Origin of the sequence: uncultured Roseovarius sp. (genome assembly GCF_913054395.1) — a bacterium.
Lineage (GTDB): Bacteria > Pseudomonadota > Alphaproteobacteria > Rhodobacterales > Rhodobacteraceae > Roseovarius.
This window is the reverse complement of the sequence record NZ_CAJXIP010000001.1, coordinates 1-55,833: the sequence shown is the minus strand read 5'-3', so window position 1 is coordinate 55,833 and position 55,833 is coordinate 1. Positions and strand designations below refer to the sequence as shown.

Here is a 55,833-nt window from a genome sequence, read left to right as displayed (position 1 = left end):
AGATTTTTCGCAAAACCCCCCGATTTTCCTTGGCCCGCCTCTCGCCGGACGTGGTAGAGAATGGCTATTGAGATTTTCAGGAGGGCGCATGCGCTTTCATTTCCACGCCAGGCCTTTGATTTTATTGCCCGTTTTGATGGCCCTTGCGGCCTGCGAGCCGGGCACGATCAGTGAGGGCAACACGTTTCAGCGCAAATACAGCACGGCGCGCAAAGCACTTGAGGCGGGCAATTATGACACTGCGATCAACGGTTATGCCCTGCTGATCCCGCAATCGGGCCCGCTTGAGCCGCGGATGCGGCTGGAATATTCCCACGCCCTGTTGCGCGCGGGCCGCTATGATCAGGCCGCCCAGGTGGCCGATGCCCTCGCCAATACCCGCAAAGGCAGCGACCGCGCCGCCGCTCTGGCCGTCAGCGGGGCGGCGAAACATGAAAGCGCACTGTCCGATATAAGCGCAGGCACCACCGGGCCGCAGACCGTGGCCAAGCTGCGCGCTGCGGATGCCGCTATGGCAGAAGTAATGGCACTTGACCCCGATCTTGATCCGCTCGGGGCCATGGCGTCGCGGCGCGACGACATCAGGCAGGAACTCAAAAACCTCGGCGCGCACGGCTAAGACCTGCGCCACCCTTTCACAAAAGCGGCCAGTCCAGCGACAGATCAAGATCGCGACGCACCACCCAGGCATTGCCCTCTCTCTGGGCCACCCGGTCAAGCGCGCCCTGCCAGTCCGCCGGCATCGCGCCCGCATCCTCGATGCGCATGTCCAACACCGCGACCGGGCTTCCAAAGCGACCCTCAAGCCTGCCGGAAACGGCGATCACATCCCCCGTCAGGCTAAAGGGCGCGCGCCATCCACCGCCCTGATCCGACAAAACGGTCATCTCTCCGGTACCAACCTCTTGCCCGTCGATCCGCGCCCTGCTCCAGCGCAGACCGGCGCCAAGTGCGCGCAGGCTTTGGTCCGGCAGGGCCAGATCGGCACGCAGGCCGGTCATCTCGACAAGACCGTCCAGCGTCAGCCCCCTGATCGGGCCCGGCCATTCCCCAGGCAAAATCTCGATCCGCCCGGCGCGGATCTCGGCCCGGTCCCGCGCCATCGAAAGGCCGATCTCGCCCCGCCCCGTAAGCCCCGGTGCCGTCACGGTCATATCCCAGATCGCACCGGATGCCGCGAGCCGTGCAAACCGCCAGCCAAGATCGGCCTCGACCGGAAGCCCCGTCACGCGCAAACCGCGTGCCGCACCGCGCCAGAGCGTCGCGTCATTTTCAACCGGACTGGCCCAGCCCGGCACCATGCCCGGCGCAAGCCCGCGCAAATGCCCTATGCGCCCCTCGATCAGCCCGACAAGAAAAAGGCCGGACATCACGCCGGCAAGGATCAGAAGAAACCGCTTCATGGCAGCGCCACCAGGCGCAACTCGGCGGCCACCACATCTTCGCGCTCACCCCTCTCAAAGGTGAAACCGGCAAGCGTATAGCCCCAGCTTTTCTCCTGCGTGCCAAGCCATTCGGCCAGTTTGGTGAACCGCACCGCGTCAAACCGCATGGTAATGCCCCCATCGGCGGCATTGGCAAGTTCGCTTGCCTGCAGGCGCAATCCGGCCTCGACAAGACTGGCCTCGATGCCGCTGATGCCGATCGGCGGCCCGGCTTTTGCCCCCTCCCCCGCATTGCGCATCGCCGCGGTTTCCGAGGCAAAGATCAGGGCCTGATCCGCCACCCAAAGCTCGGTCGCGCGGGCCTCGGCCACGTCGCGCCGGGCCGCCGCGCGCGCATCCCCGAGCGGCAGGGCCACGCCATAAATCATGCCCAGCGGCAGCACCACGAGCGCCAACATCGCCAAAAGCAGCCGCTCGCGCCCGCTTAGCCCGAGCAAACCGCCGATCATTCGCTCTGTCAGCCCCATTATTGCCGCCTCCTGTTCTGTGTAACCGCCATGGCCAGAACGGCCTCGATGCCTGCCCCCTCGCGGGTGACCGATTGCGCGACGCGCGGCTCGACCCCTGCGGTGCGCAGCGCGGCGACCAGCGCATCGAGCGCCGCGAAATCCTCAAGTTGCAGATCAATCACAAGACCCGCCCCCGGTTGATAGCTGACCCGCGTGATGGTGCCATCGTGATCGGCAAGAACCGCCCCCGCGCGCCGCAGCATATCCAGCGGGCGCGCCTCGGCATCGCCTTCGCTTCGCGCGGTGCGGGCGCGATCAATCCGCTGACTGACCTGGGCGCGGATATCAAGGATCGGCCCGGTCGGGATCATCACGTCGCGCAGGATGCGTTCGGCATTCTTGCGATAGGCCAGTGACTGATCGCGCAGATCGCGGGTTTCGATCACCGTCGCGACACTCCATGCCAACAGCCCCAGAACCGCAAGCCCGACGGGCAGGCGCAGCCGGTTGAGCGTGCGGCGCATCTCGGCGCGCTCGGCGCCCGGATCGCGCGCCAGATCAAGGCCTGGCTCGCCCTGCCCAAAGGTCTGCGGCGGTGCGATGTCGTGATCGGCAAGCTCTTGCACATTGTGGCAGAGCGCCCAATCCTTCGTCGCAAGGAAGGCGTCAATCGCAGGCGCGCCATCGCCAAGACGCAGCACCGCCCGCGGCGGCTCTGTCAGTGCCGCCTCTTTCAGAAGGGCAAGCGCCAGATCGGCCTCGCCGGAAAAGCCATCCTCCGGCCCAAGGCGCGCGCGGACTTGCGCGCCTCGTGCCTCGATCACCCAAAGGTTTGGCGCCGCGGGCAAGGCCAGGTAGTCGGGCAGAACCGCCTGGCACAGCGCCCCCGCCGGGGCCACCGCGCGGGCCCAGCCCCGGCGTTCGTCGGCATCGGTAACAAGCACTTGCTGCCATCCATCGCCCGCGCGTCCAAGGCGCGCCGGACGCAGGTCAAGCCCGTCATCCGAACCGCCATAAGCATCGCGCAATTGCCGCATCGCGACCCGTTCCCGCGCCTGCCCCTTCAATGCCTGCGGCAGGGCAAGACGCACAAGCGGCGCCGCCGTTCCCGGCACCAGCGCCACGAATGGTTCGCCCGGAAAGTCCCCGTTTGAAGTGAGATCATGGATCTTGAACGGCGTCGCGCCTGCAGATTTTTTGCGATTTAAAACAAGGGTCATAGCGGATCCGCCCGACGATTTTTGATTTCAACGGCACCTGTCAACGCAGAGCGCTCTACAGTCACGACACGGCTAAGGATACGCCCATCGAGAGCAAGGTCAAACCGGGCCTCGAACCAGCGGCTCGTCACCCCCAACCCGCCCTTGGGCGCCTGCGACTGTTCGATCACACGCGGATGCAACAAGCCTTCGGCGCGTTCGCTGAAATCACCCCGGCTGCTGAACGGCAGGCGGTCACGATCGGCAATCAGCCGGGCAACCCCCGCCGGATTGGCCGTCGGCAAAACCGCACCCAGAACCTCGGCAGAGGCGGTGTTCACATTAAGCGGCGTGCCCTTCGGAAGAGCCGCAACATATGGCAAAAGCCGCGCGTAATCTGCGACCGTCATGCCCCGCACAAGCCGCAGTTCCTCAATCGCGGCAATCGGGGCGCCGGGCGGGCGCACCGGCAGATCGCGCGCGCCATATTCTTCGGCTAGAACCGGCCCGCGCTGCTGAACGAAACCGGCCACCTCGCGCGCGAGCGCCAGCGGAAGGCCAAGTGTGCGCAGCAACCGCTCGAATGCCTGAACCGCCGCAAGATCGCCCGGATCATTCAGGGCATTGACGTTGAAATGCCCCTGAAGATCGGTGATTTTTCCAGCCAGCTTTGCCCGGTCGATATCGGCCTCGAACCTCTCCAGCGCCCAGCCTTCACGCAGGTGGTCAAGATTCTGGTCACGTTCCCAATCGGCGCGCAACACCGGATCAATCAACCATTCCGCAGCGTCGAGATGCAGCATAGCCTGTTCGCTCAGTTGCAGATGCCCGACACGGCTCTGGCTTGTTTCGGCCCGCAGCATAAGGCCAGTCGCCACGGCCGAAATCGCCGCCACCATGATCAGCGCATTCAACAGGGCTATGCCGCGATCACGTTTCATCAATAGCTCACCACCACCCGCAGGGGGCCGTAGATATCCGAGTCAAACTGAATCTCGACCGCCTCGGGCAAAGCGAGGCGCGGCAACGGCCCCGGCAATCCCCACCCCGCGACCCAGCCCTCTTCGGGACCGGCATAGGCACTCACGCGAAAGCCCGCGATCCTGTCGAAAATCTCTGTCTCGGGGGCCAGCGCATCCTCGGATGCAGGGCGCAATACCGGCCAGACCTGCCGCATCAGCCGTTCACTCTTGCGATCATGGCGCCAGATCACCCGCGACAGGCCCGCCGCCTGAACACCAGGCAGAACCGGTTGACCGGAGGTGGAAAAGACAAGAACACCCTCATCGGCGCTTTGATCCAGAAAGGCGGGTTCCGGCTCGGTGCCCTCGGGCGGCCAGAAGGCACGCGGCGCGGCGGATTTCAGATCATTGCGCAACAAGGCAAGGCCCCGCGACAGCGCTGCTGCCTTGTGATCGGCATCGGCGATCCGGTCGCGGGCGCGCATCATCCCGCCAAGCGCCTGAAGCCCCATAACCGCAACCATGGCAAAAATCGACAGGACCGCGACCAGCTCCAAAAGAGTCAGCCCACGATCATCGGCCGGGATGTTTTGGGGCGCCACGGTCATTGCAACACCTCTGTGCGCGCGATCACCACGACCCGCCCGCCCGGCAGATCCGGGGCACGTGTGGTAATCGTCGCCTCGGTAAACCCGGCGCGGGTGATCTTTTCGCTCACCGCGATCTTCCAGTCATAGGGGCCGTAGGTCACGCGATTGGCAAGCACGCGCGCCCCGCTCGCGCCCAAAAGCCGAAGCTCTTCGGCACGGTTGAGGGCCACTTGCATCGCCATGACGCGGGCCGCCTCGCCACCAAGGACACGCCCGGCCTGATCGGCACTGCGCAGGGCGGCCATGGTGCCGATGGAAAGCACAAAAACCGCGATCACCAACTCCAGCAGGGTCACGCCGCGCGTGCCACCCGCTTCGCGGATATCCGGGCCGGGCCGGGTCATATCCCCTCGCAGGCGAGACCGTTCAGCCCTGCCGAGTAACAGCGCATGACGGTGCCATTGGTGATGAAACTTATGTCAAAACGGGTTACCTGACCGTCGGGCAAAAACACCAGATCGGGTCCTGCCACGCGAGCCAGTTCCGTGGGTATGATCTGGCCACTGGCACTTTGAAACCGCATTTCACCGCGAAATTTCTGCGCGCGGCCAATGGGTTGCCATCCCTCGTCCGGCGCCCCCGGCCTGGGGGGTAAAAGCACCTGCCAGCCTTCGGGCACAAGCGCGACACCGCGTGGCTCATGGCCAAGAATGGCCGCATCGCGCAACCGATCATAAGCCGCGCCAAAGCGCAGAACATCGCTTTCGCCGCCTTTGCGCTGTGTCACCGAGAAGGTTGCGGTAATCGACAAAACCGCGATCACAGCGACCACGATCACCATCTCAAGAAGGGTAAATCCGTATTCGGACGCTGGTCCTATTCGCTCCATGAGCCGATATCCGCATCAACACCATCCCCGCCCGAGACACCATCCGCGCCCAGGGTGAAAATATCGAACTCGCCGTGAATTCCGGGCTGAAGATATTGATAGGAATTGCCCCAGGGATCCTGCGGCAGGCGATCAATATACCCGTTTGATGCATAATTTTGCGGTACGGGTGCGATTGTCGGGGCTTCGGTCAGGGCAAGCAGGCCCTGTTCGGTGCTGGGATAGCGAAAATTGTCGAGCTTGTAGAGCTTGACCGCGCCACTCAGCACCGCCAGATCCGATTGCACGCGCGCCACGCGCGCCTGATCGGGGCGGTCAATGATCCGCGGCATCACCACGAGCGCAAGGATCGACATGATGACCACGACGACCATCAGTTCCAGCAAGGAAAAGCCGTCCTCGCCGGTCAATCTGGCAGGGGTGGCATGCGGGTGTGACGTATTGATTTTCATGGTAAAATCGGTCCGTAAAAAATATAGATTAGCAAGTGAATCATAGACCAAGGGGGCGGCTTGTACAATCAAAGCCTTGCTCGCCCGGCCCCTTTTCAAGCATCGGATCACCCATGCCCGCCACCGTCCCGCTCGCCTTTTTCCTGATCCTCTCCGGCGCGGCGGTGGGATCATTCATGGCCGCCTGGGCGGATCGCCTGCCGCGTGGCGAAAGCGTGATCTCGCCCGCCTCGCGCTGTCGGGATTGCGGATCACCGGTTTCATGGCGTGACAAGGTGCCGGTGGTGTCATGGCTGATCCTTGGCGGCCAGTGCCGGGCCTGCGGGAAGGCGATCCCGCAGCGATTGTTTTATGCCGAAATCGCGGGCGCGGTGTTGGCGATTATGGCGATCTGGGGGGCGCAATCACCAATTCAGATGATCCTTGGGGCGCTTTACCTCTGGATACTGCTTGGCCTCATGATGTGCGACCTTTCGGCCTTTCGCCTGCCCAATGCGCTGACCGGGCTTTTGTGTGTGACCGGCGTCGGGCTTGCCTGGGAAGATCCGTTTCGCACACCGGTGGACGCGGCGTTTGGGGCGGCGGTCGGCGGCGGCGTATTCTTTCTTATTCGCATTGTCTATCAATGGCTTCGTGGGCGTGAAGGGCTCGGCCTGGGTGATGTCAAACTGATGGCCGGGATTGGCGCAGGCCTTGGTGCGATGGCCCTGCCGATGGTGGCGCTTATTGCGGCCTCGGCGGCACTGGTTCTGGCGGCACTCACGGCATGGCGCACAGGTCAGCATCCGGGATCGGGCCAGGAAATTCCCTTTGGCGCCTATCTTTGCGGGGCCTCGGCCCTGTGGTGGCTTATCGGTTAACCATATAAAACCGCTAAAAAGCATGGGCGGCGGGTTTCCCCACCGCCCACTACGTACCGTAAGGGCCCATTACTCAAAACCCTAGGGTACGATCCAATCACTCACAACGCGGTAGCCAACCCTCTCGTCCGGTGCCAGTTCCGCGATGAATGCGCCTTTCGAGGCGAAGCGTTGCCCAGGCCCAAGGCCCAGTTCCGGATGGGTGCCCGGATTTAGCTCATTTTCTGCCTCATGTTCAATGATTTCAAGTACATAATCACGGTAAAAGTCATTGATTGCATGCATGAGGCCAAATTCGATCATCGTCAGTGCATAGTAGGTCTGCAATTGGATGCGCGGGTGCGTGACATCCAACCTACGCGTGTGCATCCAGCCGCGGATGCGGTACTTTCGCGGGTGATAAGACCCCGGCTTGTCATAGGGCCAGATCAATTTCGTCCGCGCGATCATATCCGGCGAAAAGGCGGCGACGGCACTATCCTTGCTTGACGATGGCAACGTGATCATCGCTGCCTTCGGCCCGATCTCGGCGAGAACCTTGACCGCCTCGTCCACATCCTGCGGCCAGATCACAAGTGCCTCTGCATCCGCATGACGTGCCAGAGCGGCACGAAGCCCTTTTGCGCCAAGATACTCGACACTCTCGACCTCGGTTTTTTCAAGCACCATCTCCATGGTCTCGGCAAAGGCGGCGGCGGGGCGCTTACCTTGCGGACCGGCGCCATGAAGCTGCACCACGCGGGCGGGCGGGTTTTCCTGATCGCCCAGGTGGATCGCCAGGGCTTCGGCCTCAAGCGGGATGCCCCGGTTGAAGAAAACCGAATAGCCATAACGCCCCTCGCCCGGTGTGGGCAACTCGGTGTTGGGGAAAATGCAGGGCATACGCTTGTCATCGCAGAACTTGCCAATCTCGTCCCACGGGCCTTTGACCAGACCGCTGACCGAGGCAAAGACCGGCTGTTCGGCATATTTGGCCTCAAGCTGGGCGCGCCATGTTTCCGGCGCGCCTTCAAGCCGCCATACATGCAGGTTCCAATAGCGATAGGCACTCACGAAATTCGAGCGGTAATTCGGCGAGAAGGTCGGGTTTTTGGTGTCCCCCTCGGTGTCCCGGTTCATCCACTCAAAGTAAAGGTTGAGCGTGCGCAACATCGCCTCGGCCTCGGCCGGATCGGCATCGGGACCGATAACCGTGGCAAAGTGAATATCGCGCCCGTCCACACCGGGGTCGATATCCGCCGACAGCGTCTCAAGGAAGGCGGCCAGATTTGCGACATCCGCCGAGGACAGCTTGTAACGCGGCATGATCGGATCAAAGTCGTGACCGGCGGCATCTACACCCTCGCGCAGCGCCCGCGCCAGAAGCACCTCGTCATGCGCGGTTGACGCACGCGGGCCCAAAAGTTGGGCGGTTGCACCTCTTGATAGAGGTCCTTGAAAATCCGGTTCCGGTCCAGGCGCTTCTTGTCGAACAACACCTGGCCCATGATCGGCGGCACATAGTTGCCCCCTTCAGAGGTGCCAAAGCCGCTTGGGCGATGACAGTTCACGCAGGAAAACTGAGCGCCGGAAATCTCGACATCGCCCTGGGTGACGCCGGTGACCGGCTTGCCATCGGCGCCGATCCCATCCCAATACAGACGGCGCCCAAGCTCGGCATCCCCCGCCTGACCAGCCCCGGCCAGAACCGGCGTGACCGCGAGCACAAGTGCCAGGCCAACGCCGCGTAATGCCTTGTGCAGGGATCCGACCAGCATCAGTTCACCTCGGGGCGAAGCAGGCTGGCATATTCATTCGCCAGTTCCTCGGACGACAAAAGCCCCTCAAGCCGAAGCCAGGGCGCGCCCTTCGCCTTGCGCAGGAAGGTCAGCGGCCGATGATACATCTTGTTCTCACCCTTATAGACGGCATCAAAATCGCGCACGACGGTAAAAATATCGTCAAACTGCCCCGTCAAAAGCACCCAGTTTTCACGGGCATCATGCAATTTGGCATAGTCGCGCAACCGACGGGGCGTGTCATATTCCGGGTCAATCGAGATCGACACCATCAGGTAACCCGGATCAATCGCCACCAGATCATCCTGGGTCTGGCCAAAAGTCGCGCTCATCACCGGGCAGATCGTGGCACAGCTGGTAAAGATGAAATTCAACAGCACAGGCCCGTCATATTGCATCAGCTCGGCAAAGTTCACCTTGCGCGCATGTGAATCGCGCAGGATCACATCGGACATTGGATAATCGTTCAGGGTGCGCTTGTATTGAAAGCCGTCGCGCATGGCGTTCTGGCTGTCGTTGGCGGCGCGGCTGTCATTGGCGGCATCCATACCAAGATGGATCGGCATCCGGTGGTCTGTCGTTATGTCATGGGTCTGGCCATGATCATGTCCGTGACCGGAATGCCCGCTTCCGGCCATGGCGGCAGGCGCGGAAAATCCGACAAGTGCAACGGCAACGGCAAGGGCACATGCCGAAACAGAACTCAGAGCAGCTCTGATATGTTTCATTTCAAGTCTCCGTCGGGAAAGTAATATCTTAAAATGACGGACACCGGCGGCCAGAACCGCCGATGCCCTTATCTTATGCTCTTTTAGTGAACCGACCAGACCGCCGTGTCATGGTGCAGAGCATCGAACTGATACATCCGCAGACGACGGGAAGGCTCATAGGTGAACTGCACCGTAAGGCTGTGCTCACCGACGCCATCGGTATTGACGTAATCGGACATCGCATCAGGCGTGCTGCCCATCGCGGAATAGAGCGAATCTGTCCAGTGATGGTTGCCCTGGTCGGAGCCGATAACCTCCGCCAACGGGCTTGTCAGCGGCGTCGGTGAAAGCTGTTGCGGACGCACCGCAGGCGGGACCGGAATTGCACCCTGACCGGCCACATGGATCCAGAAGGCGTTCCGACCGAAGGTAAAGAGCGGTCCGGCCCCCCCAACAGGCAGGGTATTGTGGAAGGTATTTTCCCAGCCACGCAGACCGCCGAAGTCGACCAGAACATAGGCATGACGATAATAGTCGCCGTTCAAAAGCTGAATTTTGACTTCGTCACCACGCTTGTCCCAGACGCCATCGGTCATACGGACTTCTGCCTCGCCATCATGGCCTTTGAGCTGTCCATACATGGTGTTGTTCAGGAACAGAACGGTCACGTCGTAACCTTCCCCCATCTCATAGCCGGTGGGCAGTTTGTTACGATTGCTCCAGTCGTAGAAGGCTTCGCGAATCTGCGCCATCTGTGCCTGAATGGCAGAGCCGTTCTGACCCGCGAACGAAGGGCTGTCGGGACGGTTGGTGTCCATATCCGCAAGTTCGCGGAACATCCGCCACATACGCTTGGCCGGAGCCGTGTCGCCGATCATTTCGATCGCCGCCAGTTTGGCCGCTTCGCTCTCACGCGGGTTTTGACCAAAGACGCCGATCTCGGCAAAGTTACGGCGGTTCCCGGCAATCGGCACAAGAACGTTTTCCGTCACCTGAACCCGCGGCGGGTGGTTCCGCCAGCCCCAGTGATAGCTGAGGTTCCAGAAGCGTGCCGGGGGCATCTTCATGTTGAGGGTATACATCAGGCCTTCTTCCATCGGGAAGAATGTCTGATCGAAACCGACGTTCGGGATACGCGGCGTCGCGTTTCCGCCTTGCGTCAGGTCAGGCCCGCCAACATCCGACAGGTCAAGTTCTTTCGGATCGTCAAAAATCATCGTGTACGGCGCGAAATCCTCGTGCCCACGGTTCAGGATTTTGACGTTGTACTTGATCGTCCACTCTTCGTCGTTCACCACTTCCGGGTCGATATAGGCGGTGTCGGATTCGATGTGAGTGTCGTACCAGATCTGGTTGACCGTGACCGATTTGGTCACCGGATCGACCGCCTTTTCCTTCAAGCCACCAAGATAGTGCAGCAGCGGAAAACCTTCGTATTCCCGACCCGCCAGCGGACCACTAAGGTCGTTTCCCTCGATGATGTCCACAGCATGGCGCGCAAGTTCACGCATGTCACCCAGGGACCCGTCCTGCGGGTACTCAGAACAGTACTGTTCACCGCGTTTACTGCGACACTCGCCATAGGACTCCGACATCGCCTCGATCTGATCCATGATCCAGTCGAGATCATCGGTCGGTGAGGTTTTGTCGATCGGCGTGACGATCGGATCGTCATGCAGATTGTAGGGATTGTCCGGTGTGGACGGCAACGTGTTGGGAATCTCGTTGCCACGGCACGATTTGACGTTTTCATACACCGTCGGGATCATGTTGGGCGGATTGGGCCCAAAGCTGTCACCTTCCGGATGCACCGCCTCGCCGCCTGCTGTTGTCAGGTGGGTTTCGGTGGCCGCCGTAGTGACCTCGCCGGTAATCGGGTCGATCACCGCGTTGGTGACGCGGGTCTCGAACGGGACGCGCGGTTGCTGACCAGAACCGAACTGATCGATACAGAACTGGTTTATGCCTTTGAGGCCCTGCGCCGAAGCGGAAGTCCCCCCGAGGGACGCAGCAACTGGCAAAGCCACCACCGCCGCCCATCTAATAGATTTGAGAAACATTTTCGTAGTCTCCGTTTTAATGCTGTGCTGGGATCCCGGTTGCCCGGGCCCAGTAACTCAGACTTCGCGGTTATGGTTGCGCGGATCCTTGAGATCGAACACACGCGGACCGGCCCGTCGCGTCTTGCCATCCGCCGGGATGGTATGCGGCATGACCCACGAAACCCGGTTGGCGGCATCATCGGCTTGAATATCAACCGGGAATGCGCCCCAAAGACCTGCGCTGCCGTTGCCATAGAAGATGACATCGACCTTGCGGCTCTGGCTGGGTTTCGCGCTGTGGCCCATCCGGTACATCCGGAAGGCCAGATCCGAGCTGTTCTCACGCGAGCCCGTCAGGAACGTCCAGGCAGCGGGTGCATTGAACTCGGCCGCGAAAGCCTTGAGACGGTCGGGTGTGTCGAATTCCGGGTCACGCGTGATGGAAACGACCTGGATTTCGCTCCCCACTTTGTCACCCAGCTCGGCCACAACCTTGCTCAGCTTTTCGGTAATCGGAAATGACGCTTCTTCGCGGATGCTGAAAAAGTTCATAACCACGATGCGGTTCTCGATATAATTTTCGTAGAACGCTTTTGTTTCCCCGTGCTGGTTGGTCAGTACCAGATGCGGGAACGAGTCCCGTTTCGTGGAATCGATCACGTTGCCGGTCTGCGTAACGCGGCCGTGATGCATGCGCTCCATGGCCGCTTTGGCCTCGTGCGCCGCCCGTTCCGAGGACGAACCCGCCGTGGTCGTAAAGCCCACCGCCGCGGCGACCGGAAGCCCGGTCAGAAATTGACGTCTATTCGTCATGATAGTCTCCTCTCTTTCTCAGAGATTTCCATGGTCGGTGGAAGCTTAGTCGCCCTGACCCGGCTCAACGATGTCCCAACGGATCATCATGGCATGGTCTTCGTGAACAACGTTGTGACAGTGCATCACGTGCTTGCCGAAGAAGTCGCGCCAACGGCTGAAGAACGTAACCTCGTCTCCGGGCCCAAGCGAAACCACGTCCTTGCGGGACCGCTCAACCGCACTTGGCGGACGACCGTTGACCTCAAGAATCTGGAACTCTTCGAAGTGGGTATGTACCGGATGTGCCCAGGCATTGCCTTCGTTGCGGAAGGTCCAGATCTCGGCAGAGCCCTGCTCGATCTTGGCATCCACGCGGTTGGGATCCATCAGGCGACCGTTCACCGTCCACAACCCGTTGTCATAATCGAAGACAAACAGGCGCTTGCGGCGCACTTCCGACATGCGGATCTTGGGAAGCTTGCGCATCTTGGCCGGAATTTTCGACGGATCGGCGACCTCGCCCGCTTTGCAGCGGAACTGCATCACCGGCATCATGTCGTCGCCTTCAAGCGTATAGCCGGTCGGGCCAGCGCCATCAGTCCGAATTTCCTTGGTATTCCAAACTTCGACAAGATCGCCATCGCCGTACTTCGAGAAGTCGACAATCACGTCAAAGCGGTTTGCAACCCAAAGTTCGAACGACGGTTCGATCAGAGGCGCCTCAAGCAGGTTACCGTCGTTCGACAGGATGGTCCAATCGTCGAAGTAGGGCTCACCGCCACCGGCAGGTGTAACCTTGAGAACCAGCGTGTAAAGACGCGAGGGACCGCCGTTCAAGAAACGGAAGCGGTACTTGCGGCGATCCACATCCAGATAGGGCTGGATGATGCGGTTCACGGTGATCTTGTCGCCGACCATACCCTGAGTGGTGTATTGCAGGCGGTTGGGACCGAAGTCATCCAGAGCGCCCTGAGAGTTGCCCACATCTTCGGGTTCGGCCTTGGGGTCCGGCGAAATCGGATCATCGGGCATGAAGAAGTCCCAGATCACCTGACCGTTCGGCTGGAACTGCACGTCATGCAGGATCAGCGGAATGTCATAATCGCCCGACGGCAGGTTGAACGCATTCGGGTTCGGATCGTTTTCGTTGTTTGAATCACGCTCATCAAACAGCAGGTAGAAGCCCGAGAAGCCCGCGTAAACGTTGGTCGCGGTGAAATCCAGACGGTGGTCGTGATACCACAGCGTGTTCATGATCTCGGTGTTGTCATAGTCCCACCCATCAGGCGAGCCTGCGGGGAAGTTGCCGTAATGGTAATCCCAGAATTCGCCGGGATTGAAGAAATCCTGAGGAATACCGTCCGATTCAGACGCGGTATGCGCGTTGTGAAGGTGGATCGTCGGCGAAGGAAGCGCGAAGGTCACATTGCCAGAGCCCACAGGGGGCAGAAGGTTGTTGCGACGCAGGAAGACCGGCTCGCCATAGTTGGACTTATAGGTTTCACCCGGCGTGATGCCATTGAAACCCCAGTGCCAGGACCCGACATCCGGATCACCGTCACGGCCAACAACATCGGGTGTGCCGTCACCATACGGGGGCTGCCAATGATACTTCCAGCGGAATTCGGTCATCACCTCTTCGTAGTGGTTGGCCGGCGGGAAATCGTCGAACCGCTGATGGCGCTCGGGCTCGATCGGCGGATCATATGTCGCCGGGTCGATCGGCTGCGCCGTCGGCATAATGTTGAGCGGCGCAGTAAATGGTTCAACGGCAGGGCTCGGCGAGGTGACGATGCTCGGTTGGAAATTGTCGGGGAATACCAGACCGTCCTGCGTCAGACCTTCCGCAGCGCTGTCCGGCCATTGCTTGATCTCGGCCCCGGCCTGCGATGCTACCGCAGTAGCGCCCGCAACACCCAAGCCAAGCTTCAATGCTTCTCTTCGTTTCATGCTTAGTCCTCCAGCAGAAAAAGCTCGCGAATATTACTTTTGTCACGCGCCAGAAATAACGCGATCGCCCTCGCGCCAAATGTGCCGCGAGTGAGAAGGGCCAATAGACCCCGTTTTCAGAACGGCCATCACGCCGCCTTATTTAAGGTTCGAGCCAGGGCTCGAGAGTTGGGATTACAGGCCGGTAGGGGTGAGTAATGTGTGGCCCGCGCAGGTCAGTAACCTGCGAATTTTGGTTTAATATTTTAAGAGCAATTGCTCCCTGTTCCGCGCACGAAGGCAGCACGGCATTGCCATTGGTTAATATGACAGGAGCGGCATAAAGTCGCCCTCGTCATGCAAGATGACAGCACAAAAAAAAGCACCCGACAACGGTAACATTTCCGTGATAGGTGCATGATTTTACTTGTGAACGCCGATTGGAGGATCGTCGAAAATACAAGCTGTTGTTTAAAAATGTTTTCTAGCGACTATATCCAGATCGTAAACAATCCGAAAAAACTTTCACCTATGGTAAAATAGGGACTCTGAAAGCATTTTCCAGAGGGGACAGCCCAAAAATTTGGGCTTACCTTGCGTAACTCCCTCTTAAATTGCACAGCAAGTCTTGCAAAGACCATTGGCGCGAGTGCGATTCCCGTAAAACGTGAATCCAGGCCTCATGTTTTCTTGGTGGCTATCCGCGGCCGGTGATTTTGACTGTAATGGTGCGTCGCTGGCCCTTGCGCAGGATATCTATCGCGAATTCATCCGCACTGCGCAGAATTTGCGCGGCATTGGCCAGGTTTTCAGGATCGGCAACCGAATACCCATTCACCCGAAGCACCATATCGCCACGCTGCAAGCCGATAAGGTCATAGACCTGGCCTTCGCGCACCCAGAGGATTTCGGGGTATTTCTCGCCCTGCCCGCCATTTGGGGCGACCATGCGAACACTGCCTGCACGCCCAAGGACGCGACGCATGTCACGGCCGGAAAAGGCGCTGATGGGCACTTCGGCACTATCGCCCTCAATCGCACCGTTCGACATGATCCGCGCCATCATTTCGCTTGTGGTTTCCTCAAAGCGGATCAGGACGCGCTTTTGGTCTCGTTCGATCCAGACGCCGTTGGCCTCGATCTCAAGCACGGGTTCGCCCCCCACAAGCCGGTCCCCGGCCCGCACAAGCGCATTGCCATCCGACGCGTTCATGATCGCCCAGCCGTCTGTTCCACCGGCCACAAGCCCGACGAGGCGGTACTTTTCCGCCTTTTTCGGGGGGGCCTTGGCGCGGGGCGGATCGGGCACATAGGCGTCAAACACCGGCGGCCACCCATTCGGCAGCGCCTCGGGCGCGGCCGCATCGACCGCCGCCAAGGCTGCGCCGATCTGAACCGGGGCCTCGGCCGGCAAACCCCGCGCTATCATCACCAACGCCAGTTGCCCGCCGCCATAGCCAAAGGCGATCGCAGCGGCAAAACTCAGAAATCCGCCCCCGCGCATCCGATCAGCTCCGGTCAGCGACACCGCGAAGCGCGCGGTCAGAAGACAAGGTGGTGATCAGCACGTCGGACGATCCCTTTTTGATGGTCGGGTCTGAGGTCACGGAAAATCACTTGATATAACGGCCCGAAGCATAACCCGGCGCGCGCGCCGCGACAACCGGCGCTGACACTAGGCCCCCATCGGCGCCACGCTCACCGGCATTGCCCAATCGGCGGGGGGGCTCACCTCATCCGCCGGGCGCGCCAACAGAACCTGTGCATGGAAATACCCGGTGCTTTCCACCCCCTCGGGATCATGGCCCTGTGCCCGCGCATTGGCACTGGCGCGGGCCTGTTCATCGGCACTTTCAAAACGACGGTGCACGAAGGGCGGCACCGGCAATTGTTCCACCACCAGCCCGTGATCGCGCATCACCTCAGCCGCCTCGGGTCGCTCGTTGCCGCGAATGGGCGAGGTCATCACCCAGGGCTTGCGCGGCCCCGCTGCCGCCAACAGCCGGTCAAGCGCGGCCGGCATAAGCTGTGCCACGCTCCCGCATTCCACGATCATGTCACACTCCGCCAGCTCTGCCGCCAGCTCCGGCGAGGTCGGGTTTTCCTGCAAATCCTCGACAAAGCCCGCATCAAATAGCCCGGCCCCAAGCCCGTAGGCAACCGCATTGGGGGCCACATCCAGCCCCACAAAGCGCATCGGTGGCACCTTGCGCCGGATGCTGTCGAACCAGGCGCGATCCTCGCGGATCACCTCGGGCGCGGGCATCCCGTCGAAGGCCGGGGTCCGATAGCGATCGAACACCTCTGCCAGCGTCAGGTCATGCCCCATCAGGGCGCTGACGATGCCATAGCTGCTGGCAAAATCCACGATCCGCGCAGAGTTGAGCCCGCGCAGGCGCATCATCTCGGCCAGACCGGCACGAAACGCCGCCACCGCGTGATGCTGATTGCGATAGCCAAGCGCATCCATCATCCGGAAATAGGCGCGGCAATCCGGCTGATTATAGGTATCGTCGAAAATCGTGACAAAGCTTGTCGCTGCGTCCTGTGATTGCTCTGTCATGGTCTGCACTCCGCCTTGATGCTCTTTTGGGTTCTGGCCCTGTTGGGCGAACCTTGCCCCTGACTGGAGGCATTACAACCAAAATCACACCGATTTTCACGCCGGACAACACAAGCGTGATCGGTTCGCCGCTTTTGAAACAATATTACGTGCGGCTGTCGGCAACGTGACCTGCAGCTGTACAACCGTGCATTGATCCCGCCCCGACAAAGGCTCAATTTAAGGGAATAAGATTTTTCAGGTCAGGACACCCATTATGAGCACCACAGCCACCCAGTCCCTTCCGGACCAATCCAAGATCCTGTTGGGAGCCTCGCTGGCCTGGGTTGCGGTGCTGATCTATGCCTCGTCCAATTCGATCGTGTCGCTGCTGGCGGATATCGGGGCGAACAACCGGGTCATGGGGCGCAATGTCATCACCTATTGCAACCTGCTGTTTGTCGGCTCGCTCATGTCGATGGTGCCGATGCTCTTGATGTTCTGGCGCGACTGGACGTTTGAAAACCTGCGCGCCCTGACCACGAAGCACTGGCTCATCCTGACGCTCTCGGCCTTGCTGTCCTCGGCGCTGACTCCGGGGCTGTTCTTTTATGCGCTGGAACATACCACGGTGACCAATGTGGTGCTGATGGGACGGATTGAACCGCCGCTTTTCCTGCTGGCGACATTCCTGTTGCTCGGCGAGGAATTCGAGCCGTGGTCCTTTGTCGCCGGACTTGTCGCGCTCTGCGGGGCGGTGGTGATGATCGCGCTCAAGGCCGATGACAGCAGCTTTGTGCTCGGCAAGGGCGAGATCGGCGCGCTGTTGGCGACGCTGTCTTATATCGCCTCGACGCTGGTGGCACGCACCGGGCTTCGCGGTATTCCGCTTGGCATTTTCTCGATCTACCGCACCGCCGTGGGCACGGTGTTCTACTTCTTCCTGGCGATCTATCTGTTCGGGCCGCGCCATTTCGAGGATGTGTTTCACCCTGTCGTCTGGCAGTGGGTCTGGATCTATGCCCTGATCGTCGTCATCGGCGGACAGTTCGCCTGGGCCCTTGGCCTGAAATATGCCCGCTCCGGCGATGTGTCGCTGGCAACCTCGTTCTCGCCGCTGGCCGCCATCGTGATCGCGATGATCATGCTGGGCGAAGACCCCGGCCCCGGTCTGATCCCCGGTGGCGCGATCATCCTGCTGGCGGTTGGCATCGGTCAATATGGCCGCGTTCGCCGCAATCGTGCCCAGGCGCGGGGCCGGGCCGACGCGGGCCAAACGGCACGGGACAATGCGATGCAGCATGAAGGCGAAGTGAATTTCAAAGGCGCCTGACCCGGACAGGCAAAAGCGGCACCTCGTTATGCCGGGCGAACGGGCAGAACATCAGCCCACAGAGGGGCAGGTCGCCGCGCGCAAACCGGGCTTCAGCGCGTCTGGCAACGAGTCGCTGGTTTGAAACATTTCACGCATCAGCGCACCGCCCTCGCCCTTGACGCCAATCCGCTCAAGCGCCACGCGCTTGAGGGCTTCGCCATCCTCGGTCTCCGGGGCGATATCCGGGCGGAAACCGCCAATCACACCCCCCGCCTGACTGGTCGGCATCAACAATAGTTCTGACGCCAGATCATCCGCCCCCGCGTTCAACCCTACTGCCGCCTCAAAAACCCGCGCCTCGCCCGCCTGCGGGAAGGGCGCCAAGACGCAAAGCTTTGCCGCATTGGCGCCTGGGGCAAAGCCCGCGACCTGTTCAAACGGCAAAATCCGCAGGGTCGGATAAGGCGCCAGAACCTCGCGCAGCACCTGCGCCGCCGGACTTCTGTCACCTGCAAGATAGAGCGTCACCCGCCCCCCCGCGACGGCCCGCGCAGCCAAGGTGGCCAGGGCATGGCGGATCACCTCGCCGCCATCCTGCGCAATCACCACCATCTCGGTGGTGATCTGGCGATGCTGGCGGCCAAGGAAGAAGTTCAACAGCTCTTCGGCCATGGAATTGTAATGCGGCACATCGCGCACGTCATGCTCGATCCGGCCGATATCGACTTCGACCACCCGCGCACCCGCAGCATGCACGCGCAGCATGACATCAAGATCGACCGCGTAATCGCCGACAAGTTCCTGATGCGCGATCAGCGACTTGTTGAACAGATAGAGCCCGGAATTCGGCGCGCGCAGGTGACCAAGGCCGGGGAACATCAGGTGAATGGCGGGCATCACCAAAAGCCGGGTCATCGGCATGTTGTCGGCCGGGTCATGCCAGGCGCCCTTGATCAGGCCAACACCCGGCGCGCGTGCGGCAGGCATGCGCGCGAACAGCCCGGTATCGAATTTGTCGAGGTCCGCATCGACCTTCATCACCCAGTCATATGTCGTGGCCGCGATACCTGCACGTACCGCATGGCCCATGCCGGGGCGGGTCTCGGAAATCACCCGCGCGCCTGCGGCGCCTGCCTCGGCGGCGGTGGCATCCTGCGATCCGTTGTCGATCACGACGACCTCGCCGACATCGGCCATCCCCAACAGGACCGACACCACCCTGCGGATGGTCTCGGCCTCATTCTTGGCAGGGACGATGACAGAGACCGGTTCGGCCATGAGCTCTCCTCTGGGCCGATGGCCCCCAATGCGCTTGGTCAAAGTAATTTCTCAAAAGGTAATATGGCGGACCGCCGACCACAATAGATCATGCCCTCACGCAGACAAAACCCAGAGTGAGCGGTCGTTACCGAAATCGAGGGATCGGCCTAAAACCGAAGCGTGGCCTCTATCGCGCGCGCCCAGGCATCGGTTTTCACCCGGCGCAGCGCGTCATCCATATCGGGCAAAAACTGTCGCTCAAGCGCCCAGGTGGCGGCGAATTCATCCTGACCTGGATAAAGCCCGACCTGCATCCCCGCCAGCCAGGCCGCACCAAGTGCGGTGGTTTCAAGGACCTGAGGCCGGTCAACCGGCGCGTCGATGATATCCGACAGAAACTGCATCGCCCAGTCAGAGGCGCTCATGCCGCCGTCGACCCGGAGGGTCGCCACATCCCTGTCGCGCGACACCGCATCGGCACCCTGCCCGTCCCAGTCATCGCGCATCGCCTGCAACAGATCGCGGGTCTGGAAGCCGACGCTTTCAAGGGCCGCACGCGCCAGCTCCTCTGGCCGCGTGTTGCGCGTCAGCCCGAACATCGCACCACGACATTCGGCGTTCCAATAGGGCGCACCAAGCCCGGTAAAGGCCGGCACAAGCACCACGTTCTGCGCCGGGTCGGCCTTTTCGGCAAGCGGCTGTGTCTCGCTTGCCTCGCGGATGATCCGAAGGCCGTCGCGCAGCCATTGCACCACCGCCCCGGCCACGAAAATCGAGCCCTCAAGCGCATAGGTCGGCTTGCCGTCAAACTGATAGGCGATGGTCGTCAACAGCCGGTTCTTAGACACGACCGGCGTGTCGCCGGTGTTCAAAAGCGCGAAACACCCGGTCCCATAGGTCGATTTCAGCATCCCCGGTTTGAAACAGGCCTGTCCCACGGTCGCCGCCTGCTGATCGCCGGCCACCCCGCGAATGGGGATCTCGCGCCCGAACAGATCGGCGCGCACATGACCGAAATCATCGGCGCTGTTGCGCACCTCGGGCAGCATCTGCATCGGGATATCAAGCAAATCGCAGATCGTCTTGCTCCACCGGCCCTTGCGGATATCGTAAAGCAGGGTACGTGCGGCATTGGTGGCATCTGTCGCATGCACCGCGCCGCCGGTCAGCTTCCAGATCAGAAAGCTGTCGACCGTGCCGAACAGCAAATCGCCCGCCTCGGCGCGCGCCCGCGCGCCTTCGACATTTTCGAGTATCCAGCGAAGCTTGGTCCCCGAGAAATAGGGATCAAGCAACAATCCGGTACGCGCGGCGATCATCTCTTCGTGCCCCGCCTCGCGAAGCGCGCGGCAATAATCGGCGGTGCGCCGGTCCTGCCAGACAATCGCATGGTGCACCGCCTGCCCGGTTTTCCTGTCCCAGACCACGGTGGTTTCGCGCTGGTTGGTGATACCGATGGCCGCCACATCCGCCACGCTTGACCCGGCCTTTTCGATCACCGCGCGACAGGTGCCCGCCGTGCTTGACCAAAGATCATTGGCGTCATGCTCTACCCAGCCCGATTTCGGAAAATGCTGCGGGAATTCCTCTTGCGCGACGGCCACGATCCGCATCTTTTCATCAAACAGGATCGCCCGGCTTGAGGTGGTGCCCTGATCAATGGCAAGGATATGTGTCATGGCTGTGGTCCGTTGTTAAAAAGCGTCATTCCGGGTTTGGGCCGGGTTCAGGGCGGGGAGTTCCTGAAATGATATCCCCGAGACAAGTCCGGGGACAACAGGGCTGTGGCCTTACTGCCGCATCCAATCGTCAAGCGCGGCAATCTGTTCCTCGCTCATCCGCAGCCCCAGCCGGGTGCGCCGCCAGACCACATCGGCGGCCTCGCGGGCGAATTCGCGGCGCATCTGCCAGCGCACCTCGGCGCCGGTGAGAGTGGCCCCGAAATCCGGCCCCAAATCCGCCACCGCGCGCGCATCGCCAAGGATATCCCCCGCCTCGGTGCCATAGGCCCGCACAAGACGGCGCGCCCAGGGACCGGTCAGGAAAGGATAGCCCCGGCGCAGGTTCTGCACCAACGCCTCGACCCCATCGACGGCAAAATCCCCACCCGGCAAGGCCACGCCAGCGGTCCAGCCGCCTTTTGTCTCGGGGAAATGCGGCGCCAGCTTGGCCAATGCCGCCTCGGCCAGTTTGCGATAGGTGGTGATCTTGCCACCGAACACATTCAGCAGCGGCGCGCCATTTGTGTCCTCCAGCGAAAGTACATAATCGCGGGTCGCCGCGGTGGCCGATTTGGCCCCGTCATCATAAAGCGGTCGCACGCCCGAATAGGTCCAGACGATATCGTCGCGGGTCACAGGCACCTTGAAATACTCACTGGCAAAGCGGCACAGATAGTCGGCCTCTTCCGGGGTGCATTCCGGTTTCTGGTCGGCATCGGCGTGCTCGGCATCGGTGGTGCCGATCAGGGTGAAATCAGTCTCGTAAGGGATGGCGAAAATGATCCGCCCGTCGCCGCCCTGAAAGAAATAGCATTTATCGTGATCAAACAGACGCTTGGTCACGATATGGCTGCCGCGCACAAGCCGCACCCCTTCGTTCGTCTCAAGCCGGAGCGTCCCCGAGATCACATCCTTGACCCATGGCCCGGCTGCATTCACAAGCCCGCGCGCGCGCAGGGTGCTGCGATGACCCGTCTCCTGATCGACCAGCGTGACATGCCAAAGATTTCCGGCCCGCTCCGCCGATTGCACCTTGGTGCGGGTGCGGATCACCGCGCCCCGCGCCGCCGCATCGCGCGCGTTGAGCACCACCAGACGGCTATCCTCGATCCAGCAGTCCGAATATTCAAAGGCGCGGGTGAACTTCTGCTTGAGCGACCGCCCCTCGGGCGCGCGGGTCAGATCAAGCGTGGCCGTGCCCGGCAATATCTTGCGCCCGCCAAGATGGTCGTAAAGAAACAACCCAAACCGGATAAGCCAGGCCGGGCGCCGCCCCTTCGTCCAGGGCATCACCAGGTTCACGATCCGCGAGGTCGGCGTTTCGCCCTCAAACCGCATATCCTTATGATAAGGAAGAACAAAGCGCATCGGCCAGCTGATATGCGGCATAGCGCGCAAGAGCGTTTCGCGCTCGATCAGGGCCTCTCGCACCAGCCGGATTTCGAAGTATTCCAGATAGCGCAAACCGCCGTGAAACAGCTTGGTCGAGGCCGAAGATGTCGCCGAGGCGAGATCGTTCATCTCGGCAAGTTCGACCGAAAGGCCACGCCCCGCCGCATCGCGCGCAATGCCACAGCCATTGATACCGCCGCCGATGACGAACAGATCGACAATCCTGTCTGTGCTGGACTCCGACACCGATTCCTCCTCACGATACACCCCAAAGCGAACCATCAATCCGCCCAAACGTCAAGAAAAGGATGTTCGTTTTCGTTCGATTTTCCCGCATTGATTGTTTTTGCTGATATTCACCTGAATCGCCGCGCAGGTCGCCGCGCACGCCCTTGCGTCGCCTGACGCACATCCACCTCCTTGACACCACATTGTTCCGTTCGAGTCAGAGGTGACTACGGCGTTTTCAGACCGCAAAGCGCCTCATCCTCTTGCGCGACAGACAAAAACGAACATAATCGAAAAAAGCCCCGCCCGAGGACCGCCGCATGTCGCAATCGTTTCGCCAACCCGATATCCTTGAAATTGCCCGTGCCGAGGGCAAGGTCACCGTCGAGGGGCTGGCCGAGCGCTTTGACGTGACCGTTCAGACCATCCGCCGCGACCTGACCGAGCTTGCCAATGCAGGCAAACTCGAGCGGGTGCATGGCGGTGCGATCCTGCCCTCTGGCGTCAACAATATCCTCTATGAGGAACGTCGCCGCCTCAACGAGGCCGCCAAGACCGCCATCGCGCGGGCCTGTGCCGCGGCCATCCCCGACGAGGCCTCGGTGTTTCTTGATATCGGCACCACCACAGAGGCCGTCGCGCGCGAACTGATTGACCACCGCAACCTGATGGTGGTCACCAACAACATGAACGTCGCGCAAATCCTGCTGGCCAACAAAAGCTGTCACATCGTGGTGGCGGGCGGTGCATTGCGGCGAGCCGATAACGGGCTTGTCGGCCATCTGACCGCGCGCACCATCGAGAATTTCAAGTTCGACTATGCGATCCTTGGCTGTTCGGCGATGGATGACGATGGCGACCTGCTTGATTTCGACATTCAGGAGGTGGTCGTCGGGCAAACCCTGCTCAACCGCTCGCGCGAGGTGTTTCTGGTCGCGGACGCCTCAAAATTCCAGCGCAGCGCGCCGGTGCGGATCGGATCCCTGCGCGATGTGCATCAGGTGTTCACCGATCAGCCCCTGTCGCCGCGTCTGGCCGAACAATGCACCGGCTGGGGGACACAGGTGCATGTGACCGGCCCCGCCCCCGATTAGCGCGCGCCTTAGCCGCGCAGAAAACTGGCAAAGGGGATATAGCGCACGCTGTCGCCGGGCTTGATCTCGGCCGCGTGGTCGGGCAGTTCGACCAGCCCTTCGGCCCAGCTTAGCCCGCTGATACGGCCAGAGCCTTCGGATTTGAACACCTCGGCACGCCCCTCGCGCATCCGCGCGCGCAGATATTCGCGCCGTCCGGGTTTCTTGCGTTTATCGAAATTCGCTGGCACGTCAAAGCCTTGCGGCTCGAACCACCCGGAGCCCGACAAACAGGCCATCGCCGGGCGCGCGAACACAAGCGCACAGACAAGCGCCGCGACCGGATTGCCCGGCAACCCGAACACCGGCGTTCCGCGCCAGACCCCAAGCGCCAGAGGCCGCCCCGGTTTGATCGCGATCCGCCACTCTGCCATCGCGCCTGTCTCGTTCAAAAGCGCCGATACATGGTCTTCGTCGCCCGCCGAGGCCCCACCCGACGTCAGGATCACATCCGCCTCGGTCGCGCCACGATCAAGTGCGCGGCGCAGCGTCTCGCGGTCATCGGGCACCTTGCCAAGATCAACCACCTCATAACCGAAATCGCGCACAAGCGCGCTTAGCATCGGGCGGTTGGCATCAAAAATCTTGCCTGCCTGTGGGACCTGCCCGGCCTCGACCAGTTCATCCCCGGTTGAAATGATCGCCACCCGCAGCGGCAGGCACACCTCTAGCCGCGCCACCCCCACCGCCGCGCAAAGCGCGAGATCGGCAGGCGTCAGGACACGCCCCGGCGCAAGAATGGTCTCGCCCTCCCCCACATCCTCGCCCGCCCGCCGGGTGTTGGCCCCCGGCCTGATGCCTGCACGAAAGACGATCTCGCTGTCGCCAACACTGACATCCTCTTGCAGGATCACCGTATCAACACCTTTCGGCAGGGCCGCCCCGGTCAGCACCCTGACCGCATGCCCCGGCGGCACCTCGCCCACATAAGGCACCCCCGCCGCCGCGCGGCCCGCAAGCAGTGGCAAGGTCTGATCGCCTTCACCGAGGCTGTCAAAGGCGAACCCATAGCCATCGACCGCCGTATTGGGATGCGGGGGATTGGCGCGGCGCGCCGTGACAGGCGCGGCAAGCACCCGGCCCCGCGCATCCGACAATTCAACCCGCTCGCGCCCCACCACGACATGCAGCCGGTCACGCAACAGCGCCAGCGCCTGCTCTGCCGGGGTCCAGTCCACACCGCCCGGCAGGGCAAAGCAATCGTCGCGCAGTGGCGGCGGTTTCAGCCCCTCCGCCGTGCGACGCAAATCATCTTCATGGCCAAGCCCCATGGTACAGCCCTCCTCGGGTGCCTTCATCGCAAACATGGCCGCCAGCTCCGCGCGAGGCAAGCGCTCAGGCGGCGGCACAGGCGGTTGAGCATCGGTGGTTCCATGCCAGCCCCGCCCGACCAGTCACCCATCGCAAGTCGGTCCAATCGGATCAAAGCCCAACCTCAGCCAGGATGAAATCAGCGATTGCGACCGTGTCATCAAGATCGAAAACCGGCCGGTCAAGATCAAGCGGGCTGTCGCTTGCAACCGCGCGGATGGTCGGATCACCTTTTGCAATCAAAGGGTTGCCGGTCTCTGCGCGAAACGCCTCGATCTTGGGATGGCTGTCGCGTTTATAGCCCTCGACCAGCACAAGATCGACCGGCGCCAGCTTGTCCAGCAACACCGTTAGCGACGGCTCCTCCTCATCGCGCAACTCATGCATCAGGGCAAATCGGTTGCGCGAGGCCAGCAAAACCTCGGTCGCACCGGCCACACGGTGGCGGTGGCTGTCCTTGCCCGCGTGATCCACGTCAAAGGTATGATGGGCGTGTTTCACCGTTGAAACACGGATGCCACGTTCGGTGATCTCGCTCACGAGCCTCTCCATCAACCCGGTTTTGCCCGCGTTCTTCCAGCCCGTCACGCCGTAAAGCCTCATGTCCCTGCCCTTAATCTGTCCCGCGCCTGTTCAAGGTCTTCGGGGGTGTTGACATTGAAAAACGGATCGCCCGCATCTTCGAAAAGCGCCTCGCGGCCATTGTGTTTGTCGGTCCAGATGACCACCTTGCGCAGCCCCTCGGTGAGGGCGGCGCGCAGATCATGGCGCAACGCCACCGGCCAGAGCCCGAAGGTCGGATGCCGGATCAGGCCTGAGCCGGTCATGGATTTCGTCTCTTGCGCGCCGCGCGGGGTCGCGGCCAGAACAAGCGGTTGGGTCATGCCCTCCGCCGCCAAAAGCAGGCGCGCCACCAGATCGGACGGGAAAAACGGCGTATCCGCCGCCACGGTCACGATTGTCTCGGCGCCCTGCCCGGCTGCCCAGTCAAGTCCGGCCAGCACCCCCACCAAAGGCCCGGCAAATCCCTCGATGCTATCCGCCAGAACCGGCAGGTCAAACCCTGCGAACCGCTCCGGGTCGCCATTGGCGTTGAGCGCAAGCTGTGCCACCTGCGGATCAAGCCGCGCGACCACATGATCAAGAATGGTTGCAGATCCGAGCGGCAACAGTCCCTTGTCGCCGCCGCCCATACGGGTCGCCTGCCCGCCTGCGAGAATGACACCAAGCGGTTGTTTCATCACTGCCGGCCCCGCCACAGGCCCAGAAAATCAGCCGAATTTTCTGATACATTTTCTTCAGCAAAGAAAATGTCCCGCGCCCGGACGGTCATGTCGGGGCCCCCTTGCGACGGTATTTGTGATCCTCTTCGCCCACCGCTTCGGGATCAGCGTCCCGCAAAAGACGCTCTTCCCCCGAAAGACACACGAACCGCTTGCCGCGCATCCGGCCAATCAGGGTCAATCCCACCTGACGCGCAATCTCCACCCCCCATGCGGTAAAGCCCGAGCGCGAGGCGAGGATCGGAATGCCCATCATCGCCGTCTTGATCACCATCTCGGATGTCAACCGCCCGGTGGTATACAAAAGCTTGTCGCCTGCCGAAACGCCCTCGCTCAGCATCCAGCCCGCGATTTTATCAACCGCGTTATGCCGGCCGACATCCTCCATATAGACCAGCGGCTGCGCGCCCTGACACAGCACCGTGCCATGGATCGCCCCCGCCTCGAGATAAAGCGAGGGGGTGCGGTTGATCTGCGCCGCCAGCGCATAGAGATCCGAGGTTTTCACCTCCACGGCGGGCAGGCGAACGCCCTCCAGCCCCTCCATCATGTCGCCGAATACGGTGCCCACGGCGCAGCCGCTCGTCCGGGTCTTCTTCTTCAGCTTCTCTTCATAGGTGGTCTGCCCATCCGTGCGCACCACAACGGTCTCGAGATCCTCGTCGTAATCGACACCCCGGACCACTTCGTCGTTGGCCAGCATCCCCTGATTGCGCAGGAAGCCGAGCGCCAGGTATTCCGGGTAATCGCCAATCGTCATCGCGGTCACGATTTCCTGACCGTTCAGGAAAATCGTCAAAGGCCGCTCTTCCACCACGGAAATGCGCATCGGCTGGCCTGTGTGGTCCTCCCCCTCGACGGCCCGCGTCAGACGCGGCGCATCGGGGTCGGGCGCGATCAGGTAACCGGACAGATCATCGCTCAAGGCCAATTGCATCTCCTCCTTGCATTGGGTACGCCCGTCAGGAGCGCAAAGGCAACTTAGGGGCAAGCGGTGCCAAGGCAAACCACCAAATCGATTTATTGGCAAGGCGTCCGCGATGGCGCCCCCTTTATTCTTGTGATCATCCCGTTTTCACTGCTCTTCGGCGTTGTTGCCACAGAGGCGGGCCTGAACGTCCTGGAAACGCTAAGCTTCTCGGTCCTCGTCATCGCGGGCGCGGCCCAATTCACCGCCCTTCAGCTTCTCTCGGACGGCGCACCCACCGCGATTGCGCTGATTTCGGCTTTGGCGGTCAACCTGCGCATGGCGATGTATTCGGCCTCTCTCACCCCCTATATTGGCGGGGCAACATTGGGACAACGCGCGCTGGCCGCCTATTTCACCGTCGATCAAAGCTATACCTGCGCGATCGTGAAATTCGAGGCCAACCCCGGCTGGTCAATCCCGCAGCGGCTCTCGTATTTCTTCGGCGTGGTCACTCCGATCTGCCCGCTCTGGTACGTCTTTACCCTCGTCGGCGCATTGGTCGGAACCTCTATCCCACAGGGGCTGGCGCTCGATTTCGCTCTGCCGATCACATTTCTTGCGATGATTGCCCCGATGCTGCGCACACCGGCCCACATGGCGGCGGCCTTCGTGTCGGTCGCCCTCTCGCTGGTCTTTGCGTTTCTGCCCTATAACCTCGGCCTGTTGATCGCGGGCCTCTCCGCCATGATGACCGGCGCCCAGGTCGAACGGATGCTCGAGCGGCGAATCGCCCCGCCCAGAGAGGGCCAATCATGATTGACAAAACAAGCCTCTGGATCGTGATCATCCTCTTGGGCCTCGGCAGTTTCGGCCTGCGTTTCGTATTCACCGGGCTGATCGGCGACCGCCCCCTGCCTGTCTGGATGCTGCGCCATCTGCGCTATACCGCCGTGGCTGTTCTGCCGGGCCTGGTGGCGCCGCTTGTGGTCTGGCCCGCCGCCACGGGCGGAACCCTTGACGCCCCCCGGATGGTGGCGGCACTCATCACGCTGGCGGTGGGATATTTCACCCGCAACGTGATCCTCGCCATCACCCTGGGCGCGCTCGCGCTTTATGGCGGCCTCGCCCTGTTCGGCTAGCACCCTGCAAACAGCTTCTTCTTGGCACATACACTCCGGGGGAGTCGCGCCCTGCGCGACGGGGGCAGCGCCCCCTACTCCCTCGGGGCCGCTGCACGTCGCAAGCGGTCGTTGATCGCCCGCCCCAGCCCACGGTCGGGTATGGGCGTGACCGCGATCACGCGCGCCCCTTGTGCATCAAGCGCATGCAGGTGGTGAAACAGATTGGCCGCGGCCTCGGTCAGGTCGCCGGAAACCGACAGGTTAAGATCGGCCTCGACCGCACCAAACCCAAGCAGGACCTCCCCCTCGCGGCGCTCGGTGGCGTTCAGGCGCACAAGCCCCCCCGGCGCGTAATGCGATTGCATCTGCCCCGGCGCGCTTACCGGGTCGCCCGCCCCGTACAGGCGCAAGGGCTGTCCCAGGGCCGCCTCGATCGCCTCGACAGGAAGCCCGCCGGGCCGCAACAGCGTCGGCGCGCCCGCCAGCCCCAGAATTGTGGATTCCACCCCGACCGGACAGGCCCCGCCATCGAGAACGGCCTCGATCCGACCGGACAGCCCGGCCAGCACATGCCCGGCCTCAGTCGGGCTTATCCGCCCCGAGGGATTGGCCGAGGGTGCCGCCACCGGCCCGCCGAAGGCCGCAAGCAGGCCCTGCGCGACCGGGTGATCGGGCATACGCACCGCCAAAGTCGCCAGGTCGGCGGTCACCAGCGGCGACAACCCTGTCCCCGGCTTCAGCGGAAGCACAAGTGTCAGCGGCCCCGGCCAGAACGCACCTGCCAAAGCATCGGCCTCAGCATCCCATTCAACATAGGCTTTCGCGGTTTCGATGCTGTCCACATGCACGATCAGCGGATTGAAGCGCGGCCGCTCCTTGGCCTCGAAAATCCGGGCCACGGCATGATCCTGGCGCGCATCCGCACCCAGCCCATAGACCGTCTCGGTGGGAAACGCGACAAGTCCCCCGCTGCGCAAAATCGCCGCAGCCCTTGCAAATCCCTGTTGATCAGGCGAAAGACATGCCGTTTCCACGATGACGTGACCCCTTATGACGCGGCGTAGCGGTTGAAGGCAGGCCACGATTGATTACGCTTTGATTCAAGGTAAGTTCCATATAGGGGCGCGGCCCGTCTGCCAAGTCGCCCCACCCATGTCAGGAGATTTCAATGCCTTATCGCGCCCCGGTCGAGGAGTATCAGTTCCTGTTCGATCATGTTGTCGATCTGCAAAAAGTTGCCGCCACGGACCGTTTTGCCGAGGCGAGCCCCGATATGACACTCGCCATTCTGGGCGAGGCTGCGCGCATGTGCCAGGATGTGCTTTATCCGCTGCAACGTCCGGGCGATCTTCACCCGGCACAGCTTGAAAACGGCATCGTGCGGACCTCGCCGGGATACGGCGAAGGCTACCGCGCAATTGCCGACGGGGGCTGGGTCTCGATAAGCGCCAGCCCCGAACATGGCGGCATGGGCCTGCCGATGACGGTGACGGCGGCGGTCAATGAAATGATGTCCTCTGCCTGCCTTTCGCTTCAGCTCAACCCGCTGATGACCCAGGGCCAGATCGAGGCGCTGGAACATCACGCCAGTGACGCACTCAAGGATATCTACCTGCCCAAGCTGGTCAGCGGCGAATGGTCCGGCACCATGAACCTGACCGAGCCGCAGGCCGGCTCGGATGTCGGCGCGCTGCGCTCAAAGGCCGAGGACAATGGCGACGGCAGCTATGCGGTCACCGGTCAGAAAATCTATATCAGCTGGGGCGACAACGACTTCACCGAAAATGTCTGTCACCTCGTGCTTGCCCGCCTGCCCGACGGGGTGCCCGGCACCAAGGGGATAAGCCTTTTCCTGGTGCCCAAATTCATCCCCGACGAGAACGGCGCGCCGGGGCGGGCCAATAGCCTCAAGGTGGTGAGCCTTGAACACAAGATGGGCCTGCACGGCAGCCCGACCGCCGTGATGCAATTTGACGGCGCCACCGGCTGGCTGGTGGGCAAACCGCATGACGGGATGCGCGCGATGTTCACCATGATGAACAACGCCCGCCTAGGGGTCGGCGGTCAGGGCATCGGCGTCGCCGAAGGCGCCTATCAGCACGCGCTTGCCTATGCGCTCGATCGCAAACAGGGCCGCACCCCGGTCGAGGGCGGCACCGGCACGATCATTGATCACGCCGATGTGCGCCGCATGCTGAGCACGATGAAGGCGGATATCTTTGCCGCGCGCAGCATCGCGCTTACCTGTGCGGCGGCCACCGACATGCAGACCGCAACGGGCGATGCGGCATGGGCCGCGCGTGCCGCCTTCCTCACGCCGATTGCCAAGGCCTTTGGCACCGATACCGGCATGGCCGTTTCGGAAATGGGCGTTCAGGTGCATGGCGGCATGGGCTTTATCGAGGAAACCGGCGCGGCGCAATATTATCGCGACGTGCGCGTCACCGCGATCTACGAGGGCACCAACGGCATTCAGGCAATGGACCTTGTCGCGCGCAAGCTCATGGATGGCGGCGAGGCGGGCTTTGCCATCCTCGACGAAATCGAGGCCCTGGCCGAAACCGCACGCGGGCAACTTCCCGATCTTGCCGAACCTGTCTGGCAAGCCACCGAGAGCCTGCGCGAAGCGATGGAATGGATGCTGGGCAACAGCGACCTCAACCAGAGGTTTGCCGGGGCCACGCCATTCCTGCGCGGCTTTGCGCGGGTGCTTGGCGGGCATTTCCACCTCAAGGCGGCGCTCGCCGAGGGCGGCACCGGCGCCCGGACGCGCCTTGCGCGGTTCTACATCACCCGGCTTTTGCCGGAACATGCCGGGCTATTGGCCCATGCCACATCCGGCGCCGACGACCTTTACGCCCTTGGCACCGAGGACCTTGGCGCATGATGGACGGCGGTACAGGGATCATCCGTTACCCCTGGGCGGAACCGCCCGCGCCGGGCGAGGCGACCACCGTGGCGCCTGGCGTGCTCTGGCTGCGCCTGCCGCTGCCGATGGTGCTTGATCATGTCAATGTCTATGCGCTTGACGAGGGTGACAGCTGGACCATCGTCGACACCGGGATCCATAATAAACGCAGCGTGACCCTGTGGGAGACCCTGCTGGCCGGGCCGCTTGCTGGCAAACCCGTCGCCCGCGTGATCCTGACCCACCACCACCCCGATCATATCGGCATGGCGGGCTGGCTCATGGATCGCTTCGGCGCCGAACTTTGGACGACGCGCACCTCCTGGTTGCTGTCGCGGATGCTGATCCTCGATGTCGAAGACAAACCGACCCCGCAGGCGCTGGAATTCTGGCGCAGGGCCGGAATGACCCCCGATGTGTTTGAGGCCCGGCGCGCCGAGCGGCCCTATAATTTCGCCGATATCTGTTACCCGCTGCCGGTGGGGTATACCCGGATGCAAGAGGGCGACGTGATCCGCGCGGGCGGGCGTGACTGGGATGTGCGGCTTGGCGGCGGGCATGCCCCCGATCACCTGACCCTCTGGAGCCGCGATGACGCCCTGGTCATCGCCGGCGATCAGATCCTGCCCTCGATCAGCCCCAATATCGGCGTCTATCCGGCCGAACCCGAGGCCGACCCGCTGGCCGACTGGCTGAGAGCCTGTGATCGGCTTGCCAGCTTTGCGCGTGAAGATCATCTGGTGCTTGGCGGGCACAAGCTGCCGTTTACCGGGCTGCCGATGCGGATGCGACAGCTTAGCGAAAACCACCACGGCGCTTTGGCGCGCCTGCGCGATCACCTCAAGACCCCGCACACCGCCGCCGAGTGTTTCCCGCAGCTCTTCAAACGAAAAATTGATCACGACACCTATGGGTTGGCCCTTGTCGAGGCGGTTGCGCATCTCAATCATATGCATCAGGCTGGCGAGGTCAGACGCTGGCGCCGCGACGACGGGGCCTGGCTCTGGCAGGTATGTGACAGTTGAGAGGAGTGGAAACATGGACGACAAGATAAGCACCTCGGCCGAGGCCGCAGAGGCCCATGCGATACCGCGCTGTCACGAAGTCCACTCCGATCCGGATCAACCCTGTATCGGCGCCGCCGCCAAGGCTCTTGCCGACAAGCCGAGCGACAAGAAAAGCCCGGCGCAATGGGCCTATGAGCGGCTGATCCTCTATATCCAGAACTTTGAAAAAACCCTCGACGAGGAACACGAGGTGGCAATGGGCTTTGTCGGCGGCAATGCCGGGGTTCTGCGGATCGAAGGCATGGGATATTTCGACCCCGACATCGTGACCTTTTATGGCGCGGATGCCAGCGGCGCGCGTACCCAGCTTGTTCAGCATGTCGGCCAGCTTAGCGTGACGCTGCGCGCCCTGCCGAAACCGGCGGAAGTGGCGGCACCCAACCGCATTGGTTTCCGTCTTGCCGAAGACCTTGCAAAAGCTTGATCCCCTGCGGCAGCTTGGGTGGTGACAGCCCCCGACAAATACAGTATCCAGCCGCGAGAGACATAAATTCAGTTAAGAAAGAGGATACCCAAATGGCCGATCACAAGCATGGTGAGATGGATATTCAGGTACAGCAAAAAACCTTTGACGGCTTTGTCAAAGCAGTCACATGGAGCGTTGTCGTCATCATCGGCGTGCTGATCTTCATGGCTTTGGTCAACAGCTGAGGCGTTAAATCGCCGACTGGCGGGCAGTAAGGTAAAGGGGGTCGGATGCGGGGTTGGATGCTGGCAATCGCGGCGGTGTCGATGATGGCGGGCTGCGCCGCCGAATCGGTCTGGGCCCCGGATGAGGCCGTGTCACGCGCCGCTTACCGGCATGACGGGCCGCCGCGCCTGACCCTGTTCACCATGCTCAACAACCACAGCGATGCGGGCGCCCATACCTCGTTGATGATCAACGGATCGCAACGGGTGATCTTTGACCCGGCGGGATCGTTCAAGCACGAGACAATCCCGGAACGCAACGACTTGCTTTATGGCATCACCCCGCCGGTGGCCGATGTCTATACCCGCTATCACGCACGCAAGACCTATCGCGTGCGTATTCAGCGCCTCGATGTCTCGCCCGAACTGGCAGAACGCGCCATCGCGCTCTCCAAGGCCGCAGGCCCGGTGCCCTCGGCGCAGTGTTCGCTTTCGACATCCCAGATCCTCGCGGAGCTGTTCCCCGGTCAGGTCGGCAGGTCCTGGCTTCCGCGCAGAACCTCAGACGAATTTGGCGCCATTCCCGGTGTAACCACCGAAGAACTCTATGAATATGACGATGACGACAACAGCAAGGTGTTGCGCGCCTGGACCCCGCCGAAAACCTGAGCGCGGAGGCTAGACCAAGGCCCACGACAGGGCATCACCGGGCGAGCAGGAGTGAACTGGCGGCTGGCAAACGCGACCGATTGCGCGCCGCCCCCACCCATTCAATATGTCCACCCCAAGATCTGCAGCGCGGGACGTGGTGGCCTTGTCGCTGCTATGTGCACGCCCAAACTGTGGGTTTTCCAATCAGGCTTCTGCTTCAGGCTCATAATGGCACCGGATCACAAAAAAGGCCCTGTCCCGATCGGGACAGGGCCTTTCAATGTCTGGGGGAACGTTTAGTTTGCGCCACCCATCACCGACAGGCCGCGCAGGATATCAATGGCATAGGCCAGCTGGTAATCCTCTTCGCGCAGCTTGGCCGCCTCTGCGGCGCGTGCGCGATCCTCTTCGATCTGTTTGATCTCATCCTCGGTGAGGCTGTCATTTGACAAGCGCCCACGCAGGTCCGCCTCGGAGCGGTCGGGCCGGGTTGTGGCGGCCTCATCCTCTTCGGTGGCCGGGGTGCGGCGCGGCTGTTCCACAAGGATGTCGGGGCTCACGCCAAGCGCCTGGATAGAGCGGCCCGACGGCGTGTAATAGCGCGCCGTGGTCAGGCGCATCGCCCCATTGCCACGCAGCGGCATCACCGTCTGAACCGACCCTTTGCCAAAGCTCTTGGTGCCGACAACGATCGCGCGGTGGTGATCCTGAAGCGCCCCGGCGACGATCTCGGAGGCACTGGCAGAGCCGCCGTTGATCAGCACGACAATCGGTTTACCATTGCTCAGATCGCCCGGCGTCGAGTTGAAACGCTCGCCATCCTCGGGGTTGCGCCCGCGGGTGCTTACGATCTCGCCCTTGTCAAGAAAGGCATCCGACACCTTGATCGCCTGATTCAAAAGCCCGCCGGGATTGTTGCGCAGATCAAGAACGATGCCGCTGACGTTGTCCTCGCCGCCCAGTTCTTCGATCTTCTCGGCAAGCCCGGCCTCAAGGTTGGGATAGGTCTGTTCGTTGAAGGTGGTCACCCGAAGCACCACGGCACTTTGTTCGACGCGTGCACGGACCGCCGTAAGCTTGATGGTGTCGCGAATGATCGACACATCGAAGGGTTCGGCCGTGCCTTCGCGCACGACGGTAATGATGATCTCGCTGCCCACCGGACCACGCATCAGGTCGACGGCATCGTTCAGGGTCAGGCCAAGAACGCTTTCACCATCGACATGGGTGATGAAATCGCCCGCTTCGATACCGGCTTGGTCGGCCGGGGTGCCATCCATCGGCGAGACGACTTTGACAAAGCCGTCTTCCTGCGTCACCTCAATGCCAAGACCGCCAAATTCGCCACGGGTCTGCACCTGCATGTTCGCTGAATCGTCCGGCGACAGATAGCTTGAATGCGGATCAAGCGAGGTCAGCATGCCGTTGATCGCCGCCTCGACCAGATCCTTTGTATCGACTTTCTCGACATACTGGGCGCGAATCCGCTCGAAGATATCACCGAAAAGATCAAGCTGTTCGTATACGTCGATAGACTCGGTCGCTTCCTGCGCCAAAAGCGGTGCTGCCACCTGGGTTGTCACCACAACGCCGGTCAGAATACCGGCCGAAGCGGCCATCAGGAATTTTTTCATGTTTCAGTCTTCCTTGTCGGTCTTGAACCACGCAAGCGGGTCCACTGGGGAATTGTCTTGTCTGACCTCAATATAGAGTGTCTGCGTCCGTTCGGAACCCGTCACCTGAGAATCGGCGGCCAAAAGCAGATCGCCCTCTGCCCCGGTCCCGCCCATAAGTCCGACCGGGCTATTACCGGGCAATACCTGGCCTGTTTGACCATAAACAACATCAAGCCCGGCAAACACCAGCAAAATCCCCGATTGCGGTTCCAGAATGATCACATTTCCGTAGTCAAGCAAGGGGCCGCGATAGCGTACCGTCGCCGCCGCCGGGGTGCGCACAAGGGCGCGTGGCCGGGTGACGACGATTATGCCGGGACGTTCGATACCTGCGGCATCCGCCTCGCCCGCGCGGCGCAGGATGCGCCCTTCGACGGGCAACGGCAGCACGCCCTTGCGCGCGCTGATATCCGGCAGGCTTCCGGGCGCCTCGTCGATTGCGATTTTGCTCAGCCCGCTGGCGAAACCGTCTAGGGTTTCTGTCGAGGCGATCAAAAGCGCGGTTTTCACCGGATCCTCGGTAAAGCGGCGCGGCAGGTTGGTGCGCTCTGCCATTGCGGCACTCAGGGCGCTGCGTGCCTCCTGCACCCCCTCAAGCCCCTCCTGAAGCTTGTCCGCCGCACTTTGTTGCAGTGCGCGCAGCACACTCAACTCCTGCACCTTGTCGCGCAGGGCCAGGGCGCGCGCATCAAGCGCGGGCGCCACCTCGGACAGGATCATGCCCGCCCGCGCCGTACCCACCGGCCCCGCCGGATGCATGAGCAACACCGGCACCGGCGCAGTTCCCATGGTCTGAAGGACGCCTAAGAGCCGGGCAATCTCTTCGTCGCGGGCGCGTAATTCCGCGCTGAGCGCCTGTTCACGCACCGCTGCCCGGCGCAGCCCGTCGCGCATCGCCTCCAGCCCGTCTTCAAAGGCGGTGATCGTTTCGGTCAGCGCCTTGACCCGGTTTTGCGCCCCCTCGGCCGCATCAAGCGCCTCTGCTGCCCGGCTTAGCCGATCCGACGCCGCCAGCGCCGCCTTGGCCGGATCGGTCTGGGTCTGCGCCAGGGCCGGTGCCCCAAGCCCCAGTCCGACACAGAAAAGGGCGTGCAAAATCTTCATGCTATCAGGCTTTTCCCGGTCATTTCCTCGGGCTTCGGCAGGCCCATCAACTCAAGCAGTGTCGGCGCAAGATCGGCCAGCCGCCCGCCCGACCGCAGGTGTGCGCCCGGCGCGCCCCCCACAAGGATGACCGGCACCGGGTTGAGCGTATGCGCGGTATGCGGGCCGCCCGAAAGCGGGTCGATCATCACCTCGCAATTGCCGTGATCGGCGGTCACGATCATCGCGCCCCCGACCTCATCCAACGCCTTGACCACCCGCGCCAGCCCCTGATCCACGGCCTCGCAGGCCTGCATCGCCGCGCCAAGATCGCCGGTATGGCCGACCATGTCCGGATTGGCGTAATTCACCACGATAAGGTCATACCCGGCATGGATCGCGCCGACGAAATGCTCTGTCACCTCGGGCGCCGACATTTCCGGTTGCAGGTCATAGGTCGCCACATGCGGCGAGGCCGCCATATAGCGGTCTTCGCCGGGCTCTGGCGTTTCCTTGCCACCGTTGAGGAAGAAGGTCACATGCGGGTATTTCTCGGTCTCTGCCAAATGGAACTGGCGCAGGCCCTGCTTGGCCACCCATTCACCCAGCGTATTCCGTATGTCGCGCGACGGAAACACCGTGTCATACCACGCGTTATGCGCCTCGGAATATTCGACCATCCCCAAAAGCGCCGCCCATTCGGGCCGCTTGCCGGTGTCAAAACCGGTGAACTCCGGGTCGGCAATCGCCTGCAGGATCTCGCGCGCCCGGTCGGCACGGAAGTTGAGACAGAACACTCCGTCACCATCGCGCGCACCAAGATAGTTGCCGATCACGCTTGCCGCGATGAATTCATCGGATTCAGAGCGCACATAGGCATTGGTCACCGCGATGCGCGGGCTGGCACAGCGGATGCCCTTGCCAAGGGCGATCGCCTCATAGGCCTCTTGCACCCGGCCCCAGCGATTGTCCCGGTCCATGGCAAAATAGCGCCCGATCACGGTGGCGATCTCGACGTTATCGGGCAATGTCTCGGCGAGCCGTTCGAGATAGACCCGCGCCGATTTCGGCGCCACGTCCCGCCCATCGGTGAGCGCATGCAGAACCACCGGCACCCCGGCATCGGTAATCGCCCTGGCTGCGGCCACGATATGGGTCATATGCCCATGCACGCCGCCATCCGACACCAGCCCGACAAGATGCGCGCGGCCGCCACTTTTCTGCAATTTGGCGATAAAACCCTGCAGCGCCGCATTGTCGAAAAAACTGCCGTCTTCAATCGCAAGGTCAATCTGGCCCAGATCCATCGCCACAACCCGGCCAGCGCCGATATTGGTATGCCCGACCTCGGAATTGCCCATCTGCCCGCGCGGCAGGCCGACATCGGGGCCATGGGTGATCAGCGTGTCGTTGGGACAGGTCGCCATCAGCCGGTCAAAGGTGGGTGTGTTGGCCAGATGTGGCGCGTTCGCCTCGGTTTGTTCGCTCAGGCCCCAGCCATCCAGAATGCATAAAACGACGGGTTTTGGGATACGCATAACTGCTCCTGGCTTGGCCTTCTGCGCCTTCTAACCCCTTCGCGCGCCGGGGTGAACCGGTTTAGCGCTAGCACTTTCGACCCGATGCAAAATACCGCACCCAAAAACCCAAAACGCGGCCCCGTTTCGGGGGCCGCGCCTGTAATCTTACCGAAGCTGAGGCTTATGCCAGAGCGAGGTTGACTGCGCTTTCGCGGCCGTCACGGCCGGCTTCGATGTCAAATGTTACTTTTTGATCATCTGCAAGACCCGACAGGCCCGACCGTTCTACGGCCGAGATGTGTACGAAAACGTCTTTGCTGCCGCCATCGGGGGCAATAAAGCCGAAGCCTTTAGTTGTGTTGAACCATTTCACGGTGCCAGTAGCCATATCCGTGTTCTCCTAATCTAAATGCTGCCCGCGTAGGTGCGGCAGCCCGGCAAGGTATGTCTGCATCGAAGACTGAGCGCCGGTTTAGGGAGACAGCAGGTCGAAATAGAATAACGTTCGCAAGCTGCATATGGGGGCAAGGCGCAAAAATAGCAAGGTAATTTCGCGCCCGCCCCCAATATTAAAGCCGATCCGTTCCGCCTATCGCACGAACTTCTTGTGCTTCACGCGCTTGGGCTCAAGGGCATCGGGGCCAAGGCGGCGCTTTTTGTCCTCTTCGTAATCGCTGAAGGCCCCTTCGAACCATTCCACATGCGCATCGCCCTCGAAGGCAAGAATATGCGTGCAGATCCGGTCGAGGAAAAAGCGGTCGTGGCTGATGACCACGGCGCAGCCGGCGAAATCCACCAGCGCATCCTCCAGCGCGCGCAGGGTTTCGACATCCAGGTCGTTGGTCGGCTCGTCAAGCAGCAGGACATTGCCGCCATCCTTGAGCAGCCGCGCCATATGCACCCGGTTGCGTTCGCCGCCCGACAAAAGCGATACCTTCTTTTGCTGATCGCCGCCCTTGAAGTTGAACGACGAGCAATAGGCGCGCGCGTTCACCTCGGCATCGCCAAGCTTGATGATGTCCTGACCGTCGGCAATCGCCTCCCAGACGTTGTCATTCGGCGCCAGATCGTCGCGCGCCTGATCGACGTAAGAAAGCTTGACCGTATCGCCATATTCGATCGTGCCCGAATCCGGGGCCTCTTGCCCGGTGAGGGTTTTGAACAGCGTCGATTTCCCGGCACCGTTCGGCCCGATCACCCCGACAATGCCCCCCGGCGGCAGTGAAAAGCTAAGGTCTTCGATCAAAAGCTTGTCGCCCATGTGCTTGGTAAGGCCGTTGACCTCGATCACCTTGTTGCCAAGGCGCGGGCCATTCGGGATCACGATCTGGGCACGGGTCAGTTTTTCGCGCTCGGACTGGCTGGCCAGTTCGTTATAGGCGTTGATCCGGGCCTTTTGCTTGGCCTGACGCGCCTTTTGGCCCTGCCGCATCCAGTCAAGTTCGCGCTCAAGCGTCTTTTGCTTGGATTTGTCCTCGCGCGCTTCCTGGCTCAGCCGCTTGGCCTTTTGTTCCAGCCATGCGGAATAGTTGCCCTCGTAGGGCACGCCGCGGCCACGATCCAGTTCGAGAATCCAGCTGGTGATGTCGTCCAGAAAATAACGGTCGTGGGTGACGATAAGGATCGTACCCTTATAGTCGATCAGATGCTGTTGCAGCCAGGCGATGGTCTCGGCGTCAAGATGGTTGGTCGGCTCGTCGAGCAAAAGCATTTCAGGCGCTTCCAGCAACAGCTTGCAAAGCGCGACACGGCGGCGTTCACCGCCAGACAGGCTTTCGACATTGGCGTCATCGGGCGGGCAGCGCAGCGCCTCCATCGAGATATCGACCTGCGAATCCAGATCCCAGAGGTTCTGGCTGTCGATCTCGTCCTGCAATTGTGCCATCTCGTCGGCGGTCTCGTCGCTATAATTCATCGCCAATTCGTTGAAGCGATCAAGCTTGGCCTTCTTGGCCGCGACACCCAGCATGACGTTGTCACGCACGTTCAGCGCCGGATCAAGATGCGGCTCCTGCGGCAGATAGCCAACCTTGGCGCCCTCGGCGGCCCAGGCCTCGCCGGTGAAATCGGAATCCAGCCCGGCCATGATCTTCATCAGGGTCGATTTACCCGACCCGTTCACGCCCACCACGCCGATTTTGACTCCGGGCAAAAAGCTCAGGTGAATGTTCTCGAAACATTTCTTGCCGCCCGGATAGGTCTTGGAAACCCCCTGCATGTGATAGACGTATTGATAGGCTGCCATTTTGTGCCGCTCCGCTTGCGTATCTGTAATCCAGCGCATCAGATAACGCCCATGACGCGCAGGTTCAATGGCCTAGCGCATTGCGCGCGCCCACCGGATGCCGAAGTGGGTGACAGAGCGTAGGACGCGCACGGACATCCCGCCATACATCACTTTGCAGGCCAGCCAAGGTAAACACTGCGTGACCCCACCTGTGTCTTTCGCCAAAACCCGTTAGAACACTGGCGATCCCGCGCGCAAAGTTCGAGATTGCCCCAAGACAAAAAGCCGCGTCATACTGTCCCCGGAGACCCAACCCAGAGCGACCCCGGCCATGCCCCGCCCGCTGATCGACCTCTACCAGACCGTTTTGCTTGTGTTTATGCTGGCACTTGCAGGCTGCGGCGGCCCGCGCCCGCTGGCCGAGGTTGATGCGATCCCGTACACGTCGGGCGAGGACCTGAAGCTTTACTTCATCACTGACCGAAACCCGTCCCGGCCCGCCGAGGGAACGTTGCTCTACACCCCAAAGCGCAGTTCCTCGATGGCCTTTGGCACCGCGCGCCTGCGCCCTGACGAGAACGGAAAGAGGTCCCGGCTGACACAGCTTCACGAGGCGCTGCGCTTTCCTGCGACCCCGCTGCCGTTTTCGCAAAACGCCGGTGTCATCCTGCCTGACCGCGCGGCCACCACGCGCTATGGCACCAGCGCCACGGCCCTTCAGGCGCAACTCGCACAGGCGCTCCGCGAAAGCGGTCAGGACGAGGTCCTGCTTTACGTGCACGGCTTCAACAGCAGCTTCGCGGAGTCCGTGGAGACCCTTGCGCGAATCTGGCAGAGCGCGGGGAAGGGCCCGGTGCCGCTTGCCTATAGCTGGCCTGCGGACAATCCGGGAATGTTCGGGTATTTCAAGGATCGTGAAAGCGGCGAGTTTTCGATTTTCCACCTCAAGGAAACACTGCGCATGATTACCGCCACGCCGGGGCTGGGACGGTTCCATATCATCGCCCATAGCCGCGGCAGCGATGTTGTGACAACCGCACTGCGCGAACTGGTGATCGAAACCCGCGCCGCAGGTCGCAACCCGCGCCAGAGCCTACGCATCGAGAACCTGATCCTCGCCGCGCCCGATCTTGATTTCGGCGTCGTGCGCCAGCGCCTTGTTGCCGAAAAATTCGGCCCCGCCTTTGGCCGCATCACCGTCTATATCAACCCCGAGGATAGCGCGCTTGGACTTGCCCAGACCCTGATGACCGGCACCCGTTTTGGCCGCCTGTCCTATTCCGAGCTGGAACCCAATGACCGCGAGATTTTCGCCCAGATCGGCAATGTGGATTTCATCAATGTCAGCGCGGTCACCGGAAAATCGAGCCATGGCTATTTTCGCAACAACCCCGAGGTGCTGATGGATATGGCAAGGGTGTTGCAATCCGACGCGCCCCCCGACAGCCCGAAGCGCAACCTGATCCATGCCGAGGCCAATTTCTGGCGCCTGTTGCTGCCACGCGATCTGCGCGACCCGTTTGACCGGAATGATCCCTGAACACGCCCCCGATCCGCGCGTTTTCGCTTTACACCGCGCACGCGGCTGGCAATGAAAGGGCCATGAGTTACACCCTGCCCCCTTCGCATCCCGGTCAGGTGATCGGCCTTCTGGGCGGATCGTTCGATCCGCCGCATGCGGGCCATCTGCATATCAGCCGCGAGGCGCTCAAGCGGTTCGGGCTTGACCGGCTCTGGTGGCTGGTGAGCCCCGGCAACCCCCTCAAGGACCACGGCCCCGCCCCGCTTGAGCGCCGGATGGCGGCGGCGCGCGCGCTTGTCGACCACCCGCGCATCGACATCACCGATTTCGAAGCCCAGGCAGGCACCCGCTATACCGCCCAGACCCTGCGGGCGCTGCGCCGCGCGCGACCGGGCGTGCGGTTCGTGTGGCTTATGGGGGCCGACAACCTGGCACAGTTTCACCTCTGGCAGGATTGGCGCGAGATCCTGGACACCGTGCCGGTCGGCGTACTTGCCCGCCCCGGCCAGCGGATTTCCGCACGCATGTCGCCCGCCGCGCGCGCCTATGGTCACGCCCGCCTTGCCGCCCGCCAGTGCCAGCGGCTTGGCCTCTGCGACACCCCGGCCTGGTGTTTTGTCAACGTACCGATGATGGCAATTTCCTCGACCCGGCTGCGCCGTGACGGGGCTTGGGGTGAAGTGCCGCAAAAGTGACGTGACCGTGACTGCGAAACCCGATTGCACAGGACTGCGGGCTGCGCTTTACTTGGTGCCATGACCACGCCGCTTTCCCGACGCGCCTTTCTGGGCACCGCGCTTTGCGCGCTTGCCGCGCCCGCATGGGCCGGTGCGCCAGACGTATCCCTGCGCCCCAGGGCTAGGCCGCGCGACATCGCGCGCAGCGTCGCCACACGCGGCCCCTCGGCGCCAAGCACGAGCGCGCTGATTGCCGAAGCCAGGCTGTCGGGAAACGTCGGCTTTGCGGTGAGCGACGCCACGACGGGCCTTATCCTGGAAGAGGGCGACGCCGCCCTCGGTCTGCCGCCCGCCAGCGTGACCAAGGCGGTAACGGCGCTTTACGGGCTGGATACACTCGGGGCCGATCACAGGTTTCAGACCCGCCTTATCGCCACCGGACCGATCAGCGGCGGGATCCTCAAGGGCGATCTGATACTTGCCGGTGGCGGCGATCCGACGCTTGATACCAACGCGCTTGCCGGGATGGCCGCCGCCCTTAAAAAGGCCGGACTGCGCGAATTGCGCGGCAAGTTCCTGGTCTGGGGCGGCGCCGTGCCGTTCCGGCGCGCTATTGATGAAACACAACCCGAGCACGCGGGCTATAACCCGGCTCTCTCGGGGCTGAACCTGAATTTCAACCGGGTGCATTTTGAGTGGAAGCGCAGCGGCGGCAAATATGCCATCACCATGGATGCGCGATCCGACAAGTACCGCCCGGATGTGACCACCGCGCGCATGCGGATCGCCGAGCGGAGCGCGCCGGTTTACACGTATCGCGGCACTGCTCAGCGCGACGAGTGGACCGTCGCCCGAAGCGCGCTTGGCAATGGCGGCGCACGGTGGTTGCCGGTGCGTCAGCCAGAGCTTTACGCAGGCGAGGTCTTTGCCACCTTCGCGCGCTCGCAGGGCATCAAGCTGGGCCAGCCCGAGATCACCCGCAAGGCGCCCTCGGGCACCGCCCTTGTCACCTATCGAAGCGATCCACTCAGCACCATTTTGCGCCAAATGCTGCGCTATTCCACCAACCTGACCGCCGAGATGGTCGGCCTTGCCAGCAGCGCCGCGCGGCTTGGCAAACCCGTATCGCTATCGGCCTCGGCGCGCGAAATGACCGAATGGGCACAAGCGGTGCTCGGCATGAGCGGCGCACGGCTGGTTGATCACTCGGGGCTTGGCGATGCCTCACGGCTGACGGCGGCGTCAATGGCACGCGGGCTTGGAAAGGCCCATAAAGCGGGGCTGTTAAAGCCGCTGCTGCGCGATATTCCGCTGCGCGATGCGCGCGGGCGTACCCTCAAGATTCAACCGGCAAAGGTGGTGGCAAAAACCGGCACGCTCTATTTTGTAAGCGCGCTTGCCGGCTATATGACAACCCCCGACGGCGCCGAGATGGCCTTTGCGATTTTCACCGCCAGCGACAGCCTGCGCGCCAAGGTCAATTCCGCACAGGACGAACGCCCGCCCGGCGCGGCCGCATGGAACAGGCGTGCCAAGACCCTGCAACAGGCGCTTATCGAACGCTGGAGCACGGTCTACGGGGGCTAGCCCTGCGGCGCCTCAGGCCTTGCCCTTGAAAACCGGCGCGCGCCCGGCAAGATTGGCGGCAATCTGTTCCATCTGATGCGGCTTGCCGATCAGGTCGGCCTGCTCGCGGCTCTCGGCCATCAAAATGTCACCCTCGCTTGCCCCGCTTTCCGCCAGACCGATCAGCCGCTTGGCCGCGCGGATCGCCGAGGGACTTTTGCCCACGATCTCCGCGGCAAGATCATGCGCCGCCGCAAGCGGATCATCGGCGATCTCGGTCACAAGCCCCCAGTCAAGCGCCTGCCCGGCGCCGACCGGCCTGGCGGTATAGGTCAACAGGCGGATCACGTCGCTGCGCGTCAGCCCCGGCAAGAGCGCCATACCGCCCATATCGGGGACCAGCCCCCATTTCATCTCCATCACGGCAAGCCTGGCGTCGGGCTGGGCGATGCGGATATCGGCGCCAAGCGCCAGTTGGAACCCCGCGCCGTAAACTGCGCCATGCAGGGCCGCGATCACCGGGACCGGCACCCGGCGCCAGACCATCGCCACCTCTTGAAAGATGTTCGTATTGCCATGAGTGCGCGGCATGACAAGCCCTTCGGGGTCCGCCGCCGCAAACTTGGCAAAGCTCGCCACGTCAAGCCCGGCGCAAAACGCCTGCCCTTCACCCGACAGGACCACCGCCCGAATATCGCTCTCGCAAAGCGCCAGCCCCGCCGCGACGATCGCCTCGGCCATCTCGGGGTCAAGCGCGTTGCGCTTGTCGGCCCGCGTCAGGGTCACCGCTGCGATGTGATTTTCGATCTCGACACGAACCCGGCTCATGGCATCCCCCTGTGCATGACGACATGAAACACCACTTGCCAGGGCAAGGCCAGACCGACGTGGGGGCATGCCCTTGCGCGCAGGCCTGCGATCCCGTTAACTGCGCGGCATGGATACTCCGCGCTATACAGACCTTGTTCAAACCCTGCCCGCCAACGTGCCCTTTGTCGGCCCCGAGGAACAGGAACGCGCCCGTGGCGCGCCCTTTGCGGCGCGGCTTGGGGCGAATGAAAACATCTTTGGGCCCTCGCCCAAGGCGATTGCCGCCATGCGGGCCGAGGCGGAAAATGTATGGAAATACGGCGATCCGACCAGCCATGACCTGCGTGCCGCCCTGGCCGAAAGCATGGGCGTTGCGACCGGAAACATCCTTGTCGGCGAAGGCATAGACGGGCTTTTGGGCAATCTGGTGCGATTGCTGATCGGCCCCGGCGACGCGGTGGTTACCTCGGACGGGGCCTATCCGACGTTCAACTATCACGTGGCGGGCTTTGGCGGGGTGCTGCACAAGGTGCCCTACCGCGACGACCACGAAGACCTTGCCGCGCTCATGACCCGTGCCCACGCGGTCAATGCCAAGCTGATCTATCTGGCCAACCCCGACAACCCGATGGGAAGCTGGCACAGGGGCGCCGATATCGTCGCGGCGCTGGAGCATTTGCCCAAGGGCTGTTTGCTCCTGCTCGATGAGGCCTATGTCGAATTCGCCCCGGACGGCACCGCCGCGCCGGTATCGGCCGACGATCCGCGCGTGATCCGGATGCGAACATTTTCAAAGGCTTACGGCATGGCCGGGGCGCGTATCGGCTATGCCATCGGCGCGCCGGATCTGATCCGCAGCTTTGACAAGATCCGCAACCACTTTGGCATGAACCGCATGGCGCAGGTCGGCGCATTGGCGGCCTTGCGCGATATGGAGTGGCTTGCCGACATTCAGGCCAGGGTGGCCGAGGCCCGCGACAGCATCGCGCGCATCGCCGCCGGGCACGGCCTTGCGACCCTGCCCTCGGCGACCAATTTCGTTGCCGTCGACTGTGGCCGGGACGGCGATTTCGCGCGCGCCGTTCTGGCGGCGCTGGTGGCGCGCGGCGTCTTCGTGCGCATGCCCTTTGTGGCGCCGCAGGATCGGTGCATCCGCATAAGCTGTGGCCGGCCAGAAGACCTTGCGGTATTGGCCCGCGCCCTGCCCGAGGCCCTTGCAGAGGCGCGCGGATAATGGCCAGCTGACAGGCCGGACTCAAAAATTGACCTGACAGGTGGATTTCATACGCTAAAATTGCCGTATGAATCGTGGAAACATGCCCTCTGCGCCCAATTACACCAACGCCGCCCTGGTGATGGGGCTGGTGAATCTGGTCTGGGTATTCATGGTGATCTGGGTCCAGCTTGGGCTTTTGGCGGTGATCGCCACGGGCTATGTGCTCGACAAGCTGATAAGCCGGATCGCGCGAAACCGTTAAGCCCCGGCAATCACCCGCGCCGCTGCCGACAATCCCCCCGTGCCATGCGGAATATCAAGCGCCGCAAAACCGGCCTCGATCACGCCAAGCGCGCCCATCACCATATGCGCATTCACATGCCCCATGTGACCGATGCGGAAAAACCCGTGCCATGCCGGATCATTCGGTTCGGCCATGCCAAGCCCTATCCCCAGGGTAAGGCCGGCCTCACTCTCCACCCATTTGCGCAGGGACGAGCCATGCGGCGCGCCAATACGCAAGGCGGTGACTGCGCGGCTGCGCAGCGCGGGATCGGAAATATTGAACTCCAGCGGGCCACCCTCGCCCCAGGCATCGCAAGCCGCCCAGATCGCGCGGGCCAGTTGGTCATGGCGCGCCCAGACTGTCTCGATCCCCTCGGCCTTGATCATGTCAAGCGCGGCACGCAGACCGTAAAGATGATGGGTCGGCGCGGTGCCACCGAAATACTGATAGAACATCTCGGGTTCGGCACGCGGCAGCCAATCCCAATAGCGCGTCACGTTGGGCATCACGGCGCGCGCTGCGGCAGCCTTGTCGCCGATGAACACGAAGGCGAGGCCGGGCGGCACCATAAGGCCCTTCTGGCTTGCCGCGACCATCACATCAACGCCCCATGCGTCCATCTCGAAGCGGTCACAGGCCAGGGACGCAATGCAATCGGCCATCAAAAGCGCCGGGTGCCCGGCGGCATCCATCGCCGCGCGAATGGCAGCCACATCACTGAGAACCGAAGACGATGTATCCACATGCGTGACCAGAACCGCCTTGATGGTATGATCGGTATCGGCCCGCAATGCCGCCTCAAGCTGATCGGGGTCTACCGGCGCGCGCTTGCCGAAATCAAGCATCTGCGTCTCGATCCCCTGCCCGCGCGCCACCTCGGCCCAGCCGTGGCCAAACCGCCCGGTAGCGGACACCAGAACCCTCTCGCCCGGTGCCACGGTATTGGCAAGTGCGGCCTCCCATGCGCCGTGGCCATTGCTGATATAGATCGCGACACGACCCTTGGTGCGTGCCACCGCCGTCAGATCGGGGATCAACCCCGCCGTCATCTCGATCAGCGCGCCCTCATAGATATTGGGCGCCGAGCGATGCATCGCACGCAGCACCTCTTCGGGCATGACAGAGGGACCGGGAATTGCGAGATAGGGGCGCCCTTGCGACAGGCTCATGGTATTGCTCTCCTGCGGTTGAGCGCCGACATTACGCCGCTGTGCGGCGCCGTCAATCACCGATCATCAGCTTGCCATACCCCGCCCGGCCCCCTACATGGGGGCGAGCCGGGCCAAACCGCCCCCAAACCGGAGTGCCTTGCCCGCATGAGCCTTTTCAAACGGATTTCCAATTGGGAACGCGCGCTGCGCGCGTCGTATAACACCGACCTCTCGACCCCCGAAAACCGTCGTCGCGCCCATATTTACAACCTCTGGTTCGACCATGCGGTGCTTCGCAAGATCTGGACCAATTTCTTTCAGGTGGCGCCGGGGGTCTACCGCTCGAACCAGCCCACCCATGAGCGGTTTGAGCGCCTCAAGGCGCAAGGCGTGCGCTCTGTTCTTAACCTGCGAGGGGCGGCGGGTGCGGCGCATTACCTTGTAGAGGAAGAAAGCTGTCGCGACCTTGGGCTGACGCTTATCAATTGCTCGCTTCAGGCCCGCGATGCGGCCCCACCCGAGAATATCCTTGCGGTGATCCGCGCCTTTCGCCAGATCGAAAAGCCCTTCGTGATGCATTGCAAATCCGGCGCCGACCGGGCCGGGTTTGCCTCGGCAATCTATCTTTTGGTGATCGAAGGTCGGCCCATGGCCGAAGCGCGCAAGATGCTGGGGGTGAAATACCTGCACCTCAAGTGGTCACGCACCGGAATTCTTGACTATATCCTCGACCAATACGAGGCGCGAGATGCCCAAAGCCCGATCGGCTTCGAAGACTGGATCGCCAACGAATACGACCACGAGGCGCTTCAGGCGGCCTATCACGCGGCGCATAAACCGCTATTTTGACGCCCGATAGCGTGCCGCAAGACGCGCCGGATCGCCCCCCGCGAAATAGCGCGCCAAAAGCGCGAGGTTGCGCATCCCGCGCAAAAGCCAACCGTCCGCCTGATAGCGCGCCGCACTTGTGCACACCCTGAGCGGCAGCGCGGCAAGCCGCCCCTTCAGGGCCCGCGCCATCGCCACATCCTCCATCAGGGCAATATCGCGATACCCGCCCGCCGCGTCATAGTCAGCGCGCGAGATCAAAAGACCCTGATCGCCGTAAGGTAAGCCAAACAGCCGCGACCGCAGATTGGCCCAGCCCGCCACCAGCATCGGCATAAGCCCCGTCGCGTCAAACCCAAGCCGGAAATAAGCCGGCCCGCCGCGCGCGATCTGATCGCGGACAGCCCCCGCCCATCCGACCGGAAGAACCGTATCGGCATGCAGGAACAAAAGCCATTCGCCCGACGCCACATGCGCCCCGCGCCTAAGCTGTCCGCCACGCGACGGCGCGCCTTGCACGATGACCGCGCCAGCCTCGTCCGCCATCCTCAGCGTGCCATCCCCCGAACCGCCATCGCTTATGATCAGCTCGCGGATAAGCCCCGCCTCAAGCCCTTCGATCAGGGCCGCAAGACAGGCCGGAAGCGCCGCATCGGCATTCAATGTCGGGATCACCACTGATAAAACTGCACGCATCACCTGCCCCCTGTTGTCTTCGCCTCAGCGACCTATATTACACCCATACGACCAGCGGGAGAGGGTAATGACGCGCACCATTCTGGAAATCACCGGTTCCGAGGCCGCCAGTTTTCTACAGGGGCTGGTCACCAATGACATTGCCGGGCTTGATCGGGGGCTTGTCTATGCCGCCATTCTGTCGCCGCAGGGCAAATACCTGGCGGATTTTTTCCTGTTGCGGCGCAACGATGCAATCTGGCTTGATGTCGACACCAGCCTTGCCGCCCCCTTGTCGCAACGATTGGGCATGTACAAACTGCGCGCCGATGTAGCCATTGCCGCAACAGATCGTCAGGTCCGCCGGGGAACCGGCCCCGCGCCTGCGGGTGCCCTCATGGATCCGCGTCACCCGGATATGGGCTGGCGGCTTTACGGCGATGAGGGCGGCGATGACGGCAGCGACTTCGACCGCATCCGCGTCACCCACTGCATCCCCGAAACCGGGATCGAGCTGACACCCGACAGCTTTATCCTGGAGGCCGGCTTCGAGCGGCTGAACGGCGTTGATTTCCGCAAGGGCTGTTACGTTGGGCAAGAGGTGACGGCGCGGATGAAACACAAGACCGAACTGCGCAAAGGGCTGATCACCGTAGCGATTGACGGCAGCGCCCCGCTCGGCAGCGAGATCATCACGCCCGAGGGCAAGGCCGCCGGGACGCTTTATACCCAGTCGGGTAACCGCGCCATTGCCTATCTGCGCCATGATCGCGCCGTGCGCGGCATGACCGCCGACACGGCGCGCATTGATCCTGTCTAACCCCTGGCGTGGGTGAAGCCCACGCGTGCCCCCTGCCCCGTCCGCCAAATGAAAAGAGGCCCCCGCATGGAGGCCCCTGATACTCTGTCTGTCCCGTCACGCGGTTACGCGCGCTCGGCATATTCCATCGTCTCGGTGTTGACGATGATGTCCTCGTCGACGCCCACGAACGGCGGCACCATCACCTTGACGCCGTTGTCTAGAATGGCGGGCTTGAAGCTGTTGGCGGCGGTCTGGCCTTTGACCACCGGCTCGGTCTCGACGATCTTGCAGGTCACCTTTTGCGGCAATGACGCATGCAGCGCCTCGCTTTCGTGGAACTCGACGGTGATTGTCATGCCATCCTGAAGGAACGGGCGACGCTCGCCAAGCAAGTCCGCCGGAAGCTCGATCTGTTCGTAGGTTTCGGTATCCATGAACACCAGCTTGCCGTTCTCCTCATAAAGGAACTGCTGGTCTTTCTGTTCAAGGCGCACGCGCTCGACCTTGTCGGCGCTGCGGAACCGCTCGTTGAGTTTCGAGCCATTGCGCAGGTTGCGCATCTCGACCTGGGCAAACGCGCCGCCCTTGCCGGGCTTGACGTGGTCAACCTTGACCGCAGCCCACAGGCCACCGTTATGCTCCAGTACGTTACCGGGGCGGATTTCGTTTCCGTTAATCTTGGGCATTGCGTCCAAACCATGACAAAAGGTTGATAAGAAGTCTACCCGACCTATATCTGGCGTTAAGATGGGTGGCAAGACAACGAAATATCGATTTCAGCAAGGCGAGGCATGCATAAAGTGCATAGAAGTTATGCATATACGCTCTATCCGAATCATAAAAACTCCTCCATAAGGAGCGCCACGCCCAAAACACAAGAGCAATAAGAACAAGGACGAATGATGAAAGATTTCGTTGACGGCACAGCTTTCAAAAGCGAACAGGGCAATCGTGCACGTAAACTTTTTGCGGCCGTTGTACTGGCCGCGCTGGATGATGCAATTTCCGATGACAAGAAATATGGCAACGGCCCCGAGCAGATCGCCCGCTGGGCACGCTCGCGCGATGGCCGTGAAGTTCTGTCTTGCGCCGGTATCGACCCGAACGAACGTGTCGTTTCGGGCCTGATGGATTTTGTTGCCAAAGGTGTACGTACCTCGGTCGCGCTGTCGCGTGAAGAGAGCGAGCGTCGCAATGCCGCGGCCCAGGCCGAAGCGGCCTGATCGCGCCAAAGTTCCTGGAATTTTCAAAGGCCCTGCCATGACTGGCGGGGCTTTTGCTTGTCCGGGGGCCACCAGAAAACAGCGGCACGCCAGCAATCACCGCTTTCGCAGCGCGCGCCGTCTTTGTATCAAGCGCACAAGACCAAGCGGGGAATAGGCCATGGCGCGCGCGATCATGATACAAGGGGCGGGCTCGAATGTGGGCAAGTCGATGCTGGTTGCGGGACTGGCGCGCGCCTACCGTTTGCGCGGGCTCAACGTCGCCCCGTTCAAACCGCAGAACATGTCGAACAACGCCGCTGTAACCTGTGATGGCGGCGAGATTGGCCGCGCCCAGGCACTCCAGGCGCTGGCCGCCGGGCGCGCGCCCCATACGGACATGAACCCGATCCTGCTCAAGCCGGAATCCGACATCGGCGCGCAGGTTATCGTTCAGGGCAAACGCTTTGCCACCCTGCGCGCCCGCGATTACGCCAAGGCCAAACCCCAGCTTCTGGCCCCCGCGCTGGAAAGTTTTCACCGCCTCTGCGCGGGTGCCGATCTTGTCCTGATCGAGGGTGCCGGAAGCCCGGCCGAGATCAATCTGCGGGCGGGCGATATTGCCAATATGGGCTTTGCCGAGGCTGCTGGCGTCCCGGTGATCCTTGTCGGAGACATCGACCGCGGTGGCGTGATTGCCCAGATCGTCGGCACGCAGGCGGTTTTGCCGCCCGCCGATGCCGCGCATATCAAAGGCTTTGCCGTCAACAAGTTCCGTGGCGATGTCAGCCTGTTTGACGAGGGCGTGACCGAGATCGTCACGCGAACCGGCTGGCCCTCGCTCGGGGTCATTCCGTGGTTTGATCAGGCCTGGCGCCTGCCAGCCGAGGATGTAATGGATATCGCCTCGACCAAGGGTGGCGCCTTCAAGGTGGCGGTGCCGCGCCTGACACGGATCGCCAATTTCGACGACCTCGATCCGCTTTCGAGCGAACCCGGCCTGAGCGTCGAGATCATCCAGCCCGGTCAGCCCCTGCCCGGCGATGCCGATCTCGTGCTGATCCCCGGCAGCAAATCCACCATTGCCGATCTGGCGGATTTCCGGCGCAACGGCTGGGATATCGACCTTGCGGCGCATATCCGGCGCGGCGGGCATGTCCTTGGGATTTGCGGCGGTTACCAGATGCTTGGCCAACAGATCAACGACCCCGACGGCATCGAGGGGCCGGCCTGTTCGGTGCCGGGCCTCGGGCATCTTGACGTGGTCACCACCATGCACCCCGAAAAGCGGCTGGCACTGACCAGCGCGACCTATCTGGCGACCGGCGACCAGGTCGAAGGTTATGAAATCCACCTTGGCAACACCACCGGCCCCGATTGCGCCAATGCCTGGCTTTCGGTCGGGAATCGCGCGGAAGGTGCGGCCTCAGCGGATGGCCGGGTGCGTGGCGCCTATCTGCACGGGCTGTTTGCCAGCGATGCGTTTCGCGCCGCTTTTCTCGGCGGGCTTGGGGCGTCATCGGGCTTGAGTTACGGGGAAAATGTCGAAGACACGCTGGATGCACTTGCCGCGCATCTTGAATGTCACATGAACCTTGACCTGCTCCTGTCGCTCAGCACCGAGCCGACGCCCTAGCGCCTGTCGCGTTCATTCGCATTCACGCGCGCGCCTCTAACAACTTGATTTTGCACGCTTGTTGCGCGGAAATCCGACGCCTGCCTTGACGCAACGTGGTCTAGTTCATGTCCTGGCTGGTCAGGGCGCGGTGGATTTCGCGGCGTACAAGTTTACGCACATTGCGCGTGATCCGCTCGCCAAGGGCGCCCTGCAATTCCTGGCGCACGATTTCCGACACCATGTCGCGCAGCGCCTCTTCATCGAGAACTGCATCATCAAGCGACAGGCCATCGTTGTCGCCCCACTGCTCGACCGGCGGGATCGGCATTGCATCCTGTGACCAGTCCTGCTCGTGCCGGGCCGAGGCAACGTCATCCGCTTCGGCCCAATCAGGATCTGCAGAAAGCTCTTCTTCATCAGCCTCGTCAAGCCGGTCCTGCGCATTGCCCCAGGACAGCGGGGTGACCCGGCCACCGGCATAATCATCGCCGGATTCGCCATCCGGCTCCCATTGGTCATAGCGATTGGCCACGACCGCCTCGAACTCTGCGGCCTGGGCTTCAAGATCGCTGCGGGCATCTTTGCCATCGTCAAGATCGGGCGTTTCCGCCGCGCTCTCCGCGGTTTGGGCGGGCTCCGCCTGCGCGCTCTCAACCGGCACCGGATCGTCCGCCTCTTCGGCGGTCTCAAGCCAGATGTCACCCTCGGGCTCTACGTTATCCGCCGAGGTATCCCCTTCAGCATGATCCCGAGCGGCATCCTTTTCGGCGGTCCGTTGCTCGTCATCGTCGTGATTTTCATGCTCCGAGGCATACATATCCGCCTCGGCCGGTGCATCCTCGAGCTGAGAATCGCCAGCCTCCCGCGCCTCTTCGTCCTCTGACGTGATCTGATCTTCGGGGGCAGCGGGCGACGCGATGCCCGACGGCTCGGCGGCGGGGCTGTCGTCGACGCGCAACGAGGGCGTCAGAACCAGACGGTTCACCGGTTCACTATCGGGCTCCGGCAGCGCAAACCTGTCTTGCGCGCCATTGGAAACAAGCCGCCGGATAGAGGACAGGACATCCTCGATTTCCACATTTGTCACGGGATCTGACATATATCGCTACCACTCTTGCCTTGTCACAGCTTACCCCTGAGGGCCTTTTCACACAACCGATTCACTCAGCCGTTTAGGAAGAGTTTTAGTTTTTTCCAATAGCACGCAGAACCCGGTCAAGCTTTTGGCCCTGAGGGCTCATGTCGACGGGGGCCGTTTTGACCAGATCGTAATAGGCATTCGGGTCATAGGTCTGAACCCCGAGGTTCAGGTCCTTCGCCGTCAGCTCGCCGATCGAGGACAGCACGGAATAGGCCGCGATGACCACATCGGCATTGGCCGAAATCAGGTTGGCCTTGGCGTTAAGCAGGTCCTGCTCGGCATCCAGCACATCAAGCGTCGTGCGCGCGCCAAGCTTGGCCTCTTCGCGCACCCCGTCAAAGGCGACGGTGGCGGCGCGGACTTCTTCCCGGCTGGCGGCACGGCTGGCGCGGGCAGCGCGCAGGTTGGCATAGGCATCACCCACATCCTGTGTCACCTGAAGCCCCGCAAGGTGAAGCGCCCCGCGCTGCGCGTCGCGCTGCGCCATCGCCTGGCGCTTGGCAGAGCTGAGCCGCCCGCCCTGATAGATAGGGCCGCGCAATTCAACGCCGAAACTGCCGGTCCGCGACAAGTCGGATTCCGACAAATCCTCGCTGGCGCCAACCCGGCCGACCAGGTTCAATTGCGGCTTCATCGCCGCCGCAGCCACCTGGATATTAAGCTCGGCGGCGGCCACATCATGCTGGGCCCGCAACAGGTCTGGATGGCGGCGCATCGCGACGGATTTGGCCGCCTGGATATCGTTTGACAGGTTCGGCATCACGGTCGGAGTGCTGAGAGCGCCGGGGCTGCGCCCGATGGCAGAGCGGAATTCCTCGACCGCGCGGGCAAGATCGCCCTGAGCCCCCGCAAGCCCGCTTTGGGCATTCGCCACCGCCGCCTCGGCCTGGGCGACATCGGTGCGGGTCACCTCGCCCACTTCAAACCGGTCCTGCGCGGCACGCAATTCCTGGCGCAAAAGCCGCAGGTTGTTTTCCCGCAACGCCACGAATTCGCTGTTGCGGATCACATTCATATAGGCGTTCACGCCGGTCAAAAGCACCAATTGCTCGATGCTGATCAGGGTCTGGCGCGTCGCCAACACGGTTTCCTTGGTCGATTCAACCACCAGATTGCTGCGCCCGAAATCATAGAGCAGAAGGCTGGCCGTGATTCCGAGGTTCAGGCTTGTGGTGCCGGTGTTGCGCGTCCGGCCAAGGGTGCGTGTGCGTCCGAAGTCGCGGGTCACATCGGTGGTCCAGTCGATGATCGGCCGCAGCCCCGAGACCGCCTGCGCCACATCCTCATCCGCCGCGCGCAAAAGCGCCCGGTTCTGGTCAAGCAGGCCGCTGTTGAGATAGGCGCTCTTAAGGGCGTCCGCCAGTGTTTCGGCCCGTGCCGCGACCGGTGCAGAGACCAGAACCGCCAGCCCGAGAGCGGCGCCAAAGACCCGCCCACAAGTCATGAATGTCGTCTTCGCTTTCAACTTTCGCTCCTTGCCTCGCCTGTCTGGCGAACCGCTCAGTCCCGATTTTTACAGTGTGAAGGCCGCGTGCCGTTCAAATCCCGGCAAAACCGGCGCGCCAGCGTTGAACGCAAAGCGCCAGTTGATTTGACCGTCGATCTTGTAACCGATCCTCACCACACCAAGCGACCCTTCCATGAAGAGACAGGCAATCCGCCCCCCCTCTTTCAACTGGTCTGTAAGCGCGGTGGGCAGATGCTCGATCGCACCCTGAATGGTAATCACATCATAGGGGCCATGATCCGGGGCGCCCTGGGTCAATTCCCCCTGATGCAGAATGACATTGTCGGCGCCGTTTTCGGCAAGCACCCGCTGTGCTTCCTGCACCATATCGCTGTCATCCTCGACGGCCACGACCGCCTCGGCCATGCGTGCCACCACCGCGGAAGAATATCCAAGCCCCGAACCGACATCAAGCACGAGGTCATCGCCCTCGATCTCAAGCGCATCGAGAATCTTGGCAAGGGTGCGCGGCTCAAGCACGACGCGGCCACCGCCAAGATCGACATTCTCGCCCATATAGGCGGCCTCTCGAAGGGGGCGCGGCACGAACTGTTCGCGCGGGACGGACAGCATTGCGTCGATAATCGGAAATTTCGTCACATCAGAAGGGCGAACCTGCGTATCCACCATCATCGTGCGCCGCGCGGCATAATCTGTCATGAGCTAAACTCTCGGCTTCGGAATCCTATGGGGAGGTTCTGGCACAGAACCCGCGCCTCGGCAACGCCTAGCAACGGCGAAAACCTCGCATTGC

56 protein-coding genes are annotated in these 55,833 nt (G+C 62.1%); 20 read left to right on the top strand and 36 right to left on the bottom strand.

What is annotated here, in order from left to right:
• Positions 1–88: 88 nt before the first annotated feature.
• The gene (locus QZ522_RS00280) at positions 89–619 is read left to right on the top strand and encodes a hypothetical protein (protein WP_294606260.1); all 531 of its coding nucleotides are present in this window, start codon (positions 89–91) and stop codon (positions 617–619) included.
• Positions 620–635: 16 nt separating this feature from the next.
• Here QZ522_RS00280 and QZ522_RS00275 read toward each other — a convergent pair whose 3' ends face one another.
• The 8 genes from QZ522_RS00275 to gspG are packed head-to-tail and all read right to left on the bottom strand — an operon-like array spanning position 636 to position 5,986.
• Positions 636–1,403: a hypothetical protein gene (locus QZ522_RS00275; RefSeq protein WP_294606258.1), complete on the bottom strand. Its 768-nt coding sequence runs from the start codon at positions 1,401–1,403 to the stop codon at positions 636–638.
• On the bottom strand, positions 1,400–1,912 hold the full coding sequence (gene gspM, locus QZ522_RS00270; protein ID WP_294606256.1) for a type II secretion system protein GspM: 513 nt from the start codon (positions 1,910–1,912) through the stop codon (positions 1,400–1,402). The genes QZ522_RS00275 and gspM overlap by 4 nt, the downstream gene beginning before the upstream one ends.
• Positions 1,912–3,114: a type II secretion system protein GspL gene (gspL, locus tag QZ522_RS00265; protein ID WP_294606254.1), complete on the bottom strand. Its 1,203-nt coding sequence runs from the start codon at positions 3,112–3,114 to the stop codon at positions 1,912–1,914. The genes gspM and gspL overlap by 1 nt, the downstream gene beginning before the upstream one ends.
• The gene (gspK, locus tag QZ522_RS00260) at positions 3,111–4,034 is read right to left on the bottom strand and encodes a type II secretion system minor pseudopilin GspK (protein ID WP_294606252.1); all 924 of its coding nucleotides are present in this window, start codon (positions 4,032–4,034) and stop codon (positions 3,111–3,113) included. The genes gspL and gspK overlap by 4 nt, the downstream gene beginning before the upstream one ends.
• Positions 4,034–4,663, bottom strand: coding sequence for a type II secretion system protein GspJ (locus tag QZ522_RS00255; RefSeq protein WP_294606249.1), 630 nt, complete (start codon positions 4,661–4,663; stop codon positions 4,034–4,036). Before QZ522_RS00255 ends, gspK begins: the two co-directional genes overlap by 1 nt.
• Positions 4,660–5,049 carry a prepilin-type N-terminal cleavage/methylation domain-containing protein gene (locus QZ522_RS00250; protein WP_294606247.1) on the bottom strand — a complete coding sequence of 130 codons (390 nt, stop codon included), beginning with the start codon at positions 5,047–5,049 and terminating at the stop codon, positions 4,660–4,662. Before QZ522_RS00250 ends, QZ522_RS00255 begins: the two co-directional genes overlap by 4 nt.
• Complete coding sequence (locus tag QZ522_RS00245) at positions 5,046–5,534, bottom strand: prepilin-type N-terminal cleavage/methylation domain-containing protein (RefSeq protein ID WP_294606245.1); 489 nt, start codon at positions 5,532–5,534, stop codon at positions 5,046–5,048. The genes QZ522_RS00250 and QZ522_RS00245 overlap by 4 nt, the downstream gene beginning before the upstream one ends.
• Positions 5,522–5,986 (bottom strand): type II secretion system major pseudopilin GspG, encoded by a 465-nt coding sequence (gene gspG / locus QZ522_RS00240; RefSeq protein WP_294606243.1) that lies wholly within the window; start codon positions 5,984–5,986, stop codon positions 5,522–5,524. The genes QZ522_RS00245 and gspG overlap by 13 nt, the downstream gene beginning before the upstream one ends.
• Positions 5,987–6,099: 113 nt before the next feature.
• Between gspG and QZ522_RS00235 the strand changes: the two genes are divergently transcribed.
• Positions 6,100–6,846 (top strand): A24 family peptidase, encoded by a 747-nt coding sequence (locus QZ522_RS00235; protein WP_294606241.1) that lies wholly within the window; start codon positions 6,100–6,102, stop codon positions 6,844–6,846.
• Between the two features lie 81 nt (positions 6,847–6,927).
• Here the strand turns inward: QZ522_RS00235 and QZ522_RS00230 are convergent, their stop codons facing one another.
• From QZ522_RS00230 to QZ522_RS00195, 8 genes are all read right to left on the bottom strand, one after another.
• Complete coding sequence (locus QZ522_RS00230; RefSeq protein WP_294606240.1) at positions 6,928–8,247, bottom strand: hypothetical protein; 1,320 nt, start codon at positions 8,245–8,247, stop codon at positions 6,928–6,930.
• Positions 8,181–8,603: a hypothetical protein gene (locus tag QZ522_RS00225; protein ID WP_294606238.1), complete on the bottom strand. Its 423-nt coding sequence runs from the start codon at positions 8,601–8,603 to the stop codon at positions 8,181–8,183. Before QZ522_RS00225 ends, QZ522_RS00230 begins: the two co-directional genes overlap by 67 nt.
• Entirely contained in the window at positions 8,603–9,352 is a 750-nt protein-coding gene (locus QZ522_RS00220; protein ID WP_294606237.1) for an SCO family protein, read from the bottom strand. The genes QZ522_RS00225 and QZ522_RS00220 overlap by 1 nt, the downstream gene beginning before the upstream one ends.
• 83 nt (positions 9,353–9,435) lie before the next feature.
• On the bottom strand, positions 9,436–11,394 hold the full coding sequence (locus tag QZ522_RS00215) for a hypothetical protein (protein WP_294606235.1): 1,959 nt from the start codon (positions 11,392–11,394) through the stop codon (positions 9,436–9,438).
• A 57-nt stretch (positions 11,395–11,451) separates the two neighbouring features.
• Positions 11,452–12,189 (bottom strand): SCO family protein, encoded by a 738-nt coding sequence (locus tag QZ522_RS00210; protein WP_294606234.1) that lies wholly within the window; start codon positions 12,187–12,189, stop codon positions 11,452–11,454.
• Positions 12,190–12,234: 45 nt separating this feature from the next.
• Positions 12,235–14,121 carry a multicopper oxidase domain-containing protein gene (locus QZ522_RS00205; RefSeq protein ID WP_294606232.1) on the bottom strand — a complete coding sequence of 629 codons (1,887 nt, stop codon included), beginning with the start codon at positions 14,119–14,121 and terminating at the stop codon, positions 12,235–12,237.
• Positions 14,122–14,797: 676 nt separating this feature from the next.
• Complete coding sequence (locus QZ522_RS00200; RefSeq protein WP_294606230.1) at positions 14,798–15,604, bottom strand: hypothetical protein; 807 nt, start codon at positions 15,602–15,604, stop codon at positions 14,798–14,800.
• A gap of 171 nt (positions 15,605–15,775) precedes the next feature.
• Positions 15,776–16,663, bottom strand: coding sequence for a hypothetical protein (locus tag QZ522_RS00195; RefSeq protein ID WP_294606228.1), 888 nt, complete (start codon positions 16,661–16,663; stop codon positions 15,776–15,778).
• Between the two features lie 256 nt (positions 16,664–16,919).
• Between QZ522_RS00195 and QZ522_RS00190 the strand changes: the two genes are divergently transcribed.
• On the top strand, positions 16,920–17,975 hold the full coding sequence (locus QZ522_RS00190) for a DMT family transporter (RefSeq protein ID WP_294606225.1): 1,056 nt from the start codon (positions 16,920–16,922) through the stop codon (positions 17,973–17,975).
• A gap of 51 nt (positions 17,976–18,026) precedes the next feature.
• Here the strand turns inward: QZ522_RS00190 and QZ522_RS00185 are convergent, their stop codons facing one another.
• The 3 genes from QZ522_RS00185 to glpD form a co-directional block, all read right to left on the bottom strand.
• Positions 18,027–19,235, bottom strand: coding sequence for a glycosyltransferase (locus QZ522_RS00185; RefSeq protein ID WP_294606224.1), 1,209 nt, complete (start codon positions 19,233–19,235; stop codon positions 18,027–18,029).
• 149 nt (positions 19,236–19,384) lie between these two features.
• Entirely contained in the window at positions 19,385–20,896 is a 1,512-nt protein-coding gene (gene glpK, locus QZ522_RS00180; RefSeq protein ID WP_294606222.1) for a glycerol kinase GlpK, read from the bottom strand.
• A gap of 111 nt (positions 20,897–21,007) precedes the next feature.
• Entirely contained in the window at positions 21,008–22,576 is a 1,569-nt protein-coding gene (glpD, locus tag QZ522_RS00175) for a glycerol-3-phosphate dehydrogenase (RefSeq protein WP_294606219.1), read from the bottom strand.
• Positions 22,577–22,878: 302 nt separating this feature from the next.
• Between glpD and QZ522_RS00170 the strand changes: the two genes are divergently transcribed.
• Positions 22,879–23,652, top strand: coding sequence for a DeoR/GlpR family DNA-binding transcription regulator (locus tag QZ522_RS00170; protein ID WP_294606217.1), 774 nt, complete (start codon positions 22,879–22,881; stop codon positions 23,650–23,652).
• Between the two features lie 8 nt (positions 23,653–23,660).
• Here the strand turns inward: QZ522_RS00170 and glp are convergent, their stop codons facing one another.
• The 4 genes from glp to fdhD all read right to left on the bottom strand — a co-directional run bounded on the left by glp (position 23,661) and on the right by fdhD (position 27,222).
• Positions 23,661–24,962 (bottom strand): gephyrin-like molybdotransferase Glp, encoded by a 1,302-nt coding sequence (gene glp, locus QZ522_RS00165; RefSeq protein ID WP_294606303.1) that lies wholly within the window; start codon positions 24,960–24,962, stop codon positions 23,661–23,663.
• A gap of 151 nt (positions 24,963–25,113) precedes the next feature.
• Entirely contained in the window at positions 25,114–25,605 is a 492-nt protein-coding gene (gene mobB / locus QZ522_RS00160; RefSeq protein WP_294606215.1) for a molybdopterin-guanine dinucleotide biosynthesis protein B, read from the bottom strand.
• Complete coding sequence (gene mobA / locus QZ522_RS00155; RefSeq protein WP_294606213.1) at positions 25,602–26,243, bottom strand: molybdenum cofactor guanylyltransferase MobA; 642 nt, start codon at positions 26,241–26,243, stop codon at positions 25,602–25,604. The genes mobB and mobA overlap by 4 nt, the downstream gene beginning before the upstream one ends.
• Positions 26,244–26,331: 88 nt before the next feature.
• A complete protein-coding gene (gene fdhD, locus QZ522_RS00150; protein ID WP_294606210.1) occupies positions 26,332–27,222 on the bottom strand; it encodes a formate dehydrogenase accessory sulfurtransferase FdhD in 891 nt (296 codons plus the stop codon).
• A gap of 57 nt (positions 27,223–27,279) precedes the next feature.
• Between fdhD and QZ522_RS00145 the strand changes: the two genes are divergently transcribed.
• Together QZ522_RS00145 and QZ522_RS00140 are read left to right on the top strand one after the other, a co-directional pair.
• Entirely contained in the window at positions 27,280–28,011 is a 732-nt protein-coding gene (locus QZ522_RS00145) for an AzlC family ABC transporter permease (RefSeq protein WP_294606208.1), read from the top strand.
• A complete protein-coding gene (locus QZ522_RS00140; protein WP_294606205.1) occupies positions 28,008–28,334 on the top strand; it encodes an AzlD domain-containing protein in 327 nt (108 codons plus the stop codon). The genes QZ522_RS00145 and QZ522_RS00140 overlap by 4 nt, the downstream gene beginning before the upstream one ends.
• 74 nt (positions 28,335–28,408) lie before the next feature.
• On the opposite strand, the gene QZ522_RS00135 is transcribed toward QZ522_RS00140, so the two are convergent.
• Positions 28,409–29,350 carry an L-threonylcarbamoyladenylate synthase gene (locus tag QZ522_RS00135; RefSeq protein ID WP_294606203.1) on the bottom strand — a complete coding sequence of 314 codons (942 nt, stop codon included), beginning with the start codon at positions 29,348–29,350 and terminating at the stop codon, positions 28,409–28,411.
• Between the two features lie 134 nt (positions 29,351–29,484).
• On the opposite strand from QZ522_RS00135, the gene QZ522_RS00130 reads away from it, so the two are divergent.
• From QZ522_RS00130 to QZ522_RS00110, 5 genes are all read left to right on the top strand, one after another.
• On the top strand, positions 29,485–31,203 hold the full coding sequence (locus QZ522_RS00130; protein ID WP_294606200.1) for an acyl-CoA dehydrogenase: 1,719 nt from the start codon (positions 29,485–29,487) through the stop codon (positions 31,201–31,203).
• A complete protein-coding gene (locus QZ522_RS00125; protein ID WP_294606197.1) occupies positions 31,203–32,249 on the top strand; it encodes an MBL fold metallo-hydrolase in 1,047 nt (348 codons plus the stop codon). The genes QZ522_RS00130 and QZ522_RS00125 overlap by 1 nt, the downstream gene beginning before the upstream one ends.
• A gap of 13 nt (positions 32,250–32,262) precedes the next feature.
• Positions 32,263–32,715 carry a hypothetical protein gene (locus QZ522_RS00120; RefSeq protein WP_294606195.1) on the top strand — a complete coding sequence of 151 codons (453 nt, stop codon included), beginning with the start codon at positions 32,263–32,265 and terminating at the stop codon, positions 32,713–32,715.
• Between the two features lie 92 nt (positions 32,716–32,807).
• Positions 32,808–32,942 (top strand): aa3-type cytochrome c oxidase subunit IV, encoded by a 135-nt coding sequence (locus tag QZ522_RS00115; protein WP_294606194.1) that lies wholly within the window; start codon positions 32,808–32,810, stop codon positions 32,940–32,942.
• 45 nt (positions 32,943–32,987) lie between these two features.
• Positions 32,988–33,590, top strand: a complete 603-nt coding sequence (locus QZ522_RS00110; RefSeq protein WP_294606191.1) for a hypothetical protein — start codon at positions 32,988–32,990, stop codon at positions 33,588–33,590.
• 278 nt (positions 33,591–33,868) lie between these two features.
• On the opposite strand, the gene QZ522_RS00105 is transcribed toward QZ522_RS00110, so the two are convergent.
• The 5 genes from QZ522_RS00105 to ettA all read right to left on the bottom strand — a co-directional run bounded on the left by QZ522_RS00105 (position 33,869) and on the right by ettA (position 40,096).
• Complete coding sequence (locus tag QZ522_RS00105) at positions 33,869–35,206, bottom strand: S41 family peptidase (RefSeq protein ID WP_294606189.1); 1,338 nt, start codon at positions 35,204–35,206, stop codon at positions 33,869–33,871.
• Between the two features lie 3 nt (positions 35,207–35,209).
• Positions 35,210–36,352, bottom strand: coding sequence for a peptidoglycan DD-metalloendopeptidase family protein (locus QZ522_RS00100; RefSeq protein ID WP_294606186.1), 1,143 nt, complete (start codon positions 36,350–36,352; stop codon positions 35,210–35,212).
• Positions 36,349–37,869, bottom strand: coding sequence for a 2,3-bisphosphoglycerate-independent phosphoglycerate mutase (gene gpmI, locus QZ522_RS00095; protein ID WP_294606183.1), 1,521 nt, complete (start codon positions 37,867–37,869; stop codon positions 36,349–36,351). Before gpmI ends, QZ522_RS00100 begins: the two co-directional genes overlap by 4 nt.
• A gap of 163 nt (positions 37,870–38,032) precedes the next feature.
• Positions 38,033–38,239 carry a cold-shock protein gene (locus tag QZ522_RS00090; protein WP_294606181.1) on the bottom strand — a complete coding sequence of 69 codons (207 nt, stop codon included), beginning with the start codon at positions 38,237–38,239 and terminating at the stop codon, positions 38,033–38,035.
• A gap of 201 nt (positions 38,240–38,440) precedes the next feature.
• Positions 38,441–40,096, bottom strand: a complete 1,656-nt coding sequence (ettA, locus tag QZ522_RS00085) for an energy-dependent translational throttle protein EttA (protein ID WP_294606178.1) — start codon at positions 40,094–40,096, stop codon at positions 38,441–38,443.
• A gap of 313 nt (positions 40,097–40,409) precedes the next feature.
• Between ettA and QZ522_RS00080 the strand changes: the two genes are divergently transcribed.
• From QZ522_RS00080 to dacB, 3 genes are all read left to right on the top strand, one after another.
• Positions 40,410–41,618 carry an alpha/beta hydrolase gene (locus tag QZ522_RS00080; protein ID WP_294606176.1) on the top strand — a complete coding sequence of 403 codons (1,209 nt, stop codon included), beginning with the start codon at positions 40,410–40,412 and terminating at the stop codon, positions 41,616–41,618.
• A gap of 62 nt (positions 41,619–41,680) precedes the next feature.
• Complete coding sequence (locus QZ522_RS00075) at positions 41,681–42,295, top strand: nicotinate-nucleotide adenylyltransferase (RefSeq protein ID WP_294606173.1); 615 nt, start codon at positions 41,681–41,683, stop codon at positions 42,293–42,295.
• Between the two features lie 60 nt (positions 42,296–42,355).
• Positions 42,356–43,864, top strand: a complete 1,509-nt coding sequence (gene dacB, locus QZ522_RS00070; protein WP_294606170.1) for a D-alanyl-D-alanine carboxypeptidase/D-alanyl-D-alanine-endopeptidase — start codon at positions 42,356–42,358, stop codon at positions 43,862–43,864.
• Positions 43,865–43,876: 12 nt separating this feature from the next.
• Here the strand turns inward: dacB and QZ522_RS00065 are convergent, their stop codons facing one another.
• Positions 43,877–44,671 (bottom strand): crotonase/enoyl-CoA hydratase family protein, encoded by a 795-nt coding sequence (locus QZ522_RS00065; RefSeq protein ID WP_294606168.1) that lies wholly within the window; start codon positions 44,669–44,671, stop codon positions 43,877–43,879.
• A gap of 109 nt (positions 44,672–44,780) precedes the next feature.
• Here QZ522_RS00065 and QZ522_RS00060 point away from each other — a divergent pair, with 109 nt between their 5' ends.
• Complete coding sequence (locus QZ522_RS00060; protein WP_294606166.1) at positions 44,781–45,887, top strand: pyridoxal phosphate-dependent aminotransferase; 1,107 nt, start codon at positions 44,781–44,783, stop codon at positions 45,885–45,887.
• 82 nt (positions 45,888–45,969) lie between these two features.
• The gene (locus QZ522_RS00055) at positions 45,970–46,131 is read left to right on the top strand and encodes a hypothetical protein (RefSeq protein WP_294606164.1); all 162 of its coding nucleotides are present in this window, start codon (positions 45,970–45,972) and stop codon (positions 46,129–46,131) included.
• Here the strand turns inward: QZ522_RS00055 and QZ522_RS00050 are convergent.
• Positions 46,128–47,324, bottom strand: coding sequence for an aminotransferase class V-fold PLP-dependent enzyme (locus QZ522_RS00050; RefSeq protein ID WP_294606162.1), 1,197 nt, complete (start codon positions 47,322–47,324; stop codon positions 46,128–46,130). The two genes, QZ522_RS00055 and QZ522_RS00050, sit on opposite strands and share 4 nt — an antisense overlap.
• A 147-nt stretch (positions 47,325–47,471) precedes the next feature.
• Between QZ522_RS00050 and QZ522_RS00045 the strand changes: the two genes are divergently transcribed.
• Positions 47,472–48,155 (top strand): tyrosine-protein phosphatase, encoded by a 684-nt coding sequence (locus tag QZ522_RS00045; RefSeq protein WP_294606160.1) that lies wholly within the window; start codon positions 47,472–47,474, stop codon positions 48,153–48,155.
• On the opposite strand, the gene QZ522_RS00040 is transcribed toward QZ522_RS00045, so the two are convergent.
• Positions 48,147–48,830 (bottom strand): TIGR04283 family arsenosugar biosynthesis glycosyltransferase, encoded by a 684-nt coding sequence (locus tag QZ522_RS00040; protein WP_294606158.1) that lies wholly within the window; start codon positions 48,828–48,830, stop codon positions 48,147–48,149. The genes QZ522_RS00045 and QZ522_RS00040 overlap by 9 nt on opposite strands.
• A 67-nt stretch (positions 48,831–48,897) precedes the next feature.
• On the opposite strand from QZ522_RS00040, the gene QZ522_RS00035 reads away from it, so the two are divergent.
• Positions 48,898–49,629, top strand: a complete 732-nt coding sequence (locus QZ522_RS00035; RefSeq protein WP_294606157.1) for a folate-binding protein — start codon at positions 48,898–48,900, stop codon at positions 49,627–49,629.
• Positions 49,630–49,733: 104 nt separating this feature from the next.
• On the opposite strand, the gene efp is transcribed toward QZ522_RS00035, so the two are convergent.
• A complete protein-coding gene (efp, locus tag QZ522_RS00030) occupies positions 49,734–50,297 on the bottom strand; it encodes an elongation factor P (protein ID WP_294606155.1) in 564 nt (187 codons plus the stop codon).
• A 216-nt stretch (positions 50,298–50,513) separates the two neighbouring features.
• Here efp and QZ522_RS00025 point away from each other — a divergent pair, with 216 nt between their 5' ends.
• Both QZ522_RS00025 and QZ522_RS00020 read left to right on the top strand, forming a co-directional pair.
• Positions 50,514–50,834 carry a DUF6280 family protein gene (locus QZ522_RS00025; RefSeq protein ID WP_073195726.1) on the top strand — a complete coding sequence of 107 codons (321 nt, stop codon included), beginning with the start codon at positions 50,514–50,516 and terminating at the stop codon, positions 50,832–50,834.
• Positions 50,835–50,994: 160 nt separating this feature from the next.
• Positions 50,995–52,449 (top strand): cobyric acid synthase, encoded by a 1,455-nt coding sequence (locus QZ522_RS00020; RefSeq protein WP_294606147.1) that lies wholly within the window; start codon positions 50,995–50,997, stop codon positions 52,447–52,449.
• A gap of 100 nt (positions 52,450–52,549) precedes the next feature.
• Here the strand turns inward: QZ522_RS00020 and QZ522_RS00015 are convergent, their stop codons facing one another.
• From QZ522_RS00015 to QZ522_RS00005, 3 genes are all read right to left on the bottom strand, one after another.
• Positions 52,550–53,530, bottom strand: a complete 981-nt coding sequence (locus tag QZ522_RS00015) for a hypothetical protein (protein WP_294606146.1) — start codon at positions 53,528–53,530, stop codon at positions 52,550–52,552.
• An 85-nt stretch (positions 53,531–53,615) separates the two neighbouring features.
• Positions 53,616–55,016: a TolC family outer membrane protein gene (locus QZ522_RS00010; RefSeq protein WP_294606301.1), complete on the bottom strand. Its 1,401-nt coding sequence runs from the start codon at positions 55,014–55,016 to the stop codon at positions 53,616–53,618.
• Between the two features lie 69 nt (positions 55,017–55,085).
• Positions 55,086–55,739, bottom strand: coding sequence for a protein-L-isoaspartate O-methyltransferase (locus QZ522_RS00005; RefSeq protein WP_294606144.1), 654 nt, complete (start codon positions 55,737–55,739; stop codon positions 55,086–55,088).
• Positions 55,740–55,833 lie beyond the last annotated feature (94 nt).

Bases quoted from the DNA above. Each gene is read 5' to 3' on its own strand.
- QZ522_RS00280 (WP_294606260.1), top strand. From the start codon at position 89: ATGCGCTTTCATTTCCACGCCAGGCCTTTGATTTTATTGCCCGTTTTG.
- QZ522_RS00275 (WP_294606258.1), bottom strand. From the start codon at position 1,403: ATGAAGCGGTTTCTTCTGATCCTTGCCGGCGTGATGTCCGGCCTTTTT.
- gspM (WP_294606256.1), bottom strand. From the start codon at position 1,912: ATGGGGCTGACAGAGCGAATGATCGGCGGTTTGCTCGGGCTAAGCGGG.
- gspL (WP_294606254.1), bottom strand. From the start codon at position 3,114: ATGACCCTTGTTTTAAATCGCAAAAAATCTGCAGGCGCGACGCCGTTC.
- gspK (WP_294606252.1), bottom strand. From the start codon at position 4,034: ATGAAACGTGATCGCGGCATAGCCCTGTTGAATGCGCTGATCATGGTG.
- QZ522_RS00255 (WP_294606249.1), bottom strand. From the start codon at position 4,663: ATGACCGTGGCGCCCCAAAACATCCCGGCCGATGATCGTGGGCTGACT.
- QZ522_RS00250 (WP_294606247.1), bottom strand. From the start codon at position 5,049: ATGACCCGGCCCGGCCCGGATATCCGCGAAGCGGGTGGCACGCGCGGC.
- QZ522_RS00245 (WP_294606245.1), bottom strand. From the start codon at position 5,534: ATGGAGCGAATAGGACCAGCGTCCGAATACGGATTTACCCTTCTTGAG.
- gspG (WP_294606243.1), bottom strand. From the start codon at position 5,986: ATGAAAATCAATACGTCACACCCGCATGCCACCCCTGCCAGATTGACC.
- QZ522_RS00235 (WP_294606241.1), top strand. From the start codon at position 6,100: ATGCCCGCCACCGTCCCGCTCGCCTTTTTCCTGATCCTCTCCGGCGCG.
- QZ522_RS00225 (WP_294606238.1), bottom strand. From the start codon at position 8,603: ATGCTGGTCGGATCCCTGCACAAGGCATTACGCGGCGTTGGCCTGGCA.
- QZ522_RS00220 (WP_294606237.1), bottom strand. From the start codon at position 9,352: ATGAAACATATCAGAGCTGCTCTGAGTTCTGTTTCGGCATGTGCCCTT.
- QZ522_RS00215 (WP_294606235.1), bottom strand. From the start codon at position 11,394: ATGTTTCTCAAATCTATTAGATGGGCGGCGGTGGTGGCTTTGCCAGTT.
- QZ522_RS00210 (WP_294606234.1), bottom strand. From the start codon at position 12,189: ATGACGAATAGACGTCAATTTCTGACCGGGCTTCCGGTCGCCGCGGCG.
- QZ522_RS00205 (WP_294606232.1), bottom strand. From the start codon at position 14,121: ATGAAACGAAGAGAAGCATTGAAGCTTGGCTTGGGTGTTGCGGGCGCT.
- QZ522_RS00200 (WP_294606230.1), bottom strand. From the start codon at position 15,604: ATGCGCGGGGGCGGATTTCTGAGTTTTGCCGCTGCGATCGCCTTTGGC.
- QZ522_RS00195 (WP_294606228.1), bottom strand. From the start codon at position 16,663: ATGACAGAGCAATCACAGGACGCAGCGACAAGCTTTGTCACGATTTTC.
- QZ522_RS00190 (WP_294606225.1), top strand. From the start codon at position 16,920: ATGAGCACCACAGCCACCCAGTCCCTTCCGGACCAATCCAAGATCCTG.
- QZ522_RS00185 (WP_294606224.1), bottom strand. From the start codon at position 19,235: ATGGCCGAACCGGTCTCTGTCATCGTCCCTGCCAAGAATGAGGCCGAG.
- glpK (WP_294606222.1), bottom strand. From the start codon at position 20,896: ATGACACATATCCTTGCCATTGATCAGGGCACCACCTCAAGCCGGGCG.
- QZ522_RS00170 (WP_294606217.1), top strand. From the start codon at position 22,879: ATGTCGCAATCGTTTCGCCAACCCGATATCCTTGAAATTGCCCGTGCC.
- glp (WP_294606303.1), bottom strand. From the start codon at position 24,962: ATGGGGCTTGGCCATGAAGATGATTTGCGTCGCACGGCGGAGGGGCTG.
- mobB (WP_294606215.1), bottom strand. From the start codon at position 25,605: ATGAGGCTTTACGGCGTGACGGGCTGGAAGAACGCGGGCAAAACCGGG.
- mobA (WP_294606213.1), bottom strand. From the start codon at position 26,243: ATGAAACAACCGCTTGGTGTCATTCTCGCAGGCGGGCAGGCGACCCGT.
- fdhD (WP_294606210.1), bottom strand. From the start codon at position 27,222: ATGCAATTGGCCTTGAGCGATGATCTGTCCGGTTACCTGATCGCGCCC.
- QZ522_RS00140 (WP_294606205.1), top strand. From the start codon at position 28,008: ATGATTGACAAAACAAGCCTCTGGATCGTGATCATCCTCTTGGGCCTC.
- QZ522_RS00130 (WP_294606200.1), top strand. From the start codon at position 29,485: ATGCCTTATCGCGCCCCGGTCGAGGAGTATCAGTTCCTGTTCGATCAT.
- QZ522_RS00125 (WP_294606197.1), top strand. From the start codon at position 31,203: ATGGACGGCGGTACAGGGATCATCCGTTACCCCTGGGCGGAACCGCCC.
- QZ522_RS00120 (WP_294606195.1), top strand. From the start codon at position 32,263: ATGGACGACAAGATAAGCACCTCGGCCGAGGCCGCAGAGGCCCATGCG.
- QZ522_RS00115 (WP_294606194.1), top strand. From the start codon at position 32,808: ATGGCCGATCACAAGCATGGTGAGATGGATATTCAGGTACAGCAAAAA.
- QZ522_RS00110 (WP_294606191.1), top strand. From the start codon at position 32,988: ATGCGGGGTTGGATGCTGGCAATCGCGGCGGTGTCGATGATGGCGGGC.
- QZ522_RS00105 (WP_294606189.1), bottom strand. From the start codon at position 35,206: ATGAAAAAATTCCTGATGGCCGCTTCGGCCGGTATTCTGACCGGCGTT.
- QZ522_RS00100 (WP_294606186.1), bottom strand. From the start codon at position 36,352: ATGAAGATTTTGCACGCCCTTTTCTGTGTCGGACTGGGGCTTGGGGCA.
- gpmI (WP_294606183.1), bottom strand. From the start codon at position 37,869: ATGCGTATCCCAAAACCCGTCGTTTTATGCATTCTGGATGGCTGGGGC.
- QZ522_RS00090 (WP_294606181.1), bottom strand. From the start codon at position 38,239: ATGGCTACTGGCACCGTGAAATGGTTCAACACAACTAAAGGCTTCGGC.
- ettA (WP_294606178.1), bottom strand. From the start codon at position 40,096: ATGGCAGCCTATCAATACGTCTATCACATGCAGGGGGTTTCCAAGACC.
- QZ522_RS00080 (WP_294606176.1), top strand. From the start codon at position 40,410: ATGCCCCGCCCGCTGATCGACCTCTACCAGACCGTTTTGCTTGTGTTT.
- QZ522_RS00075 (WP_294606173.1), top strand. From the start codon at position 41,681: ATGAGTTACACCCTGCCCCCTTCGCATCCCGGTCAGGTGATCGGCCTT.
- dacB (WP_294606170.1), top strand. From the start codon at position 42,356: ATGACCACGCCGCTTTCCCGACGCGCCTTTCTGGGCACCGCGCTTTGC.
- QZ522_RS00065 (WP_294606168.1), bottom strand. From the start codon at position 44,671: ATGAGCCGGGTTCGTGTCGAGATCGAAAATCACATCGCAGCGGTGACC.
- QZ522_RS00060 (WP_294606166.1), top strand. From the start codon at position 44,781: ATGGATACTCCGCGCTATACAGACCTTGTTCAAACCCTGCCCGCCAAC.
- QZ522_RS00055 (WP_294606164.1), top strand. From the start codon at position 45,970: ATGCCCTCTGCGCCCAATTACACCAACGCCGCCCTGGTGATGGGGCTG.
- QZ522_RS00050 (WP_294606162.1), bottom strand. From the start codon at position 47,324: ATGAGCCTGTCGCAAGGGCGCCCCTATCTCGCAATTCCCGGTCCCTCT.
- QZ522_RS00045 (WP_294606160.1), top strand. From the start codon at position 47,472: ATGAGCCTTTTCAAACGGATTTCCAATTGGGAACGCGCGCTGCGCGCG.
- QZ522_RS00040 (WP_294606158.1), bottom strand. From the start codon at position 48,830: ATGCGTGCAGTTTTATCAGTGGTGATCCCGACATTGAATGCCGATGCG.
- QZ522_RS00035 (WP_294606157.1), top strand. From the start codon at position 48,898: ATGACGCGCACCATTCTGGAAATCACCGGTTCCGAGGCCGCCAGTTTT.
- efp (WP_294606155.1), bottom strand. From the start codon at position 50,297: ATGCCCAAGATTAACGGAAACGAAATCCGCCCCGGTAACGTACTGGAG.
- QZ522_RS00025 (WP_073195726.1), top strand. From the start codon at position 50,514: ATGAAAGATTTCGTTGACGGCACAGCTTTCAAAAGCGAACAGGGCAAT.
- QZ522_RS00020 (WP_294606147.1), top strand. From the start codon at position 50,995: ATGGCGCGCGCGATCATGATACAAGGGGCGGGCTCGAATGTGGGCAAG.
- QZ522_RS00015 (WP_294606146.1), bottom strand. From the start codon at position 53,530: ATGTCAGATCCCGTGACAAATGTGGAAATCGAGGATGTCCTGTCCTCT.
- QZ522_RS00010 (WP_294606301.1), bottom strand. From the start codon at position 55,016: ATGACTTGTGGGCGGGTCTTTGGCGCCGCTCTCGGGCTGGCGGTTCTG.
- QZ522_RS00005 (WP_294606144.1), bottom strand. From the start codon at position 55,739: ATGACAGATTATGCCGCGCGGCGCACGATGATGGTGGATACGCAGGTT.